This window comes from Paenibacillus sp. J22P15, assembly GCF_056269345.1.
The window spans coordinates 1-53314 of record NZ_JBWDNT010000030.1 but is presented as its reverse complement, the minus strand read 5'-3'; the positions used below and the strand labels follow the sequence as shown (position 1 = coordinate 53314).

Sequence of the window (53314 nt, the reverse complement as noted above, 5' to 3'; positions counted from 1 at the left end):
ATATTTCGCTCTCTTCCTGCGAATTACAGACTGAATACCCCTTAGCTTCATCAACCGGTATACACGTTTATGGTTGATCGTTTTTCCGGTTTGCTTGCGCATATGCAGAGTCAATTGGCGGTATCCGAAGGTACGCTCCACTTTCTCGTAGATGGATAGCATTACCTGTGTCAACTGCTCATTCTCCAGCTCGCAAGCGCTGGGTTTTCGATTTAGCCATTTGTAATAGCTCGAGCGTGCAATTCCTGCAATTTCACAGAGAAGCTGTATACTTAATGACTCATCCTTATGAAGCGCTTGAATGGCGAGATAGACCGTTTCCTGTCGAATATGTCCTAGCGTCGCCTTCTTTCGAGTTCCTCTAACTTTTTTAAGAATACATTTTCGGCCCGAAGTCGTTCAATTTCGTGCTCCATTTGCTTCATCTTGAGTTTCTGTTGATCGGTCTCCGTTAACTCTTCTAGAGCTTTCTTTCTCCCACGGCCATCTTTTAATGCTTCCTGACCACCATCTTCAAACTTCTTCATCCATTGATATACTTGCTGGTAGGAGACCTGAAATTGTCCCGAAGTCTTTTGGTAGTCATGCTGATTCGTTAGGCAATACTGGACGATCTCTATCCGTTCCTGCCATGTTGTAGAGCGACCCTTTGTCATAGCTTTTGCTTCCCCTTTGTAGGCTTTTAAGCTGCTATGACCATTATACTTCTTTATCCATTCAGAGAGCTGTGTTGTGCTGGAGATCTTGTATTTATCGATGATCTGGTACTTAGACAATTTCCCCTCAAGGTAATCTTTCACTGCTTGAAGCTTGAGTTCAGCACAATAACTTCGGTTATGTGTACGGCGCTCCAGACCTTCATAACCGTACAGCTTATAGCGACGTTGCCACTTCATCAATGTAGTATTGTTAATCTTATATTTCTTAGCAGCAGCTAGAAAACCTATCTCTCCACTAGAAACTTCTTCAATGATATTGAGTTTCTCTAGCGCATTATATTTTCCCCCGACCATGAAAAAGCTCCCCTTACAGTTACAGGTTTTATTTTTTAACCTGTCTACCGTAGGGGGAGCATATCAATCCTGAACTGCTCTCTTTTTTTTTATTACAACCCATAGACCCTTTATCCCTTATACAGTTATACAGCTTCCTCTGTTTCCGCGAGCCTTTTCCCATACACCCGGTATAGAACCAAACCAAACAGCATTCCCAAAAAAGAGATTGCCGATATAGACAAATAAAGTGTTTTGCCGCCAAAGGTTCCATAAACAGCTCCGCCCACATAGGAGGCTAAAATTCCTGAAATACCGAAGAACAGCAGCGCGAGCACCGTTTGACCAGTCGCACGCCATTCCGTTGGAACAATTCGATATAAATATTGAATAGCTGCGGAGTAGAAGACCGGGAAGGTCAACAGCTGCAAAATTTGCAAATAGGCGAGCAGGTGCGGATCGGTAATCCATGCTGAAACGAAGAACCGAAGGAAATAAAACACAGCTGCAAATGAAATAATAAGCAGCTCTTTGCCTTTCCGCATCCACCAAAAGCTGAGCGCAAATACTACAATTTCACTTCCTGCCGCCAAGAAGAATGCTTGTCCTACCAGTTCAGTACTCCCGCCAAGCTCCCGAATGTAGACGCCAAGGAACGTATCATTCATTCGTGCAGGGATTGAACAAATAAACACCAGCAATAAAAACAAAAGCGTCTCCTTGTTGCTAATAAAATGCTTGAGACTGCTTAAGGTAACCGGTTTCCCTGTAACAGGCGCATCGGGCATCATCCAGCCTATCACAAAACTAAAGATGCCAATGCCAGCAAAAAGCAGTGCCAAGCTATGCTCCCCGAAATACGAAATAACGTATCCTGTAAGCAGCGCTGCAACAGCATAACCTAAAGCTCCATAGGTGCGGATTGAGCCATAGCTGGTTCCTGACGATTCGGCTACTGTAAAATTGAGACTTTCCGTCAACGGATCAATCGACATTAGAAAGAAGTACAGAAGCATAGCAAGCAGAATAAGCATCGGATAACTGCTAGAGTCGTACAGCAAGTATCCGATTATAGTGGAGCACATGAGCAGTACTAATAGTACTTTACGAATTGATTTGGTTTTATCGCTGATCATCCCCCACAAGGGTTGGGCAATAAGAGTTACAAATCCTCCGGTACCGATGATGAAACCAATTTGTGAAGGACTAAGGCCTTGTACATCTAAATAGACTGGAAGGAAAGAAATGAACATTGCTAACAACGCGAAATACAAAAAATTAAAGCTTCGTAACAGGTTGGGTGCACTCATAAATGTTTAATTCCTCCGTGTGTGTGTTTCTTGAAATCGTGCAATCTCAATTTTTTATTTTACCATGAAATGATCCTAAATATGAAAAGGTCTACATTTATTACGATTTTCATATACATAGACAAGCTCAAAGTTGATGGACGGATTTTTTATGAAAGGATGCGATTACTGTCACATGGAGCACCTATTGCCGTTAAAAGTAGAGTTTCTGCTTATGTTTGGAGTAGCGTTATTTTGGACTATCGTCTATATTCTCGTTATTTATAAGGGCTTCAAGGATCAAGCCTGCGGAATGCCGCTCGCCTCCATCTGTGCTAATATTACTTGGGAGTTTCTGTTTACCTTTATTATGCCGTTTCACCCGCTTCAGCAAATCGCAACCTTAATATGGTTTCTACTAGACTGTATCATTCTGCTCCAATTTCTCTATTATACAAAAGGTCCTCTTCCCAAACGCACGCTGCAAGCTTCTGTTTTCACTCTGCTCGTTATCGCTTTTCTGCTGCATTATGGAATGGCGGTAGAATTTCAGGATAAATGGGGTATTTATTCAGCATTTGGCATCAATTTGATGATGTCCATTCTCTTCATAAGAATGCTCTTGATCAAAGACCTGCAAGGACAATCACTCTCCATCGCTTTCTTCAAAATGATAGGCACCTTATGCGCCTCCATCCTCTGCTTCTCACTCTTTCCACAATCTATTTTATTAATGATTATGTATGTTCTGATCCTTATTCTGGACGTTGTTTATATCCTACAGGTCTATAACAGATCGATTAAGACGATACATAAATCTTCGATCTCGAGCAAACAAATGTAATTATAAACGAAAAATATAACGATAATTTAAAAAAACAGCCGCCCTTACCTTAGGTCGGCTGATTAGTGATCTATTCCGCCTCTTCAATGCTGGATCGCATACTTTGGGCACGAAACGCCAACAATGGAAATGAACATATAAGCAGGCACCAAAGCATCGATCGAAAGGGGCAACTAGTTATGAAAATCCTATTCATATTCGTGTTATTTATGGCGTCCATCACGCTGTCAGGTCTCGTCATCGATTTGTTTTCCGGTATAAAACCTGATTTGTATTTCGATAATCTGTACCACACCTTCGTCATGTTCAGTCCGGTTGAAATGATGCTGGTTATCCTCTATGTCGTACTTATCATCGCAATTGCCTTCGCCTCCAGAAAGAAACATTAAGCGCCTATCTTCCTCGCGGAAATACGGCGTCTGATATATCCAATTAGAAACAACAAGACTGGGATCACGATTCTCATAATCGGGTGCACTTGCTCAGGCAGTACTTTGAGCCCTTCTTTCAGATGGTCCGCAATCCCCTTCGCAACGAGCAGCGACGAATAGAGAATAACGATACCGGCCGGAATGACGAGCAGCCGATGATCCCGGACTTTGAATAAGTCTGCAACTCCTATGATACCTGCGTAAAAGTAAATCGCGACTTTAAAGAAAACGCCGATAATAAGCGTCAATATAATGAGCGGATCGAGCCGCTGTATAAACTCGGCGATATTGATTCTTCTGACGACTTCGAACAGCGGAAAACTGGAGCGCGTCGCCGTATGCGTGCCCAATACGACAATATCCATGATGACGATGACGCATAACACAATTCCAGTTACAAGTATTGCAAGCTGGCCAATCTTGAGCGCTTTCTCGGGCTTTTTCATATACGGAAAAAACATCAGAAACACAATCATTTCGGCAAAGGGGAAATTGTACGCCGACGGAATCGCCTTAAACACCGGCTTCCAGCCATGCTCCAATACGGGAAACAGGTAGTCCACTTTAATAATCCCGGAAAAAACGACGAGGATCAGCATCAGGATCAACATGAACAAAAAGATGACAATAAATATTTCCGCCATTCTCGCCATAACCTTTACACCCAGCCAAAGCACGTAGCATACCGTAAACACCATTAACGAACTGATGATGAGAAGCGGGGTTCGATCGAGGACGGATTCCGATAACAGCTCGGCATAATCCCTTATATTTCTCGATGCCAAATAAAAAAAATAGTTGATATAAACAAAGGAGACAAGCCAGCCTATCGGCTTTCCGAGCACGATTTGCAAATACCCGGTTAGCGGAACGTCAGGATATTGCCGGTGTATGGCATAATAAATGCCATACAAACCAGCTCCGATCACCATGGCGATCAGCGGCACCATCCACCCGTCTTTTTTTGCCCCAAGCCCGGGACTGAATACGACAGCCGTTCCCAGCTCGAATAACAACATCAGCAAAAAAACTTGCGAAGTTTTGAGCTTTACACTTTCCAAAATATGATGACCTCGCTTTCAGCTGCTTACTTCTTTCCAGAACGATGTTTTTTTCAACCCGGTTCTCCGAATCGTCGAACTGACCTGAATCGTTACTTCGACCTCTGGCAGCATGTTATCCCATTCCGACTTTATCTTGTTCCAATAGTTCTTGTTTTCCCTCATCACGGCATCCCCGAAGCCGAATATATCGCTCTTTTTTTGTTTCGCTTGCCGGACCGCGCCTTGTATCTCCTTTTTTATACGCGACGATAATTTTTTCTCCAGCTTCGTAATGTCATTCGGCTTGGTCGGATCCGTTCCGCAAGCGTCTTCCCCAATATTCGCTTCGACCGTTACGTTGATCTCCATAGCCGGAACCGGCCCGCTGACCGTAGCCTTTATTTTCGTTTCGGAACGGGTAATTTCCATGCCGGTCCCTTCATCCTGTCCATCGCATGCGAGCGGAACGATCGTGCTCGTAATTTCGTTTTGAGCCCACATCAACCCTCTGGCATTCGGTTCCTCGATCCAGCCGGCTAGCTTCTGGGACTTCATGATGGCTAATCCAGATACCTGCATGCCCGTATCGGTGCTGATCAATCCTGGAATGACCAAAGGTTTGTGAATGATGTCCAAATATTGTCCCAATGTCACCCTTTTATTGTTGCCCCACAGCTTCTCCGATAACCTATTTTCTTCCACAATTGAGTTGGCCGACACTAATTCTAACGGAGCGCTCGCCTTCAGCACCTGATTCGCGTCAATTCCTTTTGCGATAAAGAGCTGCATCGTTGGACGAAACTCGTGGTTTCTATCCATAAAATCCAATAAGTGAGCAACCCCTTGCTTCGCTACTTGTTCCGAAATAACCAAAAGTCGCGCATGTGAAAAAAACAGTCTGCGCGGCAACTTTTGCGATGACCTCCTTGTCGCCTCAAACAGCGTTTGGCCTCTTCCTTCATAGATGACGAAGGCTTTGGACCCCGAGGCGCCGCCGCTGCTGCCTTTCGTCTTGGACGCCTGGCTCGGGTTCACGACTTGATAGGTCAGACGGTAGCCGCCCTTCTCCGCATCCTTGTCGACGCCGATTCCGCTCACAATGGCGATCTCATTCAATTCCTCTCGATTCCAGCATCCCGATAAAATGGCAGCCAGCAACAAAATGGGCAGAATACGCTTCATTATGAATCCCCAGAGCGTTTCGGATCATGGAGCCAGCGCAACGGAAACCGGAGTATAGCGTCTCTTTGTTTTTTCCATTGAATTGGAGCATAAGGCGTCATATACGGCGTGCCTATTGATTCCAAGCTCACCATATGGGCGACCATGACGATAAAGCCCAGCGCAATGCCGTACAAGCCGAAGGTGGCGGCCAGCACCATAAACATAAAGCGAAGCAAGCGTGAAGAAATCGAAAGCGATATCGATGGAGTCGTGAAATTACAAATCGCTGTCAAAGAAACGATGATGACCATAGCGGAAGAGACGAGTCCCGCCGCAACGGCCGACTCGCCCAGCACGAGCGCGCCGACGATGGATACCGCTTGTCCCGTCGCCCTTGGCATCCTCACCCCTGCTTCCAGCAAAAACTCGAAGGTGATTTCCATGACAAGCGCTTCGAAAAATGCTGGGAACGGGATGCCCTCCCGCTGAGCGGCCAAGCTGATTAATAGCGGCGTCGGTATCATTTCTTTATGAAACGTCGTGAACGCAATATACAGCGATGAACTGAATATGGAAATAAAGAAGGCCAAATAGCGCAGTATCCTCGATAATGAACCGAACTGGAAACGCTGATAGTAATCCTCCGGCGATGACATGAACTGGGGAAACGTTGCCGGCAGCACAAGAACAAACGGACTTCCGTCTACAAAGACGGCCACCTTCCCTTCCATAAGGTTGCCTGCCGCGACATCCGGGCGTTCCGTATTGTAGACGGTCGGAAACGGTGAAGATTTGGTCCCTTGCAAATATTCTTCGATGTACCCAGAATCAAGAACGGAATCGAGATCGATCGTCTCCAGTTTATTTCTTACGCTGGACACGTCATCCTCTTTCGCAATTCCGTCCATATACATGATGGCAACGCTCGTGCTTGAGATTTTTCCTATTTTCATAATTTCCAGACGCAGCCCTGCATGTTTAATCCGGCGGCGGACTAACGAGATGTTTGTTTCCATCCCTTCGACAAATCCGTCTTTAGGACCGCGAATAACGGTTTGCGACGTCGGTTCGGCAATAGTGCGATTTTCGTAAGCTTGGATCGAGCCTACAATGGCTTTGGGACAACGGTCGATGAAGATGACGACGTTGCCGGAAAAGAGCGACATGTTCGCCTCTGCCCAGACCTCAGTAACCGACGCATCGCATGTCGTTTTGGTTATTTCCATTACAAAGTCGAGCGGATGACCTTTGGACGGCAAGGAAGACCGGCATGCCACGGTGCGCCATACCAAATTGTTGATCCGCTCGGAATCCGCCATACCCTTAAAATAAACGATCGCCATCTTCAATTCAGCCGATTCGTCCAGATCGACCATACGAATCGCAAGATCATCAGTATCCGCAAAACGCTCCTTGATGAATGCGAGATTTTGAGACAATTCCGAGCTGATCGGCATGTTATGCTCGTTTGAATGTGACACGTTCAACATTCCTTCCTATTGCGTTTCACATATTTTTTTCCAGAGAATAGAAAGATATTCATAGTTACAACTTCGAGCTACGTGAGGTTTTCGCCTCACAAAAAAAACACCAGAATCATCTGGTGTTTTAAGTTCGTTCCTATTCAACTACGATTTCTCCTATCAATCCCTCTTCGGAATAAGGTCCAACCATAAGGCAGCTGGATCGGCTTCATTCAATATATTGGCTTATATTATTTCTTCTATATTCCGAAGGGGAAATGCCTACTATTGTTTTAAAACTGCCCGAAAAATAATGCTGGTCTGCGAAATTTAGTTTGTTAGAAATCTCGTTTATGTTGAGATGCGTGTTGAGCAAATATTGTTTGGCAAGCTCAATTTTACGTTTACGAAAATAAGCATATGGCGTTAAACCATAGTTTTCTCGGAATAGTTTTATAATATAATTTTTTGAGTATCCCAGCTCCAATGACACATCGTTAATATCCATTGCGTTTTCAATATTTAAATCTAAACACAGCTTAATCTGTTCTGGAATTGAAAGTACTTTATTTTCTAGATGGTTTTTTAAATGTAAAATTATTTTTAGCACAATAACAGAAATCTCATCTGTTAAATCTGAATAGTTTTTTTGATTTACAGATGCAAGCTTTATAATTTCATTCATATAGGAAAGAATGTTGCAATCCTTCACTATATAGGTATCAGCTGGCAAATATCGATTAAACAAGTATTCTGCCAAATCCCCGTTAAACACGACCCAAATCTTAACCCACGGATTTTCGTGGCTTGAATAATATTTGTGCTGGCTGTTTTTTGTTAATAGGTACACGTCATTTTTTTGAGGGTAAAAGGTTTTAGACTCGATCTCCAACACACCGCTCCCCTCAATAATATACTCGAAGGAATAGATGTTGTCGCCATTGCGTTCGATTTTGTAATTCTTGTCGCAATAAGATATTCCCGCCATTACGATGTTAAGCGGAAGCTTAGAATCGTATAGATGCCAAAAGCTATAAATCGTTTCATTCATTGTGATAATCCTCACATTTATTGTGATAACTTCTATTACGATACCCTAATTTGTATGATAAATTGTATATTACAACAATCAAGTAAATTATACAATATTCAGCAATTTATTTGATTTTCATCTAACTTAGGAGGAATCACTATGCTTATGCGAGCTCCAGCTGTTCCACTTGTAACCGTTGATCCGTACTTCTCTGTTTGGTCTATGACGAATGAACTTAACGCATCGGATACCAAGCATTGGACTGGTCATCCTCATAGAATGATCGGTATCGCTGAGGTTAATGGCAAAGAATATTGCTTTATGGGCGACAAAGAAAATAGCTTAAAAATGGAACAAACAAGTGTTGATATTAATGCACTCTCTAGCAAGTATAGCTTCACATGTGATGAAATTATGTTAGATGTTACTTTTACAACGCCGCTATTGCTGGATGATTTAAAGCTCGCTTCGAGACCTGTGTCTTACATTAATGTACAAGCGGGATCTAAAAATGGAAACAAACACGATGTTATCATTAAAATAAATGTGGATGATGAATTATCCCAAAACTTTAAATACGAATTCCCAACAAATTATACCGATCTTAGTGAATCAGGTTTTACTTGCGGCAAAGTTGGCAGTGCATTTCAAAACGTATTAAATAAATCTGGTGATGACCTTAGAATTAACTGGGGTTATTTGTACCTAGCGTCTAATAATGAAAATGCAAGCGTTATCAATGTTAAAAACACAAATGAATACGGTACTGATAGCCATAACATTGAGTTGTCTATTTCAATTAAAACAGACAATAACACGAATGCGCTGTTTGCGGTAGCTTATGATGATATTAAATCTATTGAATATTTTAATGAGCCTCTTAATGCTTATTGGAAAAAAGACGGAGAAATCATCGAAGATGCTATTAAGCAAGCTTTGAGTGAATACAACAGCCTATTCGATAAATGTGAACAGTTCTCCGCCAAGTTATCAGCTGAGGCGACTGAATCGGGCAACGTGAAATATGCTGAGCTGGTATCGCTGGCATACAGACAAGCTATCGCTGGTCACAAAATTTGTGCAGATACGAACGGAGACGTCCTGTTTATTTCTAAAGAAAACTTCAGTAATGGCTGTGCCGCTACCGTCGATGTCACCTATCCTTCTATCCCGCAATTTTTAATTTACAACCCAGAGCTCGTTAAGGGAATGCTTAGACCTATATTTAAATATGCGGCAACCGATATTTGGTATTACGACTTTGCACCGCATGATGCCGGTCAGTATCCGCTCGTTAATGGACAGGTTTATAGTCATGGAACATGCCCTACTTGGCAAATGCCGGTTGAGGAATGTGGAAATATGCTCGTTTGTACGGCAGCAGTGGCGATTGCAGAAAACGATGTATCTTTTGCAAAAGAAAACTGGTCACACCTTGAAAAATGGAGTAATTATTTAATTAAAAATGGTGTAGATCCTGATAACCAGCTATGTACGGATGATTTCGCAGGACATTTGGCACATAACTGTAACCTATCAATTAAAGCCATTATGGGAATAGCAAGCTTCTCTATTCTAAACCGTATGGCAGGCGATGAGAAAAAGTCAGAGGAATTAATCGATATTGCCAAATCCATGATCGACAAATGGCTCGGAATGGCTGCAAATGAAGATGGAACCTATCGTTTAGCATTTGATCAGCCTGATTCCTTCAGTATGAAATACAATGCCGTTTGGGATCAAATTTTCGGTATCAATCTGTTTCCGAAGGATACATTTAAAGCTGAAACAAAATCCTATATCGAGAAACGTTCTGGTGAGTTTGGTCTGATGCTCGATAATCGCGATACTTATACGAAATCCGACTGGCTCGTTTGGAGTGCCACACTGTGCGACAACAAAGAAGATTTCACAACCATTGTTGACCGCCTATGGCATGCCTATGATAAATCCGAGAGCCGTGTTCCGATGACCGACTGGTATTCGACAAGCAATGCTAAAATGATCGGCTTCCAGAACAGAACGGTACAAGGCGGATTATTTATTAAAATGCTTTTGGACAAAGATATTTGTAAAATCAAAAACTAAATCAGTTAAAAATCCCTCATGAACCATGTGTTCATGGGGGATTTTCATTTTAACGTATAAAATCAATTAATTTATTAATCGCAAGGTATTCCAGCACAACTATTCCTATGCATAAGAGCATATAAAATTGTAGTCTTGCAGTGTTAATTCTATCTTTCCAATATTCTCCTCTAAAAAAAGAAATGAAATTAGGTGTGAAAGTAAATCTAACCGATTCGTTATAATCCGTTTCATCTACAAAGAAAAAGCGAAATAGAAATTTATAAATTGGAATATTTATGATGAGCAAAACGATGATCAGAACCAGCTCAAAATTCATATTGCATTCCTCCTTGTAGTTTAAAGGAGTTATACGATTGCTCGAGACGATCGTTCCAAATTCAGGAAAATATAGGTGAGTCCTCCTACTATTGCTGTGTAAATGATTTTGGCGACATAGTGATTTGGTCTCGCTCTTCGATGTACAAGTGAAACGTCACGTAGAGAGTCATCGCTAGGGTTGTCAGCAACATTTAGTCTAACTTCTAGACCTATTTCTGTGGAAAAGGCTAGTTTGATGAAAATAGATCTATATTCTAGATCAATTTATACTAGAACGGAGCTTCGAGGGTCATGTAGCGGGTTCACAACAAATTTAAGTCTAATATCTAGACCTATTTCTACCGAAATAGCTAATTTGATGAATATAGATCTATATTCTAGATCTATTTTTACTAGAACGGAACTTCGAGGGTCATATAGCGGGATCACAATAAATTTAAGTCTAATATCTAGACCTATTTCTACCGAAATAGCTAGTTTGATGAATATAGATCTATATTCTAGATCTATTTTTACTAGAACGGAGCTTCGAGGGTCATATAGCGGGTTCACAACAAATTTAAGTCTAATTTCTAGACCTATTTCTACCAAAATAGCTAGTTTGATGAATATAGATCTATATTCTAGATCTATTTTTACTGTAAAAAATCCATAAGTGTCCTCTTTTCTTTTAGTCAACAAAAAAACGGCATCTCTGCCGTTTTTGTTTAAGCTGCTGTTCCTCTCCAAAAAAGAGAATCTTCTCTATTCTTAGCTTGGATTCAATGACTCGGGTAGGTCTCCCCAAGAAACTTAACAGATTGGTTGATTAACGCTTTTAAGACATCAACATCAATGTCCGCGACTTTATTGATATAGACACAGGCTTTTCCTGCTGTATGCTTCCCAAAGTCGTTTAACAACGAATCTCGTTCTGAGTCACCCGTCGCAAAATACAGGCTGATCTTTGCTTTTCGAGGTGAAAATCCAACTAGCGCCGCGTCCCCTTCATGACCTGACTCATATTTGTAGTGGTATGATCCAAATCCAATAATGCTAGGTCCCCACATTTTGGCAGGATAACCCGTCGTTTCAGTGAAAATATCTAACAATTTATAGGCGTCCTCGCGCTTTTTCAGGTTATCGACATTTTCAATAAACTCAATAACACTGTTGTCGGTTTCTTTTGTCTTCTGTTCATACATAAAAATCCGCCCCCTGTATTCCAACTTATCTGGATTAGAAATACAGTATCATTTGTATGGACAAATTGTCAAAAATATAGAGTTCTCTCCTATGATACTAGCCAAATAAAATGTTACAATAGAATATCAGTTCAAAATATAAATTAGGAGTATAACAATTGCGGTCACATCCAATCTACATTCTACGTTTTACTGGTCTTTTAGATGGCATCTCATTATTAGCATTACTTTGTATCGCTATGCCCTTGAAATATATTTGGGGGATAGATCAAGCCGTAACGATTGTCGGCAGTATTCACGGCGGGATTTTCAGTTTTTATGCGCTAGCCATCCTTTATGCTGCAATTCGAGTCAAGTGGAGCCTGCTTTGGCCTGCTGCTGCAGTAATCGCGGCTTTTATACCACTTGGCAACTTCGTGCTGGACTGGCAGCTTAAGAAGGCACAAGCCAAATATAGTGTGAAGCCTTTTAACTATGCGCTATTAGTGTACAGTATTGTTTTCTTTTCTTTTATTGATCTATTCGCTCAGCTGCCTGTCATGAGTACATTTGCTGCTTCCGTCGGTGCCAGCTCGTTTGTTGTAGGAATTGTCGTGGGGCTCTATTCGTTAACTAATACATTTGGCAATATTTTATCCGGTATTATGACCGATAAGGTTGGACCGTTCAAAATACTAATGGTTGGATTGGTTTTAACAAGCGGTGCTCTTCTGCTTTATCATTTCGTTGACTCACCTTTCATATTGATAATCGTTCGAATTATTCATGGTTTTGTTGCCGGCTTGATTGTTCCAGCTGCGTTTACATTCTCTGCGAATACGACGATAAATGATGAGCAAGGGAAAAAAGTTGCCTTCACCGGGACATTTGTGGGACTAGCCGCCATTATCGGCCCTGCTTTCAGTGGAATTATGGCAAGCAAAACCTCTGTACCTTATGTCTTTACTTGTGTAGCTATACTAGGTTTTGCACTTGCCATCCTATCGGCCATTTTTCTCAGCAAGTATAAGATTACAAAGAAAGAAAAAGATGTTTCTATCGTTCAAACATCAGGCTCAATCTTCAATGCAGGTGTATTAAAAGCTTACGGCGGCGCCTTCTTCTTAATGTTCTCACAAGGTGTGATCGCATATTTGTTGCCATTGCACGTTCAAACGCTAGGATATGATTCGAAACTAAGCGGCACACTGATGAGTGCTTTTGGGATCATTGCCGTACTCATCTTTGTCCTTCCTACTAATCGTATTTTTGACCGTGTATCCCCATCAAGGACGATGGCTTTAGGAATGGGATTAATGGGTTTAAGTCAACTGCTAATTAGCCAAGCAACGACGACATTTTTACTTTACTTCGTATTGGGTCTTTATGGAGTAGGCTTTGCTCTCTTGTTTCCATCCATTAATACGATGCTCATTAAAGCTACACCATCGGAGCTGCGCGGGAAAGCTTATGGATATTTCTATGCCTTCTTCTCTCTAGGTGTTGTTGCCGGATCTTCCGTGTTAGGCTGGCTGCCCTTCAACATCATCGAGGGTTTTATATTCACAGGAATCATCCTGCTGCTATTTGCTGTTTTCGTCGCCTTAAATAAGCAGAAAGAACACGCGTTGAACCACTAGTGAAGAACTACAAAGAGACAGCGTCCATTAGGAGGCTGTCTCTTTTGTTATGGCAGTATAAAATACTTTTTCAATTCGAATTGCACCAGGAAAGAAAAGAGAGCGGAATACCGCTCCGCTCCCCCCGTTCGTTATTCCATTATTTCAAAACCGTTTCCGCTCTTTTTTGTGCGTCGTCGAGAATTGCTTTAATATCGCCTTTAGTCATAATCGACTTCGTAACAGCATCACCCCAGATTTGCCACGCTTTCGAGTTATCCTTGGCGAATGTAGGTAAGCCTTGTACGTTACCGCTCATCGCTAGATAATGGGTGTAGAGCTCCGGATGATCCTTTTGGTAGGCCTCAGACTCTGCGATCTCCTTCAAAATTGGGGAACGAACATTGGAGTCGGCAACGAGTTGCTGAATGTCCCTGCTGAACATGGCACGGATATATTCAAAAGCCGCTTCCTTGTTTTTGGAGTCCTTCGGAACAGAATGGAATGCGGCGCCGATCGTAATATTGCCTGCTTTGCCATTCGGCGAAAGCGGAATTGGAGCCATCCCGACATCAATTTTGTTATTTCTCGCCTGCTGAGACTGCCACGGTCCATCGATAAGATAAGCAAGCTGTCCCTTGGACCAAGCGTCAAAGTAAGATCCTTCGTTCGTATTCACCATAAGTCCCGGAGCATGGTTGGCATTCAACTCCCGAAGCAGAGAAACCATTTCGATATTTGCATCGCTGTTAAAGGTAGCCTCTCCGTCTGTTGCGAAAGCTCCTCCGTTGATCATCATCAGAGCGCCATAGCGCAAGTAACCGCCGAAGTTAGCTCCCGCATAAACACCGCCGCCATAAAATTTTCCTTTGCCGGCTTCCGTAACTTTCTTCGAGTTTTCAACCAGTTCCGCCCAGGTAGTCGGAGCCTTTTCCGGATCTAGTCCGGCCTGCCTTACCAAATCCTTGTTCCAGAATAAACTACTTACGCCCGGTTGAGCGGCGAGGCCATAAATATCACCGTTATACTCCATCGGTTTCCAAGCAGCATCCGCTACGTTGGCCCGTATCTCATCAGCTAGGCTGTCTGGGAAAGGCTCCAGCAGCCCTTGCTGAGCAAATCCGTTCATTTGTGTTTCACCGACTATGATATCTGGCATATTTTTGGCGAGAAATCCTGCCGTTTGCTTCTGGATCAGAGCCTCTCCCCAGCCCCAATCCTCCGTAACGACTTCGATATTTTTCTCTTTCAGCATGTTGTAAATGATCGTCTGATAATGCAAATTGAACGTATCCGCCTCGAACGACTTTCCGGGCGTATAGCTAGTATCAAGTTCTTTCCCCTTCAGTTCCGCTTCCTTTGGAGCTAACAGCTCCCCAAGTTTACCACTGCCGATACCTGTTGCTCCTTCATTCAGCACCTTAATCGTCGCAGTTTGCGTAGATACTGTTGTGTCCTCAGACTCCGGACTCGCTGTCGGACTCACGGTTACGTTGTTTCCTCCATCGGAACATCCTGCCAGAGCCGTGACGAGAAGAGCGGAGACCGCCCATTTGGTTACAGTTTCTTTTTTCATGTTAACCCCTCCATCGTAATATGTAATGAGTTGATTGTTTTCCGTAAACAAATCATATCACCATTTTAAATATATTCAATATGTTTTATATGGATTACTCAAATTTTTTTACCCTTTGATGCCGGTATTGGCCAATCCTTGAACAATATACTTCTGGAAGAAGAAGAAGATCAGCAAAGCAGGAATCGTCGTACCCAGCCCAAGTGTAATGATCATTGGATAGTTAGGAATACCAACAGGACCTATGGCCGCCGATGATAATCGCGTAATGGCGGAAGGGAGCGTCTGCAAAGTGTCGCTGCTAGTATAAAAGAACGGTGTCGCAAAGTCATTCCAAGTACCGAGCGCTGTCGTGATCGCGATAAAAGCCATAATTGGCAGTTGGAGAGGCAATAAAATTTGAAAAATAATCCGCAGCGCCCCTGCGCCGTCCATCTTCGCCGCTTCGTCCAATTCATACGGAACCTTCTCAAGCGACTGCTTGACGAGAAACATTCCCATAATATTAATCGCAGGTCCACCAAGGAGGTAAACCCACCACGTATCCAAAATCCCCGTTCCTCCGGTAAATATATCGTTACCTCCCGCGAGAGGCCAACGGGCGAGCTGCAAATAGGTCGGAATGAGGGCAATGGTTCCCGGTATCATCTGAGTCGCAAGCAGAGTAAGAAACAATCCTTCTTTTCCTTTAAATTTCAACCGAGCAAAAGCATAACCAGCCAAAAATGCGGTAAGCATAGCAAAAAACGTGCTGTACAACGTACGATAAAGTGAGTTCATAAAGTAAAGTCGTGTTGAAGTTTCCGATGATCCTTTAAACAAAATCATGTAATTTTCAAAAGTAACCTGCTTAGGAATCGGAAAGAAACCGAGTATGCTGGTCGTAAATTCCTCTTTCGTAAAAAAACCGGATAATATCATGAAGATCAGAGGATAAAAAAGAAGAAATCCCACTCCGCCCAGAACAAGATGTGCAAAGACGGAGCTCATTTTTAGCTTGCGTCCCGGTTTCGCGTGTATAGATGCAGAAGCCACAATTTATTTCCCCCTCTTTAAAGGTATCGTGTTGCCGCGATCTCCCTTGATGGACCAGCGATAATAGAAGACGGTGGCCGTGAACACGATAACCGCCATAACCAAGGATGAAGCGCCTGCCATGCCGAGGTTGAAATCCCAGAATGCGTCGCGGTAGATCCGAAAGACGAGCACTTCAGTCTGACCATAAGGACCGCCGCCGGTAATAAACATAACTTGCTCATAAATCTGGATAGCACCGATCAGACTGGTAATAACAATGAAAGTGGCAATCGGCTTCAATCCGGGAATAGTTACATATAGCAGCTTCTGAAAGCGGCTTGCGCCGTCAATTTCTGCCGCTTCATACAAAGTTACATCCACGGATTGCAAACCTGCCAGCCAGATCAAAGCTGCTCCTCCAACCCCTTTCCAGACCGAGTAAACAACGATCCAGAAAACACTCCAAGGCACAGAAAACTGCCAAATAACCGGCTCCTTCCCTATTGATTTCAGAAAGTTGTTGATGACCCCATTATTGGGATCAAGAAAGATATTAAAAATCTGTGTTGTAGCTACAGTAGATGTTACGGCGGGAATATACCAAATCGACCTGTATATTCCTTTTCCGAAAAGCGGCATGTTCATCAGGAGGGAGGCGCCGAAGCCAGCTAGAAGCGTTACACCTGAAACAAGAGCCCCCATCCATACGGATCTTATCAAGGCATTGTAGTATAGAGGGTCTTGGAAAAAACGAACATAATTATCAAACCAAATAAATTTAGGTTGACCCTGTATACCGATCCATTCAAAAAAACCGAGAACAAAACCAAATAGCGTCGGAAACCCAGACACGACCAGCCACCAGAAAATCATTGGCCCAAGAATAGCAGCAGCCATCAGGCCATCCCGATGCCGAACTAGAAAGCGCTTACGTTTCGTTTCTTTCAACGAAACCGCTCGTTTCAACGGAACAGTTTGTCCCATTCCTTCTCCCCCTATCATTAATAATTATATTTAATATATACAATATTATTTATATATAGTCAATATGTTTTGGACAACAAAAAAGACTCCGACTATTCGTTCAGAGTCTTTCTCAATGAGTAACTATAACTACGCTTAAGCTTTTAATTGACCCGTCGAGGATCTCATGACAAGTTCCGGTTTCTTGATCATTTTGTTGTACTTATTGCCTTGCTCTCGACCCTCCAATAGTTTGACCAAAATCTCGGCAGCCTCTCTCCCCATCTTCAGCTCCGATTGGGAGATATGCGTGAATGAGCCAAATTCGTCAAAGCCTGAAGATGGATCGTCAAACGTGACAATAGAGATGTCTTCCGGCACCTTCAGACCAACCTGCCTGGCTACATAGGAAATATAAATCCCGAGTCTGGCATTGAGAGTGATGTAAGCTGTCGCCATCCGATTGCGAATGAAACGATAGAGGGGATGTTCCTCCCTGATATCCGAGTAGTCCACCTGAAAGTCCGTGAGGATCATCGCTGGATTAATCATGACTCCTTTTTGCTTCAAAGCCTCCAAGTAACCAGCAATCCGGTCGTTGACGGTAATTGTGGGAAGCGGCGTATCCGAACAGATTGCAATATCCCGGTGCCCAAGCTCCCAAAGATGATTAAGCGCGAGCTTAGCCCCTTCCATGCTATCTGTACAAACAAAATTCGTATCCACGCCAGCAAAACATCGGTCAATGAGCACAAAAGGGTAATTCCGCAGTTTTAGCGCAAGAATTTCCTCGTTATACGTCTGCGCATCGCAGGGAAATATGATCAATCCGGAGGTTCCTCCTGAAACATTTTCCAAAATCAAACTCTTCTCGGTTTCTATGCAGTTGTTACTGAGAGCCACATACAAATAATACCCTTGCTCCTTCAGCACATCGTTTATACCCGATATTAAGCGGATAGCAAAAAAATCTTGCAACGTCGGAATGATCAGGGTGATTGTCTTCCCCTCCCCCTTCCTAACAGCTAGCCCCGGATTCACCACTTCTTCGCCGACAACCTCCTTAACGAAGCTGCCGCGACCAGGAATTCGATAGATCCACCCCTCCTTAGCCAACTGAACAAGTGCAGTCGCAATCGTAATTCGACTGACTTCAAATTGTTCCATCAATTCCTTATCCGAAGGAATTTTATCATCGTTCTTCAACTGCCCCGTTCTAATCTGTTCCTGAAAATATTCCTGAATTTGCCTATAAAGTGGTTGGCGATCATTTTTCATTTTTATCTCCCTAAAATCTTTTTATGTATGTTTAGTATATCATTTATAGCTAGATTTCGGCCAAATAAGTAAAATGAAACATCCGTCGGAGATCGAAGACTCCAGCAAGTACTAGATGAAGGTGACACAACCGTTATCACCATCATACTGCACCTATAGAACTAGGCCAACCAGACGTTTCTGGCTGACCTAATGATACGAAGATTCTTTCACCTAAAACACTATTGCGCCAACGGATCAATCGGCAAGTTTTTGCTCTCACGGATCAATTGAAAATACGTATCAGGTCGAACAAAAACGATGTCCTTGTTTTCCTTGAACATATTATAAGCATTCACAAAGTTTTGATAACGAACTTCCCATGGATTGGCCTGAATGCTTACAAAAAGGGGCGATTTCCGATCCCATTTTTCAATCGCCTTCTGAATTGGGAAAATCAAGTCCCCTTCCGAGGAACCATAGACGACATCCAGCTCTTGACCAGGCATAGAGTTTTGGTAAGTCTCAATAGTGCCGGTGCCACCCTGCGAAGTAAAACCGAGAAGCGATGGAGCCATCTCCGCTATGCTGTTTCCAACATTCGGATTCGTTACTCCTTTGACCGTATTCCAGACGGTAAGCACACGCAATCCCCCTCGCTTCATATAATCATCCGTGCGGGAGAAAAAGCTGTCTAACCCCTTTTGATCGTGCCAGAAATTCGGGTAAGTATAACCCAGACCCGTCGGACCAGAAATAAGAGCATCGTTTTCTGTTGCCGTTTCGTGAAGATAATTCAAAATCCCCGGCATTGCGTCTACCATCAGAGGTGATACCGTCCAGCCGATCGGAACTTCCCCCCGGTTTGGTAAAGCCCACAGTTTACTGAAATAGTGCTCCATATACTGAAGGTTATCCCCGTCACTCATAACATAAGACACATAGACTTTATTCTCCAGTGGCGGCTTATCTGGAATTTTCGCCGGTGTGATCGTTCTGGAAGTACCGCTGAGAACTGAAAGATTGGAAGAGAAATCCGCTGCCACGGTAGCCAAACCGAACTCAGAGGTTTTTGATACACCTTTCCCTTCATCCGGCCACCACCCAAGATAAAGACCGCTTCCATATGGCATATTCTCCATGAATTTGTTTAGTAGAGCCTCTTCTTCGGGAACATTCGGGTTAAGCCAGACGATGGCCGCCTCAATACCCATCGCATAGTCCCGCAGGTGTATCTTGATGTCAGGCGTCAGCCCAACGAGAACCCGATGGGTAATTTTAGGCCAGTACTCATCATAAAGAAATTCATACACCTCAATATTGGTTTTGAATTTACCCCGCAGATCTTCCAGTACCGGAAGTTTATAAGGATCACCGGTAAGCTTCTCGACCAGTGAAGGAGGAACGACGATCGCACTTTTCAAACCGGCAATGGTCGTCGCTAAGTTATAAGTATCCTTAACTTCTGGATCATAAATGACTATACCGCTTATTTCAGAGCGATATTTGGTCAATAACTCCCAATTATTTTTAATTTTGTTGTAACCCAGTCCGAGCGCCGTCAACCATGATGTTCCTTCGTCGCTGCGGCTGTCGTCATAAATGCGCGGTTTTGTTTTGTTAACCACACCTTTAAGAGTTTCGAACATTCCAACTTCCTCTTCCCTCATCGGAGAAGTGATCTGAACATCATACAGCTTTATCGTCGACTTCCCCGTCCAGACAACGTTGAATTCAAGTGCCTGACCAAGGCCGGGAGAGGTGAAAGGAACCTCAAAATCTTGTGATGCGTTTTCATTTCGGAAATCCCAGTTTGTAACTTCCAATGACCCCAGAACTGTGCCCGTCGCCTGATCGCGGATTTCAAGCTCGGCCACGTTTCCATTCTCATCTGCAAATCGGTCCACACTCATATAAAACACCGCTTTGTTGTCACCTTCGGGTACATCCGTTATCGCCTTGGAGTTAAACAGCACACCCGATTTATCTGTGCCGGCTGTCGCGATCCAACCATCCCCATCTACTTTTCCGATCTCATGACCATATTCAGCGTCCTCTGCTTCGTAGATTAACTTGTTGTAGAGGCTGATAAGGTCAAGAACGGGTGCTGGTTCTGGGAAGGATGGCAGAGCCTGGTCTTTCGGCCAATGAACGCCTTCTTTCTTCTCAGGCCACATCGAATAGACCACAAATGCAATTGCTATTGCGAGCACAATTGAAATAATGTTAATGGCTTTCCTAGGCAACTCGTCTCCCCCTTTATAAAACGTTTTCATAAACGTATTTTCCAAAAGAAAAAACATAGGTCTAGCTCGAATTCCGATTATATAGGCGGGCTTCTGACCAAATTTACAACCTCCTTGCCGATTCTTCGACATTCACCGATTGACACTGTTTAAAAAGACACTTTGATCACCATCAGTATAACGATTGAATTAAATATATTCAATATAATTTTATTTGTGAGTATTATATTTTTCACAGCAGCATACTCCTTATACTTTGTAAATATAGGTTGTCACAACGATTCTAGCGCATATCAAGTAAGAATTAGCACAATTCCCTTTCATATTTCAGCCCCTATCAAAGATATGAAACTATATTTCATTATTAATACCTTGTTAAACCCTTAAAAATGAATTTATAAATATATTCAATATGACTTAATGTGATTATCATTAGTCACTACATTACATTCTGCAGGCGCTTTCGCAGGAAGCCCTCTATTTCATTCAAATTATAAGTAATAGCGGATCTCCTATCCGTTTGCACACTCAAAATGACAAAAACGATGAAATAGCGGATCGTCTGTCCGCAAGCCATAGCAAACATAATGAAATGACTTCCATGCCAACAGTTTGGTGACTTATTAGAGGAAATTCCAATCGTCGTACTTCTCCACTATAAAAGATCCCCCCATCCTTCCATCTGATAGGACGAAAGCCAGATCGTTTCCTGCGTGCAGAATCCACCAAAACAAAAAAAACCACCTCCTAAGAAGTGGTTCCTGCCTCATTGCGATGTGCACCAGCTATGTAGCATGAGTGCAAACAGCGTCTATTCTAAGTACGGTCTGAAGCATGAGAAGGAAGTTCACACCTTAGCTTTAATTAACTCATTGCTCAAACTCCATAATTTTTCAGCATTTTGACTATCATTCGCATATTTAGGGTAAGTGCCCGTACCAAATATATTCTTCACTTGAGCAATGCCCACTTCGCTTGTAGATGGCTGATCTATTTCTCTCTTATGGTTGATTAACTGACCTGTAACATTTCTAAATTCATCTGATGTGCAAATATGAAAATAGTTATTTGCCATGCCGGATGGCATAGGACTAGTTAAATTTTGAACACTCGCAAGCACTCTCCAAATAGGACTTAGTTTTCTAATCGTTTCTTTAGAAAGTTTGACACGGTTGATTTGAATAGCATTGACTTTAATGCCCTGACTTTTATATTGTTCTGCCATTTTAAACGTTAATATCAAGAAAGCCATTTTGGAGTCGCCGTACATCTTATATGCGCTATATCGCCGCGTGTCCTGGAATTCCCCTCGTAAATTATCGAAGTCGATTTTCCTTTTTGGATCGAAGAAATTTTTAATATTTGTCGTGCAAGCGTGAAGTACTCTCGGATCTTGTGATTTTTCAAGATGATCTGCCAATAAATTGGTCATTAAGTAGGGGCCGAACGTATTTGTAGCAAATGATAATTCGATATGCTCAGGGCTAAGCTTATATTGTTTCTCTCCATGATTTAAGTAAGCAGCGTTATGTATGAGAACGTCCAGACGCGGGTATTGGGTTTTAAAAGCTGAGCAGAATGTTCGAATAGACTCAAAAGAAGAAACATCCAGCTTCATTAATTCTACTTTAGTATTGTGGGAAGCTTCGATGATTTCCCGTTGTACTACTTTACTAGTCACCATATTGCGGCAAGCCATAATCACACGATATCCTTCGATTGCAAATTTTAAAGCTGCAGCTTTGCCTATCCCCGAATTTGCTCCGGTAATTATTACAATTTTATCAATCAAGCAGATCACAACCTCCCAAAGGAAAGTTCACTTGTTATCTGAACATATCGAAAGTGCTTGTCGGATCGTCTCAGCAACAATATCCTCAGCTGTTTGGCCCGATGTCAGAAGCCTAGTCCCTTGTCCTGCCCACAATGACATATATTCCGGATTATTCTGGATATTAGCGGCGTTTCTAATATCACGAGTCGCACTATTCTGGGTTGGAAAAGGAAGTGGCTCAATGCCGCTTGCATCCCATTTCCTAATAAATGCATTCCGTATTCCTCTTGCAGGCCTACCCGAAAACACTTTCGTTATGACTGTACTTTCTTCCGTACTATCGAGCAGTGCCTGCTTGTAAGCCTGATGTGCACCAGACTCCATAGCTGTCAGAAATCGTGTCCCCATCTGAACACCCTGTGCTCCTAGAACTAATGAGGCAACGAGCCCCCGTCCATCCATAATACCTCCTGCAGCAATAACAGGAATATGAACACGGTCCACAATTTGTGGTACCAAAGCAAACGTCCCGATATTGGCGCCCAGCGGGTGCTCCGTAATATCAAACGTTCCTCTGTGCCCGCCCGCTTCGCTGCCTTGTGCAACAATAGCATCACAACCGGCTTTCTCTGCCTCGAGAGCTTCATTCACTGTTGTTACCATCGTAACAACGCGTAGTTTAGCTGCTTTAGCTTGCCGCATGAAAGGTTCAGGCAGAACACCGAATGCAGTGCTGATGACGGGTACCTTTTCTTCAAGTAAAACAGCAAATTGTTTCTCAAAAAGATTTGGTGTCGTCACGTGATCCGCAGCCGCATGGTTAATTCCAAGCACATCCCGCATCCGATCTAACTCTCGCTGCGCTTCTTCAATTCTAGTGTTATCGTCCAAGGCTTGAGTCACAAAAAGGTTAACAGCAAAAGGCTTATCAGTCAGCTTACGGATTTCGAGAATCGCTTCTCGAATGGCAGAGGGCTCCATGTAAGCTGCGCCCAGCGTTCCAAGTCCGCCAGCATTAGACACCGCCGCTACCAGCTTTACCGTTGTTGGCCCCCCTGCCATTCCTGCCAAAAAGAGCGGATAACGAATATTAAAAGTTTGGCAAAGCTCCGTCTTTAGTAGGATATTCATAATTTCCTCCGTTATCGTTGGATCCTTTTATTGTTTACATTAAAATATATGCTCATAATTATACAAAAAAACGGCATTTCTGCCGTTTGTGTTTAGTCGTGTCAGAGACCATCGAGTCGCCAATTCGCTGCGCTGCGACCAACATGGAAAAAATATGATATTCATCCTTCTCTAAGCAACATTATAATATGAACGGTCAGTCTAAACAATGAACAAATACTTTATCTCGATCAATGGCTTCACAAGTATTCACATCACTGTTTATTTCTAGACAATACAAGAAAAGTGAGCTACACTTTGTAATGATTTGGAAAGATCATTAGAAGATTGGAGCAGAGTAAAGATGCGTGTTGCCGCAGATATGAAACGTTTTTTGCAGGTCGATGGAGCAGGTAAGATGCTTTTTACACTATTTTGCTACGGCATCGGCATGGGAATACTAGCTCCGATGAACGCTATTTATTTAAGTGAAAGCATCGGGCTGTCAAAGGGGGAAGTCGTATCTATCTTCGTTGTGTCCCTGCTGCTCAATATGGGAACTACGATCACCGTCGGACTGCTCAGCGATAAGCTGCGCAGCAGAAAAAAACTGGTTATTACTGCAGCATCGCTATGTCTCGGCGGTTTGTTGATTTACATGCGTGCAGAAGGATATGTTCAGGCGCTGGTTGGTATGTGTGTTGTGAGCGCTCCATCCGGACTAATTATGGGACAATTGTTCGCAATGTCTCGCAATCATTTTGCTAGGTTGGCTGGAGATTTAGTAGAGATGGCACAAATTTGGCTGCGAGCTGGGTACAGCGTTGGATTTTTTTGTGGTTTGCTGGCAGGAGCGAATTTGTATTTGATCGCCACGTTTCAAGGCGTGTTATGGGGGAATTTTGCAGGTTACGGATTGCTCGTTATTCTGCTGTTGTTCTATCGAGAACGGTCTGAGGAGAAGAAACCAACAAGTTCAGGAGCAAGCGAGCCGCTTTCCATCATTATGCTGATCGCGCTGCTGCTTCTAGCATGCGCAGACGCGATTCGAGGATTGTACTTGCCGCTTGTCGTAAAATCATTGTTCGGCAAGCCCGAGTACATGTCCTATATTTGGAGCGCCCAAGCCGTATTCGAGCTGTTGTTCATGACCATTGCGGGCTATTGGGCGGCGAAATACGGCAGCAAAAAAATTATATTACTCGGAGGGTTTGGTGCGCTTATCACTTATTCGATTTATGCTTTGCACTCGCCATTGATCGTTTTTTTCCTCATTCAGCCGGTTTATTCTTTCTTCGTATCCATCCTGTACGGAGTGGCTATGGGGTATGTGCAGCGCATGTTTGCAGGTCGAACCGGATTCGGTGCGAGTTTGTACGTATTCATTTCACTGACGGCATCCTTAATCGGATATTTGTTACCGCTATTCATTGAAGGGTATGACCCTTCCATATTTGTCATTCCAATTGTTCTGGTATTTATTTCACTTATTATTATTTCTTCAGTACTGATTCAGGAAAGCCGTGCGTCGAAAACTCTTCAACCGCTTTAATAACGAAACAAGCCTCGAACCCAATTGGGTTCGAGGCTTGTTGGATAAATATCCTTAACTTCTTACAGGAGCCCTTCACTATTACATAGGTATTTATTCAACTGCCTTACTCATGAACTCATTTCACGTTTATTATTATTCATTGTTTATTGTTTTATAAACAATAAATGCATCAACCTGCAAACCATTTTCGGAGTATGCCCCCGGATTAACTTTAGTAATTTTTATTGTATGCTGATCATCAGTTAGATCCATTTTTTTGAAAACATAAAACGGCCAAATACCATCGCCTCGTAATGAAAGATTTTCTTCAACTACTACACCATCGATTTCAATACGTGCGGCACCCATATCACTTCCACGAGAAGAAACAAACTCAATTCCTACTCCTTCGAATGTCAGTTCAACAGAGAAATCTTCGTCACTAGATATATCTGCATACTTAATCGTTCCATTCAAGTGCTTCCAGTCACTCCAGTCATTCCAAGGACCTATATAGGTCAACCTACTATCTCTGTCATCGACAATTTCTTTTGTTAATTCAGGAAGTGTGATATTAATTTCAAAACCAGCATTAATCTTTGGCATCCCCTTCAAAGCAACAGTTACTAATAACCGTTCTGTTTCCTTCGCCGTCAAAAGCCCTGTCTGATCGATAATCGCAGCTTCTGTCGGCTCTCCATTCAATGTAGTTACCTGCCAAATGTACTCGGCATTTGGAATATTCGATTCAGCTGTAAATTGTAATGTTTCATTAAAACTAGTAAGCAGGATTTGTTCATTTTCAGCTATAATAGATACTGTCGCCTCTAATTCATAAGGCTTTAAGTTCAATAAGGCAGCAGAAATATTATTATAGCTATTTGTTCCAATCGCATCGCCCAGAGCTTGTAAAGAAGCCGCTGTATATGGACCATCCAATTTCTCTTTTGCTTCAACGATCAGTTTATCTAACGTAGTATCCGCACGCTTCAAAACAAAACGTGAATCACTGCTCAAATCAATAGCATCCCCTTTATAGCGTACAAATGGAGTATAACCCGTAGGAGATACAATTTCACACTTCACAAGCTCCCCATTCTCCCAAGAGATGCTAAGCTCGTATCCACCTCGACCACGCAAACCTGAAACAGATCCTGTCTTCCATTCTTCAGGAAGCGCAGGTAAAATATTCAACTCTTCAAATCGGCTATCCAGCATTGTCTCTGCAATGGAGCCACCAGCAATTGGCCCCCAATACATGACATCATCATTTTTATAACCGGAATCAAGTATGCCATGTTGAGAGTTGCTATATCCCCATGTTGGAATTCCAGCATGGATCGACATCGTCATATCATCTGGATGAAAGCCCCCGCCAAAACTAGTTAATCGAAGCAATTCTCGTTTCTGGGCTTCAAAAATAGCCGGGTTACTTCTTTCATTAATATCCAAATATCCCAAGAACAGACCGAGTAAGTGTGTAGCGTGGCGATGATACTCTTCCCCCCAGCTATACTCGTTATACCATTCCTTCATACGCCCATCTGGAGTAATGTACATATCGAGTGGAATCATCTTCTCATTTGCAAGTTTGACCTCATTGACTAAATCCGTATCTACTGCAATACCAGCACTTTGTAATTGTTTAGATGCTTGCGCAATAATATTGAATAAATTTTGATAAATCTGTACATCACCTGCAGAGCTGATATCTACTCCGCTTATTTTATCCCCATTAACCGAAAACCAATGTTCTGCAGATCCCGATGGAGCAATGACCAAATAATCTTTAAGCTCGCCGTAAACGCCGTCTACTTTCATTAGTGTTCCAAGAGCAAAACGGGCAGCCCCTTCCAACACAGGGTACATCTCTTGCAAATATTCAATATCTTGACTATATTCATACATATTATAAATGTCATTCATTAACCAAAGACCACCACTAGTCCAGTTAGTCCAATGGGTATTCAAACCATATAAATCTGTTTTACCCCAAGCATCTGTACTATGGCCAACCATCCAAGCATTTTCAATTCCAAAGCTATCCTTTGCCGTCTCCGCGCCATTAACAGCTAAGTCTTTTGTCCATTTCCACAAAGGCTCACCAATCTCTACAATATTAGCTGGACCTAAAAGCGCATGAAACTTTTGTAAGTTTTCATTCAAGAAATATGATCCTTCGTTTTCCGGATACCACTTATAATTCCACATCCCCATCAAATTGTTCGGGAGATTAACAGCATTTTCTCTCGCAACAGAAATCATGAGGTAGCGACTATACTGATAATGTCTAGCATATTGATATGGTGTTATCGAAGCTCCATTTTTTGCAGTAATAGAATCGCCTTTCAAGTCAATCCACAACTTTCTATACAGTGAACGATAATCATTTTGATGAGCAGCAAGCAATTCATCAAATGTTTTTATTGCAGCATTATCAATGGCATTGCGAACATTTCCTGATACATCAATTCCACTATTAGACGGATCAGTGTGCATATCTTTATAGCTAGTTTCGCTTGAATAAACTAGTAAAATTTCCTTAGCGCCTGACACAGATAATTGATCACCCTTCGCTGTAATTTTACCACCCGTTGGAATCACTTTAACACGAGATTCAAAGGTCACTCCTCTATCTTCATCCCAGAAGTGAACTGATTGAACAGTCTGCCAAGGAGTTTCATTTCCTGCTGAAGGATCAAGTACAGGTGCCCTGCCTGTCATTACAAGCTCATTGCTCGCCGCATCAACCGTTACTTTGTTATCTGCAACTTTACCAACCATCTGATTATGCAGTTCCATATTTACATTCATATCCATTGGTTTATTACCGTCATTACTAATTTTTACAACCATCACCTTATCAGGATAACTAGTAAAAGCTTGACGTGTATAGGTTGTTCCATCTTTGCTGAATGAGACATTAGAAGTAGCGCCATCTATATCTAACTCTCGCTTATAATTTTGTACATCATTATCTTTTAACTTTGGAAATTGAAGCTTCATCTTCCCAAGAGGCAAATGTGTGCTTAAATAAGGAGATTCCCACATTTCTTGAGCCTCACGATCTACTTCTTTCAATTTTGCCAATTTAGCTTCGTATGTCATTCCTTCACTATATGCTTCCGCTAATAAAGTTCTCGTGTCGTTAAAAGCTGCTAAACGATCAGCTGATGTACCACCGTAGCTTCCCGGCCCTCCTTCTTGCAGCATATCAATAGAAGCAGGATCACCAGACCAGAATCCTTTATGATTCAGTTGAAAAACATCTTCCTCCACTCCGCCTAATTGCTTCGCTCCAAAAAAGCCATTACCTATAGGAGTTCCATAAGACGTACCCTCCGAGTCCCAGGCAACTGCAGGTGAACCATAAGATAAAATCATATTGCTCCAGTCATTGTTATCCGGAGTTGGACTCGGAGTCACAGATGTTGTCGGACTTGGAGTAGGTGTTATTGTTGGACTCGGAGTCACAGATGTTGTTGGGCTTGGAGTAGGTGTTATTGTTGGACTCGGAGTCACAGATGTTGTTGGGCTTGGAGTGGGTGTTATTGTTGGACTCGGAGTAGGTATTGAGGTGCCTCCACCATAAATAGTTGTATCCTCTTCTGTTATTATAACAATGGTATGTGCTTGTGAGCCGCTCACATTTGTTGGTCTTATTTCAAAAGAACTGCCCTCGGCACCATCATTTACTACTGCCTGCTCAATTTTTCCTTTTCCTCTTATATTAGCTTTCGCATTCAAATCTAGAGAACGAATAGACGAATCAGTATGCACAATGATGTTTGTACCCGCAGCTAATACTTCAACATTTCCAAAAACGCCTGAAAACGTTACTTTTTTATTTTTCGGGAACTCACTTGACACCACTACGTTCTCAAAACCAGTTCCAGTTAAAGCTGATTCACTAAGCTCCGTCTCGGACAGTAATAACACCTGCCCAACTGATGTATTTTCTTTTACAGTTAAACGAACAGGGCCATTTTTACTGTTAACAATAAGCTTCCCTTTAATGACTATATTTTGCAGCGTAATATCAGAAGTCTCTATAATGAGGTCTCCTTCAATTACCTCTATCCCTGTTTCTGGACCGTAAACGCCAGATTTATCGTAAGTTCTATTTTTAAGCTTATCTATTAGCTGAATTATACGATTTATCGCGACAACGGATTCAGCACGAGTTATATTGTTATTCGGTCTAAAAAAGCCATCAGAATAGCCATTGAGAATCTCCTCAGAAACAAGTCTGCTAATTGCAGAATAACTCCAACTAGCAATTTTTTCATAATCTTTAAAGTAAGAAATCGCTATACTAGCCTTATTCTGCTCAGGCAATAGAGCTTCCAACATAACTGCAACCTCTTGCCTGGTTGCTGCTTTATGAGGACGAATCGTTTGATCATCGTATCCTTTCATATATCCTGCATTTACAGCAATCATCATCGGTTCATACATCCATGTATCAGGATTTAGGTCTGTATACACTTTGTTACCTTTTTGTGAAAATTCCATTGCCCTATTTAAAAGTATGGAAAATTCTGCACGAGTGATATTATCATTGGGTCTAACCGATCCATCTGGATCACCATTAAGCCACCCTTTTGCTACCCACTCATTCAATACATCCTCTGCCCAGGAATCTTTAATGTCTGACTTTGAGGAAGCTGAGCTATATATACTAGAATTAAAAAAAGTAATACTAAACACTAAAGATATAGATAAAAACACTTTGAGTATTCTCCAGTTTTTCACAATCTTACCCCTTATTAAATTTATTTTCACTTCAATAAAGCACTGCAGCGATTTCTGTTAATATTACGAATTAATTAAATGTAAATAGCTCAATGCTTTCTTCAGCGCGATTTGAGATTTTTTCATCGTGTTACTTAGTCTGATCCATTGATGGATCAGACTAAGTGCAGAGAACTATTTATTGATAAAATTCAAATATTGCAATGCATTTTTCAGAACGACTACAGCTTCAGCACGAGTAGTCAGATCCTTCGGCGCAAAGCTTGTTGCCGTCTTGCCATTTATCAATCCTTTTGCTGCCGCCGCTGCAATGGCATCTCGAGCATAGGTTGAGATTTGAGCCTGATCTGCAAAGGATGGCTGACTTACTTCAGCACTTGCTGTTCCTTGAGCAAACTGAATTGCATTCATCATCATCACGACCATTTGTTCTCTCGTAATGCGTGCCTCAGGAGCAAATCTGTAGTTTCCTACTCCTTGAACAAATCCATACTGTACCGCTGCGCTCACATCTGCTGCATACCAGCTGCTTGCTGCTACGTCAGTAAATGCTTGATCCGATCCTTTGCTCGACAGACCTAAGCTTCGTACGAGCAAGGACGCAAATTCTGCACGCGTCACTTGACCATTAGGATCAAATGTCGTTTCTGTTTTCCCTTTCACAATCAGCTTAGATGCCAGTGCTGCTACTGCCTGCTGTGCCCAGTGACCTTGCATATCTGCGAAGGTTTTCTTGCCTTCCAAAATGACATACAGGCCGTTTTCGTTATGTTGGATCGTTGCTATCGTCTTGCCGTCCTTCACCGTAAATACGGCTGGAACAAAGTGAAGCTCGCCTGTTGCCGGATCGTATTTCACTACCGTTGCTTCATTCGGATTGCTTACTACACCATCTACGATCAGTGTGCGCCCTACATAACCTGTTGGTGTTAGCTCCGTTGTCGCTCCCTTTTCTTTCAGTTCTGCTTCATAGCTTACAACGGCACCTCGTATCCTTGTACCGCTACTAGCAAGCTTTTCTTCCAAACCTTTCTGTACAGCCGGGTCTGCTTGTTCAATACGTACAATCACTTGACCGTTTGGATCAAGAACTTTCCCTACCAGCTCAGAAACCAGCCATGCATAGCTTCCTAGTGGACTATTTACTTCGATGACTGCATTCGGCTTACTGCTTGCCAAACGATTCACTGCTTCTGCTGGAATCGCTACCTCGTAGCCTGCGTAAGAACCATAAACCTCAATGCTCAGTACCGAGCCTGCGTTTTCTCCTGCTTGTTCAAATGCTTGAACCTTCTTCATAAAAGTTGCTGCATTCAGCTCCGCCTTCACTGTGTTGTCAGCTGTATCTACCGTAAGCTCGCTACCTTTAGTTTCATACATTGCTGGATCTCCGACACTCGGCTCTGTCGTGCTGCCGCCTCCACCGTTGTTTCCTCCGCCATTGTTGCCGCCATTTCCATTACCGCCTGGGTTGCTTTGAGTAGCAACAATTACCTTTACTTCTGCCTGCAATTGCTGAGTATTGCTCCATTGTTCAGACAACACAAGCTCTCCTCTAAACAAATAGCTACCTGCAGTCGTAGCCTCATAGCTTGGTGTACCATTATCCCACGCTGCAATATTTACGAAGTGTTTGCTACTGTCACTTAATGTAACTTCTACTTGCTGAGGTAACAGAAGATCAGCTTGTTTCGTTCCAAAGGCAACAGCAATGTCTGACAAACTGCCCACTTCAGAAGCTTCAAGATCAACTGACGGCCCGACAGAAGCGCTTTTGAAAGTAACAAAAATTGTATGATTTCTTGCCACGTTCTCAAAAGCATAAGTTGAAATCTGTCCAACAGAGCCGCCGTCAACGAGAACATCATTGATTTGATAGCCAGCATGAGCAGTTATACTGAAGGCTTTCCCTTCGCCTTCCTGAATTTCAATATCTCCGGCTGGCGAAATTTCGCCTCCATTACCTGCAGTTGCCGTAATCGTGTATTTAGGCGTAGGCTTCGCTCTAAAGGCAGCCTCAATGGTATGATTTTGAGACACATTTTTGAAGGTATACTTGTTGCTTTCCAGATCAACCGGTACACCGTCAACCAAAATCTCACTTACTTCATACCCTTCATCTGACGTAATAATAAAGTCCCTGTCAGCCTGATTATTCACTATAACTTCACCGCTTGGACTAATCGTTCCACCTTCGCCAGCTGTTGCTGTTATCAAATGCTGTACAGGGACAATATTCGTCGACTTAAACACTGCTGATGCTATAACCTTCGTTTTGACGCCAATGAGGGTATATTGATTATTCTCATCCAAAGTCACAGGCTTGTTGTTTACTTGAACACCTAAAACTTCATGATGTTCATCAGGGGTGACTGTAAATGTTACCGTTCCTCCTAATTCCACTTCAGGCTTGTCTGCGATTATATTTCCACCGTCGCCAGTAATTGTATTTACAGTAAAATTTTTCGGCTTAAATACGGCGCGAATGTCTATCTCGTCTTCATTGACCTTCAATTGATAGTTTAACCCGGTAAAGCCTGAAACCTCTTGACCTTTCACAAGCAACTTGTCCAACTCATATCCCGATAACGGCTCTACAATAAAAGATGAGGTCGAATTTTTAATAGCGGACATCGTTCCGTTCGGTGTAATAGTACCGCCCTCTCCAGCAGAAGCAGTCAGTATACTGTAAGTATCTTCAAGTTCACGTAGAGTTATCGCCTGCAGCGACATATTGGCCCACTCATTATCGTAGACTGCTTTGTTATAAACTTTTACTTTCAGTTTCTGCTGGGGATGATTCAAACGGTAATTCAGTTGAATAACTTTACTCTGAGCAGGCGTTCCAAATACATTCACCGCATTTGTAAACTCCCCTTCGGCATATAAGATGTCTTGACTTCCTTCTTCGGCAATATAAAACTCCGCCGCAACTTTGGACGCCCATGATCCAACATATAATTTGACCTGCTGCTCATTCTCCGCATACGGTAATGTAAACGTAAAACCACTGTTTAACTCTTGAGCAATAAGTCCTTTCTTGTTCCCCGAGTAGTGCACAAAGTTCGTGCCCTTTGCATCGGTATACGTATAATTGGTTGTCGTGTCTGCAGCTACGCCTTCAATTTTCGTATTCGGCATAAGAGAGATCTCATCGATCCATCCATCGGCAATATTTTTTCTCTCATGATGAGATACGTCCTTATTATTGAAATGCAACCAGTCCTTCTTTCCTTCAATCGAAAGATTTAGTTGACTAGGTGGGTCCAACACCTCTACCTTCGGCTTCGGATTCAATATCTCATCTACATCAGTCAACGTAATAGCATGCAAAAATGCTTTTTGTCCGCTGGCAACAGATACAGTCACCTTGAGACGATCAGCTTCTGGGAGCTGATATCGAATAGAAATCTCTTTGTCTAGCAACCCTGATGAACTGTCTTTACTGAAGCTATTCGAATAATAGACTTTAGTAGGATCATTTACGGAAGATGCTTCGATTCGAACTGTACTATCCCAGGATCCAGCATAAATTTTCACTTCTCTGATTCCACTTTCGCTCGGCAACGTAAACTCCGTTTCTTTGCCTTCTCCTGCCATGCCTACAAAATATCTTGACCTTTCGTCAGTTTCATCTACAGAAGAAATACTAATTCCATCCATAACGCCGTCAGAATAATATACCTTTCTAGGATAATCTGTCGGATTCTCATCTGGCTGTCCCTGGCTGAACACAAGATCGGAAATCAGGTTTGCATCTTGTTTCCTTGGGAAGTTAGTCGCTATGCGGTCTAAATGAACCCAATCCAACTTGCCCTGCTGAGTCAAATTAATATTAGACGAGTAGTCGTTTATCGCACCAACAACATAAGGCTCTATCGTTTGGTCAATAGGCTTTACCGTTAGAATTAGCTCTGTTGTCATCACATAGTTACCATTAGTCATTTCTATTGCGATAGTCGCCTTTTTTTCATTACCTAGCCCGGCAGGTCTCGACAAATTTCCGTTTATATCAATAATGTCCGAGTTCAGCGTGTAAACTTTTGCTGTGCTTCCATAGAGTTGCCCTTGCAAGCTGTCAAAATTTAATTTTTCCGTTATGTTATCAATACTAGAGTTACCATTTAATATTAGCTGTAAAATCGAGTTGAAATCTCTGTCAATCTTCTCCTTTGGCGACGAACCATCCTCGCCTTCTTCTGGCATACCGACTATAAATTCACTCAAATTTCCTATGACATCATTTTTCACACCTTGTACAGCTACATTGTATTTTTTGTAATTTTCCAGTCCATGTATCGTAATAGGCAACTGTTTTGCTTCATATACATCTTCGATATTAAGCGGCGAGCTTCCAACATGTATTTTAAAACCATCTAAGTCAGCCTTTCCCTTCACATCAGCATTCACAGTTAAACTGTTGTCTCCAGGTGTTACCGATACATTGTATGGAGTTTCAGGCGTTCGTGTATATTCCGTTCCGTTATCATCTAGCATAACGCCCTTCAAACTAATTGTTCCTTCCTTGTTAGGCTCATTTTCATTAATTATAAATTTGACCATTACATACTTGTCGATCGAACCCGCTCTATATGGGATTTCTACGATAGACACTTGCTCTGTATCTCCGCCTGTAAGCTCAGTCACAACCTCTGGCTGTGAACCATCACTTAATGTTGTTATCAGGCTGGCTTTAGCATTTTTAACACCAACTACCAACTTTAACGTCTGCAGTTCATTATTAGCTGGCGCCATCACCATAAATCCATCTTCTTTTCCATATTTTACAACTTCGTAAAATTCCGTACTATTGGTGAATGTATTCATAGTCGCACTTGGCTGAATTTGCGCGTCTCGATATCCAATCGTATTGACATTGTAGATAAGTCTTTCATGCTTTGATTTCCCGAATCTATTTTTGATTCCGTCGACTACAGTTTGGTCCTGTACATTCTTAAACAAAACAAAATCCTTACTATTCATAATAGAAGCGAGATTGGCCTTCGGGTCTTCAAGCGTATAATTTATCGAGTTTAAGAAAGGCGAATTCCCTGCAGTTCCTTCAACCGTAAACGTATTATTTCCCTCTTCCACTTGGAATACCTGGAGTGAACCATTGAGATGAACCTTTAATGTAAATGGCTTTTGTGCTTGAATTGTAACTGTCGTGCCTGACGTTCCGCTCTGTCTCGCTGCTGCGCGGAGTGATACAATATTATTCGAATTATTCTTTTCATTCCCATACTTCAAGTCATCGATCCCGTGCTCTTCTAAAAGTCTGATCGTCCAATTGATTGTATCTTGAGGTGCGTTTATATTAATTCCGATAATATCCTCAATAAGTGCTGCAATAGCTATAGCACCTGACCAACCTACAAAATCTTTTCTTGAAGGCTCTGTATCAGAATACTCCGTAGACCCAGGCCTCAAATATTCAGAAGAGTAGTTTTCCCACAGCGTGTGCAAATACTGTCCCGTTCTATCATATGCACCTTTTTCATAGACTTTCGAGAAAGCATCCATATGTTGTATAGCCATTTGAAACGCCAAATCCCCATAGCCTGCTTGTCTCAGACCGTGAATAGTTTGATAAGAAGTTGGTGACCAGATGGCCCCATTCCAATATCCCCCGGTAGGTTTAAATGAAGAATAATCATATCTTACCGTCGATAGTCCGTACGGGCGGAACATCTTTTCGGAATTCAGTACCGTTTCAATTAACCTTTCGGATTGCTCCTCGGAAGCTATTCCTGCAGTTAATGCCCAAAGTCCTGTCGGAGTTTGTATTCGGGTGAATTCTCCTGTATTTCTATCTACGTTGTAATAAAAACCATCGGTAGTATCCCACAATGTAGAATTAATTAAGTCTTTAAGACGTTCTCGTTCTTCAGCATATTTATTCGCAATAGCCGTTTCGCCGACTTCCGTTGCAATTTTTGAAATATAATCAGCAAATTGCACCATTTGAATACTTATATCATTATAAACTTGCTTTTGTTGCCCCCAGTCCTGATTCGGGGTATTATCAAGGCCATTCGCCTGACCACTTGAATAAAATAAACCTTCCCCGACACCATTCGAATATGTCCTGTTTCTCTTAATAAATTCAAAATATTCAGTCAGCCTCTGCAACAATGTTTTTGTCGTTGGCTTCACATTACCTGGTACATTTGAGATATCAGTCGACATATAAGAAGTGATTGGCTGTGTAAATCGCTCCTTGTCATTATGCAAGAGATATTGTTCCCATTCCGCCCACCCAAACATAGGCGGATTGATGGAATCGGTATCTGTATAGACATAGGACGGACTGCCGCTCTTCTCATAAATCATCCTAGAAATAAATCCGTTCAATTGATTTCCAGATGCCGTACCATCGGAATCAAATTGACCGGCATAAAAATTATCCATTGATTGCTGCACAGGAAATTCATTGAAGCCGTATTTGTCAAATAACATCATAAACAACGTATCCCATTGGAAAAGCCTATCATCAAATGCTTCGTCCACCCAATACTCACTCAAGCCAATCATTGAATCGGTATGTCTAATATTTTTTTTATGAAATTGCCATGCTGCATTATAAAGTGTTTCCCATTCCTTATGTTCTCCCAAATAAACTTTTGGGATATTATTCATGTCTATAGAATAATCGCCTTCAGAAAGGATTTCAGGAGCGGCTTTGGCAGGACTCAACGGAAATATCGAGATAATCATGAATAATGATAAAAATAATGAAATTACTCTCAATCGCATAATAATCAATCTCCTTATTGTTATATATTAGCCACTATCGTTACATTAATATTTCTTGAATACTCCAAACTATCTTTCATCCTAGTTTCTTCATTTAGTAATAGCTACTACTCTAGTTGCTGTCGCATTTGGATCGAATAAAAAAACTTTTGATGATCTTCTGAGATATTCTCATGTTGCGTAAAGGAAGCTCCCCATGTGTCATCCCCGTTATGCATTTCAATCACCTTACCGCTTTCACGGTTCTTCAATTGAAAGTAGCATTCATCAATGCAAAATACATAATTTAATTACCTTTAAATATATTGGAAATAAGTCTTTGTAATGTAACTGCACCTGATCCAGTGTAGAGATCAGGCACAGTATTAACATCTATTTATTAGTAAAATTCAAATATTGCAATGCATTTTTCAGAACGACTACTGCTTCAGCACGAGTAGTCAGATCCTTAGGAGCAAAGGTTGTTGCTGTTTTTCCATTAATCAGTCCTTTTTCTGCCGCTACCGCAACTGCACTTTGAGCATAGGATGAGATTTGAGCCTGATCTGCAAAGGAAGGCTCACCTGCTCCCATACTTGCCGCTCCTTGTACAAACTGAATTGCATTCATCATCATCACGACCATTTGCTCTCTCGTAATGCGTGCCTCAGGAGCAAATCTGTCGTTGCCTACTCCTTGAACAAATCCATACTGTACCGCTGCGCTCACATCTGCTGCATACCAGCTGCTTGCTGCTACGTCAGTAAATGCTTGATCCGATCCTTTGCTCGACAGACCTAAGCTTCTCACGAGCAAGGACGCAAATTCTGCACGCGTCACTTGACCATTGGGATCAAATGTCGTTTCTGTTTTCCCTTTCACAATCAGCTTAGATGCCAGTGCTTCTACTGCCTGCTGCGCCCAGTGAGCCTGTAGATCTGCGAATGTTTTCTTACCTTCCAAGATCACATACAGGCCATTTTCATTATGTTGAATCGTTGATATCGTCTTGCCGTCCTTCACTGTAAATACGGCTGGAACAAAGCGAATCACGCCTGTTGCCGGATCGTATTTCACTACCGTTGCTTCATTCGAATTGCTTACTACACCATCTACGATCAGTGTGCGCTCTACATAACCTGTTGGTGTTAGCTCCGTTGTCGCTCCCTTTTCTTTCAGTTCTGCTTCATAGCTTACAACGGCACCTCTTATCCTTGTACCGCTACTAGCAAGCTTTTCTTCCAAATCTTTCTGTACTGTCGGGTCTGCTTGTCCAACGCGTACAATCACTTGTCCGTTTGGATCAAGAACTTGCCCTACCAGCTCAGAAACCGGCCATGCATAGCTTCCTAATGGACTTTTTACTTCGATGACTGCATTCGACTTACTTCTTGCCAAACGATTCACTGCTTCTGCTGGAATTACTACCTCGTAGCCTGCGTAAGAACCAGAAACCTCAATGCTCAGTACCGAGCCTGCCCCTTGCCCTGCTTGTTCAAATGCTTGAACCTTCTTCATAAAAGTTGCTGCATCCAGCTCAGCCTTCACTTTGTTCTGAGCCGCATCAACGGTAAGCTCGCCTCCTTTGGTTTCATACAGTGCTGGATTCTCTACAGACGGCTCTGTCGTACCACCGCTGTTGCCTCCACCGTTATTTCCACCGCCGTTGTTACCGCCACCACTTGTGCTTTGACCGCTAATCGTAATGACCTTGCTTCCGATTACTCCGGAACCATCTGCTGCTGTCGCTACGATTTTCACCGCACCATCCTTCACAGCTGTCAGCAAACCGTTTGCGCTTATTGTTGCTTTAGCCGTTGCTGTCGTTCCATCTGATTCATATAACGACCATGTAACCGCTTTGTTCGTTGCATTGACTGGCAATACAGTAGCTCCTAGTTGCAGTGTGCCGCCTTTTGACGTAATGGTATTGCCTGTACTTGTTACTTCAATCGACTCTACCTCTACTAGCTCTGGCGTGTCGCTTTGACCGCTAATTGTAATGACTTTGCTTCCGATTACTGCTGATCCATCTGCTGCTGTCGCTACGATTTTCACCGCACCATCCTTCACAGCTGTCAGCAAACCGCTTGCGCTAATCGTTGCTATATCCGTTGCTGTCGTTCCATCTGTTTCAAATACCGACCACGCTACAGCTTTGTTCGTTGCATTGGCTGGCAATACAGTAGCTCCTAGTTGCAGCGTGCCGCTTTTTGCAGTAATGGTATTGCCTGTACTTGTTACTTCAATCAACTCTACCTCTACTAGCTCTGGGTCTGGCGTGTCGCTTTGACCGCTAATCGTAATGACCTTGCTTCCGATTACTGCTGATCCATCTACTGCTGTCGCTACGATTTTCACCGCACCATCCTTCACAGCTGTCAGCAAACCGCTTGCGCTTATTGTTGCTTTATCCGTTGCTGTCGTTCCATCTGCTTCATATAACGACCACGTAACCGCTTTGTTCGTTGCATTCTCAGGGAGTACAGTCGCTCCTAGTTGCAGCGTGCCGCTTTTTGCCGTAATGGTATTGCCTGTACTTGTTACTTCAATCGACTCTACCTCTACTAGCTCTGGGTCTGGCGTGTCGCTTTGACCGCTAATTGTAATGACCTTGCTTCCGATTACTGCGGAACCATCTGCTGCTGTCGCTACGATTTTCACCGCACCATCCTTCACAGCTGTCAGCAAACCGCTTGCGCTTATTGTTGCTTTATCTGTTGCTGTCGTTCCATCTGCTTCATATAACGACCACGCTACAGTTTTGTTCGTTGCATTCTCAGGGAGTACAGTAGCTCCTAGTTGCAACGTGCCACCTTTGCTTGTAATAGATGCCACATTCCCTGTGCTTGTTATGGCAATCGACTCAACTTTAACTGGGTCCGGATCAGGGTTCGACGATCCAGCATAGGATGCTGCTTCGATTCGATCAATAGCTACGAAGGAATTACTTGCCTCAGAACGTTTGTCCCCTGTAACTCTTATGACGAGCTTATGCTCCACATTAGGCAAATCTTTTAATTCTAGCAGCAATTGCTGACTTAGTTTCGAAGAAGCATACATATCTACTAATATTTCCTCACCGTCGTCTATTGAAATAGCAGCAATACCTTGATTGCTATTTTTTGGACCAAATAACTGTAATTCGGAACCAGTGAAGCGAATAGTAGCAGTTGCATTCGTTTTATTAGAGTAATGAATATCTTCCATGTAAGCTCCAGACTCAGTATAGTTGTAGTCCCAATCTGAGCTATATTCAAACTCATCTGCTTCGTAACCAGTAGCATTGTCGTTAATTGTTCGATTAAAAGTTAAATAGAATCTTTGATGCTCTCCTTCCCCTGCAGTTCCTTGTACAAATTGCGTACCTTGTACTGATTTATTGTTCGGTACTTCAATTACTTTTGCGCTTTGACGATTTTTCAATTGGAAGCTGCCATCTCCCCAATCAACAACCGACCATTCATCGTTGTAAACCTCATCCTGAGTATACGTATACTGTATAATCTCAGCGCCGTCTTCCATCGCAGTATTGGAAACTGCCAGCACCTTCGAGCTGCTTCTGGAAATGATTTTGTAATAGCCAGGATCAGTTTCTACAAATGTCCATTGCTGATTGCGAGCTGTGCCTGCATTCCATTGAACAATCTTGGCACCGTCTTGATCAGAGTTTCCAGACACGTCCATACGCAATTGGTTGCTCACAACCGTCAAATGGAAAGTCTTATTGTTAAAACGATCCAAAGAGGAGTTAGGCTCAGCGCCAAACACTTCAAACTCATAAATACTTGCCCATACGCCAGGCTGCAGATCAGTCACTTGAATACGTATATATCTTGCGGACGTATTAAAGTAGTCAAATTGGATTTGCTGTTCACTTGACTTATGAGCTACTACAGACCAGTTCTCTTTGTCTTTCGAAGCCTCAATACGATAACCATATTGTGTATTATCAGCTTCCCACTTTATCTTCGTTCCTGATAAATCATAATTAGTTCCTAAATCGACCAACAACCAATGCCCTGTATTTCCGTCTGATGCGCTCCACCGACTCCACTCATCACCATCAATACTATTTTCGACCCAATTATTATGTTGATAGCTATCCGAAATTACAGACTTATTCAATGCAACGTTAGTCGGTTCACTAAAAATTTGAACTTCTCTTATTGCTGGCCGCTCATTGCCCGTACCGCCTTCAAGAGAATCCACGTTTACCCGGACATAGCGGACCGCTGTTGCTGTAAAGCTATCCTTCTTCATATCTTGTCCGGAAGCTCGTCTACCCGACACTTGCGACCATGTAACACCATCCGCAGAAACTTCAATTCTGTAGTTGTAATACATATTGTCTCTGCCCCACAGGATTTTACTGCCTTCCAGATTATAGTACGCGCCCAAGTCCACCTGCCACCAGCTAGGAGCATGTTCATCGGCTTCCCACCATGAAAGGCTATTGCCATCATTCGCTTTTGACGGTTCATTGCCGCTAAGCGAGTTGCTAGCAGTTACCTGTTTATTCAGTGCAACGTTTACTAATGAAGGGAATTGTTCTGCGTTGTTCTGAAACGGAGCAACTCCAAACACCTTAAACTCATAAAATCCAATTGCATCATTTTCCGCACCGGTTATTGTAATCCGCGCATAGCGTGCATTAGCAGCAAGCTTATCGCGTTGCTTATCCACGATGCTAATATTGTCTGTTTTGTCCAATATTGTCGTCCAGTTCACTCCATCGTCAGACACATCAATTTTGTACTGATCGAATGAAGTATGATCCCTCCACACAATTTCAGATCCGGTAATATTATAGGAGCTTCCCAAATCAACTTGCCACCATGCTTGAGATTCGTTAGCATCTGCTTCCCAATATGTTGCTTCACTTCCATCATTGCCACTTGATCCTGGATGCTCGCTTCCCTCTCCACTTGTCGTTACAGTCTTGTTTAATGCTATATTTTCGCCTACAAATTTATTTTCTTGCGTATCACTTCCGCCTGGCACAAACACGCTTTGACTTGGAATACTACTAATCTCAGCACTACCCGCAAGCAAGCCATCAGCTGTCGCAGTTAGTTCCAAAACTCCTGGCGTACGTGTGGATTGTACAATCGCTGCCGCAACGCCACCTTCTACTGCAACAGGGTTTGCATACGTACGTGTTTCTCCGTTGCCAATGATTCCGACCTCACCTTTTACACTTAGTGAAACGGAAAAGGCATTGGTTGGAACAATATTGTCGTCAGCATCTCGCACTGTAATATATGCGGTGACGAGATCAGAGCCATCGGCTTCCAAATCTATACCTTTCGTATCATATTCCACAGATAGATGATGCGGTTCTCCTGGTGTGCCTACAGTATGTGTATCTACGACAACACCGTTGATTAGCCCATCTGCTCTTAGTGTTCCTGCTTCCCATGGTACATTCTCAAATGTAAATGTAGGATGTGCCACATGATTCAATCCACTATCCGGATCCTGAGTGGCAATGAGCCTATCATTCAAATACAGCTTAATTTGATCAGCATTGCTTGACACCATCACATCTTTTGGAGATGTTGGCGTCCAATAATTCGCAATAAATACCATTGGTCCAGAATCGATCCCATTTAACTCAATGTTAGGATCGCGTTGGCTTTGGAAAAAATAATAGTTGAATTTTGGATATCGATCCAAGTCTACCAGCCCTGTATAAGCTGGATCATTGTCATAGCCTCTATTGTAGTCATTGTAGCTCCATACTACATGCCCTGCGATGCGTGGATTAGCATTAAGTCCTGCCCAATCGGCTGCCCAATCGACGATATTATCGCCATTCAACGCTTTTTGACGCAATATAGTGGAGTTGAGCATATCAATTTCGCCTATTTTTCTAGAAGAACGCAGTCCTTCAGGGCTTGATGCTTTCTCATTCCAGTCATCTCCCCACTCTCTCGTAATAAGCGGCTTCGATTGAGTGTTGATTTCCCTATAGTTCACGTCATATATTTCTTTACCCCAAAGTCCATACTCCGCCGATGTATAGATTTGGTCTCCAGGATATTCCTCATGTGTGGCGTTATGCGCATTCTGAGCATATTCAAAAGAATATGATGTTTCATTCAAGCTGGATTCCCACAAAATGATACTTGGATGGTTTCGATCTCTACGAACCATATCTCGTATCGCTTGATAGGAACGCTCTTGGAAGACCTCATCACCAAAAAACTGCCAGCCTGGCGTCGGTGCAATGACGGTCAATCCAAGCTCGTCTGCCGCATCAAGAAATGCCGGGTCCTGTGGATAGTGACCTGCTCGAACGTTGTTGAAGCCACCATCTCTCAATTGCTTAGCATCACGATATTGACCTGAATTAGGCATCGCGTTGCCTACATATAAATATTCCTGATGTCGGTTTGCCCCATACAGCAGTAATTTTTCTCCGTTAATGAAGAACCCTTCATCAGCAGTAAATTTAATCTCGCGAATCCCAATACGAGTGTTATAGGTATCTGCTACAGCAGTCCCGTCATACACAACCGTATCTACTGTGTATAGGTTAGGATGATTAGGATGCCAAAGCTTCGGATTGTTAACCTCTAACGTTTGAATAAAGGTGTAGTCTTCTCCCGCAGCGATAGTTTGTGCTTCGCTAACAAGTGTTGCAACTACTTGATTGTCACGATCAACAATCGATGTTTTAACACGTGTGTTTTTATCCGTTACATATTCGTTCATGATATTCGTTTTCACTTGGACAGTTGCTTGATCGGAGCTAACCGATGGGTATGTAACAAATATCCCGCCATCTGCTACCTTGTTAGCATATACTGCATCCGTTACATGCAACTTGTCCGTTACGTGCAGCTTAACATCTCTGTATATGCCGCCAAAATATGAAAAATCTAATTCTTTTTGCGGCTTGCCTGGAGGCGTCTGCAAGTCATCTCGATTATCTGCTTTGATAGCGATTACATTGTCCGTCCCGTCGAAATTAACGTAGTCTGTAATATCAATGGAGAATGAATTATATCCCCCATAATGTATACCGAGATATTGACCATTCACCCATATATCAGCGTTGGTCATCACGCCTTCAAATTCAACGAACAACTTCTTGCCGATATAAGTTTCATCCAGCGTTAAATGCCTCCGATACCAAGAAATGCCTTGGTAGTTTGGATTGGCGCCGCTGTTAATTTTCGGCTCCAAGCGAACACTATGGGGCAAGTTGACGCCTTCCCATCCGCTGTCGTCGAAACTAGCTGCCTCAGCTTCGCTGACATCCTCGCGGTGAAACAACCAACCCGTATTGAAATTCAGCTCCTGACGATTTGTCGGATTGTTTTGACCGCTGATCGTAATAATCTTTGAGCCAATTACTGCTGAGCCATCTGTCGCTGTTGCTACGACTGTGACTTCGCCATCCTTATCTGCAGTCAATAAGCCGCTTGCATCTATCGTCGCTTTATCTGTTAATGTCTGGCCATCAGCTTCATGGACGGTCCAGCTTACGGCTGAATTCGTGGCATTTGCAGGCAGAACTGTTGCTCCTAGCTGCAGCGTGCCTCCTTTCGTCGTAATTTCCGAAACTTCATCTTCACTACTTACGACAATCGACTCTACCAATTGATCTACCTGCAATTGATCTACTCGCGATACAAGGTCAACATAATTAAGTGTAAAATTAGTATCTGTTGCTTGTTCATTTTTAGTTCCTGTTACTCTAATTTTTAATACATGCTCTTTATTCGTCAGCATTGGGCTTTCAAAAAGCAAATGCTCAGCTGCCCACGATTCGGCATACGCATCTACGACCTCTTCAGGACCATCATCAATGGAGATCGCTATAATCCCTTGATCCATTCCTTTCCCTCCGTATAGTTTTACTTGTGAACCAGTAAACCTAAGAAGTACATCAGCCTCAGCTTCATTCGAAAAATGCCCCTCCCACCAAGAGTCCCATCCAGAGCTGTATTCGAATTGATCTTCACCCGATCCTGTCGTATCGTGATTCACCCGTCTATCAAAGGATAGGAACAACTTTTGATGATCTGATGAGCTATTCTCATTTTGCGTAAATGAGACGTCCGGTTCTGTATCTCCGTTATTTATTTCAATCACTTTGCCGCTTTCACGGTTCTGTAATTGAAAGTAGCCTTCACCTGCATCGATAACAGTCCATTCATCATTGTATGTGTCATCATCTGTATATGAATTTTGCACGATTCGCGCACCGTTATCCAATGATGCCCCATCAACTACAAGTACCTTTGAGCTGCTTTTCGAAATAATTTTATAATACCCAGATGATGTCTGTTCAAATGTCCATTGCTGGTTCAGACTGTCGCTCGCTTCCCATTGAACAATTGAAGCGCCGTCATCATTTGAGCCGCCTGCCAGATCCATATTAAGACCACTATGCTTAACCATAAGGTTAAACGTTTTTTTATCTACGTTGCCGACAACTGATGCAGGCTCATTACCTTGATCTCCCTCAAAGGCGAATGCCGTCTGATTGTTTGAGATAGGCGCTGGAAACTGTACAAATAAACTTAACGATAATGCACCGATTAACAAACGTTTCGCCAAAGATTTCACTTTAATAAAATACATATTTTAATCCCCTTTCATTATATTGGAAATAAATCACTGTAATGTAACTACACCTGATCCAGTGTAGAGATCAGGCACAGTATTAACATCTATTTATTAGTAAAATTCAAATATTTCAATGCATTTTTCAGAACGACTACTGCTTCAGCACGAGTAGTCAGATCCTTCGGAGCAAAGGTTGTTGCTGTTTTTCCATTAATCAGTCCTTTTTCTGCCGCTACCGCAACTGCACTTTGAGCATAAGATGAGATTTGAGCCTGATCTGCAAAGGAAGGCTCACCTGCTCCCATACTTGCCGCTCCTTGTACAAACTGAATCGCATTCATCATCATCAAGACCATTTGCTCTCTCGTAATGCGTGCCTCAGGAGCAAATCTGTCGTTGCCTACTCCTTGAACAAATCCATACTGTACCGCTGCGCTCACATCTGCTGCATACCAGCTGCTTGCTGCTACGTCAGTAAATGCTTGATCCGATCCTTTGCTCGACAGACCTAAGCTTCTCACGAGCAAGGACGCGAATTCTGCACGCGTTACTTGACCATTGGGATCAAATGTCGTTTCTGTTTTCCCTTTCACAATCAGCTTAGATGCCAGTGCTTCTACTGCCTGCTGCGCCCAGTGACCTTGCATATCTGCGAAGGTTTTCTTCCCTTCTACGATCACATACAGGCCATTTTCATTATGTTGAATCGTTGCTATCGTCTTGCCGTCCTTCACCGTAAATTCGGCTGGAACAAAGTGAAACTCGCCTGTTGCCGGATCGTATTTCACTACCGTTGCTTCATTCGGATTGCTTACTGCACCATCTACGATCAGTGTGCGCTCTACATATCCTGTTGGTGTTAGCTCCGTTGTCGCTCCCTTTTCTTTCAGTTCTGCTTCATAGCTAACAACTGCACCTCGTATCCTTGTACCGCTGCCAGCAAGCTTTTCTTCCAATCCTTTCAATACTGCCGGGTCTGCTTGTTCAATACGTACAATCACTTGTCCGATTGAATCAAGAACTTTCCCTACCAGCTTAGAAACCGGCCATGCATAGCTTCCTAATGAACTATTTACTTCGATGAATGCATTCGGCTTACTGCTTGCCAAACGATTCACTGCTTCTGCTGGAATCGCTATCTCGTAGCCTGCGTAAGAACCAGAAACCTCAATGCTCAGTACCGAGTCTGCGTTGTCTCCTGCTTGTTCAAATGCTTGAACCTTCTTCATAAAGGCTTCTGCATCTAGCTCAGCCTTCACTTTGTTCTGAGCCGCATCAACGGTAATCTCGCCTCCTTTGGTTTCATACAGTGCTGGATTCTCTACAGACGGCCCTGTCGTGCTGCCGCCTCCATCGCTACCTCCACCGTTGTTACCGCTGCTGTTGTTACCACCACCATTGTTACCGCTGCCGTTGTTACCACCACTATTGTTACCGCCGCCGTTGTTACCACCACTGTTAATTTCCACAACAGCCTGTGCGAGTGGGATATAGGTCGTCCAATTTCCGCTTGTTTGTCCCACTTTAATCTTGTCTAGTGTAAACGTAGCTGTGCCATTCGCTTTAGCTTTTATTTCCACTTTACCTAAAATTAGATCCCCATTTTCACCCTCTGTTTTACCTAGTTTTGTATATACAGCACGCAAATGACCATCATCCAGCAAATTTACATTTACAACTGAACTAAAGCCTTCTAAATTTGTTGTATACGAGTTTTTATCAATAGTCCAATACGAAGGATCAAATGATAGATTCAGTTCATGTGCAACCCAATCTTGTGCATTTCTCACACCAATCTCAACAGAAATCGTGTCATTAATCTTTGCTTGAGTTTTAGAGACGTTTACATAAAATTCTGGTCCCTCCGACGCAAATAGAATTGACGGCCACAAACTACATAACAATAGCGTCATTAAACTAATTGCTAGTATTTTTCTTTTCAATAGACTCAACTTCCTTTTATTGTAGTTTATATGGGTATCTGAGACGTCATCACATCTAATAAAGAGATCTGCTTGTTCTTTACCGTTATCTCTTTACGTTCATTGATCCATTGATATAATGCCGATTTACTTAGACCATATTCGTTCGTGTTATTCTCATTTTTATAAGCAGTTGTTATTCCGAGTGCCCAGTTCTCTTAATTCAATTATTCAATAAAACTTCTCGCTACGATCACAAGGTCTTCAATATCCAGCACCCCATCCCCACTAAGATCATATATTTTGACAATCTCCCAATCGGTACTGTTAATATTTTTACTATTATTCACGGCAAGTAACGCCAAATCGTCAATATTGACTTGACCGTCGCGATTTAGATCACCAATGATCGTTACCTCCGTCGGTGGTGTAACACGAATATTGATCGTGGATAGTACTGCTTGTATTTCATGGCCGTTACGATCACTGATCTGCGATTTGGTTATTGCTATACTCGCATCAATTGGCTGTGCTGTCTCCTTGGCCTTAAAGCTCAACTGTAATATTGGCGCTGTTCCCGTAACCCCCGAACTAGCTAAAATAACACGCAGCTTTCCAGGAACTATAACGCTCGGCTCATTGACAATAACGATTCCTTCTTTGATGGATTTAATCGATCCGAGTTCATACTCAAGCGCACTTGCATCGTAGCTGATTGTAATATCTTGTGTGTAAACTTCCTGTGTGCCGGTCAACCCATATTGAATATCTAAAGAGTTACCAGATTGGACAGAATCTTCGACGGCAGACAATGAGGTATTCGCAACGTTTTGAACGATAACGGCGCTCTTATTTTTTAAAATTAACTCTTTATTTTGTCCTTTCACTTTCACCTTGGTTTTCACTGTATACGTCCCTGATGGTAGCTCACTAAAACGAATTACTCCGTTCATATCGCGCGATTCCTTAGTGATTATTTCATGATCGTCTGTAGTAATCATCACAGAAACGCGCTCAACTGCAATAGCCCCTCCAGCTATACTAACTATTGAAGGCAGATCTACTGACAAAGTGCCATTCTTCACTGTCACTTTAGGCGAAGAGTTTAATGTCTCTACAACTGGTGCAACACTATATCGCAGATTCGAAATATAGCTGTTTGGATCATATAAACCAAGTGTATTAAAAATAACCGCCGCCATGTGCGTTCCACCAATATGGTTTGGATGAATATCATCGCCTAACCATACGTTTTTAATTTCCGACTGATCTTTCTCCGCTTCTGTCCAATACTTGTAATGATCGACCAACAATTCATTTTTCTCAGATGCCACTTTACGAATCACTTCAACATAAGCCGGCAGAGTCGCTGAACGCGGTGCTGATTCTTTAACTGTATTGATCGTTTGCAAAATCGGAATTGCGCCAATCTCTCGCACTTTGTCAATCAGATTTTTCAGATTAGTTTCAAATTGATCGATTGGCACCCAATAGTTGTTACTATCATTCATCCCCATCGCAATAAATACGACATCTGGATTATTGATCGCAACCCATCGATCAAAATTATCCAACAATTGCTGTGTATTCCTGCCCGATACTCCTGTATTGAGAACGATATCATTCGCTCTGGCAGGATTATCCGATGCCATCTCGCCCTTTACTCGCTCACCAAATAGCTCGACATACGATTTGTGTCCATTATTATAGTGAATTCCATGAGTGATACTATCACCTGTGAACAACCAATTTATGGGCTTGCTACCGTTAATAAGTGCTTGAAGCTCGTCTGGAACCACTACCTGATCAGTCTTGGTGGAATTGATATACGTATCATTTACTTTTATATATTTATTTTCGCCGTACAGCTTGGCTTTCACTGATAACACATATGATTTTCCGGCAGTCAAGTCTCCAATCGTCACGATACCTGTTAAATTTTGAGTCTCCCGAATTACTTGTTCATCATCAGCACGCAGCGTCACGACGACCTTCTCTATATTTGACATACCGTGCAGGGTTGTTTCGATATCGATGACTACTGCGCTGTCACCCAACTTCATGAACGCAATGTCCTTATCGACCGATTGCTGAAGTGGCTCTCTTATATCTGCCGGGAAACCGTTCAGATCCCAAGTTGCCCCGCTTCCACCAACACCGAACGTTGTCATCAGCTCTTTGGACAACTGTAAATGACCCAATTCATTTGGCAATGTACCGTCAGAGATTGTTAACAAAGAACGATCAGTCATGGCTTTCCATGTTTCAAAATGGTTAATTAGTACAACGCTTTCCTCAGATGCAACTTGCTCCACAACTTCTTTATACGGAAGTAATTTAGATACAATCGCTTCATCATTCGGATAAATCGGTGTCTGCAATACAGGTACGACGCCTAAGTCTCTAAGCTTGCTGATGATCGATTTTACATTCGACTTAAATGTGCTTAGCGGTATATTCTGATTCGCATCTTCCTTACCTAACAAAACAAAAGCTACTTGCGACTTAAAATCTATGACTCGTCTAGATAATTCAGTCAATAATTCTGCAGAAGTCATTCCTACCTTTTGTGTATTAAATATATAGTTTTCCTGAGTAGGCGTAGCTTCACCACGGACCCTTTCTTCAAAATGCTGGATAAAGTTACGGTAACCTTCAGGCTGTCCTGGTGCATACGTCATATTTTCACCTGTAAAAATAAAGGTAGGTGGAATTAAGAATGCTCGTAGATATTCCTTGATATTGATTAGATCCAAATCTGCTAATAACCGAGTAGGACGCAAGATGAATAATTTTTCGAGATCGAAAGTCATGCTGTTGCTTGTGTTATTGATTACACGGAAATATCTTGCATTTATAGAAGAATCACCATCCGTCACCGGCCACCATTGTGAGCCAGTGACGGAAGACTCTAGTACGACATCCGTATTAGTTGCATTAAACTCGACTTGTGCGATCTCTGTAATCGCAGGCAGCTTTAAACCAATGTATTGCCACGGTCCCAGCGTGATATTGTTGACATTGTTTAATTCAGATGATATTTCAGAAGAAAAAACGTCTGTATTTTGCAGTGCGTTAACATTCGTATACACAACCGCTTTTCCGCTTTGACCGTTTACAGTAAACTCCCTAATAGCTGTCCATAAGTCAGATTTTACTTTTGGAATCCCCGCGTATGTTACACGATATCGCACATATTGGGCTTCTAGATTAAGACTTTTTTCTGTGATTTTGAAGCCAGATCGCTCTGTGCCGATAGATGTCCAAGTCTGATTATCAAGTGAATACTCTAGCATCCCTTTCTGAAAAATATCATGGTCCGCATTATGTCGGCCCTGTGTAATGGAAATCTCATTTATACTAACAACTTTGCCAAGATCCAACCCATACCAGTCACCAATAACTTGAACTCTATTAATGTAGCTTGCGGTGCTGATATCCCCATCGTTCATCAAACTAAAGTCTTCGCCTGAGTAGGAACTGATCGGCGATGGGTTGATATAATCTGCAGCCAAAGTCGATGCAGGTAGAATGGTTGCTTCCCCTTGGGTTGTAATCTCCGAAACTTCACCTTCACTGCTTACCGTAATCGACTCTACTAATCTATCTACTCGCGATATAAGATCAACATAATTAAGTGTAAAAAAAGTATCGCTTGCTTGTTCATTTTTGGTTCCTGTTACTCTAATTCGCAATACATGCTCTTGATTCGTCAGCATTGGACTTTCAAAAAGCAACTGCTGTTCTTCTCGTGATGGAGCATATGTATCAATTAAGACTTCAGGATCGTCGTCAATGGAGATCGCTACAATCCCATGATTAGTGTCTTTCGTCCCATATAATTTAAATTGCGAGCCAGTAAACCTTAGAAGCGCATCAGCATCAGTCTGATTGGAATAATGATTCCCCCCCCATGACTCCCACCCTGAGCTGTATTCGAATTGGTCTTCACCTGCATCGATAACAGACCATTCATCATTGTATGTGTCACCATCTGTATATGAATTTTGCACGATTTGCGCACCATCTTCCGATGATGAAGCGCCATCATTATTTGAGCCGCCTGCCAGATCCATATTAAGACCACTTTGCTTTACCATAAGGTTAAACGTTTTCTGATCAAACAAGTCTACGTTGCCGACAACTGATGCAGGCTCATTACCTTGATCTCCCTCAAAGGCGAATGCCGTCTGATTGTTTGAGATAGGCGCTGGAAACTGTACAAATAAACTTAACGATAATGCACCGATTAACAAACGTTTCGCCAAAGATTTCTTTTTATTAAAATACATATTTTAATCTCCTTTCAATATATTGGAAATAACTCACTGTAATGTAACTGCACCTGATCCAGTGTAGAGATCAGGCGCAGTATTAACATCTATTTATTGATAAAATTTAAGTATTGCAATGCATTTTTCAGAACGACTACTGCTTCAGCACGAGTAGTCAGATCCTTCGGCGCAAAGCTTGTTGCTGTTTTTCCATTAATCAGTCCTTTTTCTGCCGCTACCGCAACTGCACTTTCAGCATAAGATGAGATTTGAGCCTGATCTACAAAGGAAGGCTCACCTGCTCCCATACTTGCCGCTCCTTGTACAAACTGAATCGCATTCATCATCATCACGACCATTTGCTCTCTCGTAATGCGTGCCTCAGGAGCAAATCTGTCGTTACCTACGCCTTGAACAAATCCATACTGTACCGCTGCGCTCACATCTGCTGCATACCAGCTGCTTGCTGCTACGTCAGTAAATGCTTGATCTGAACCTTTACTCGACAGACCTAAGCTTCTCACGAGCAAAGACGCAAATTCTGCACGCGTCACTTGACCTTTAGGATCAAATGTCGATTCTGTTTTCCCTTTCACAATCAGCTTAGATGCCAGTGCTTCTACTGCCTGCTGCGCCCAGTGACCTTGCATATCTGCGAAGGTTTTCTTCCCTTCTACGATCACATACAGGCCGTTTTCGTTATGTTGGATCGTTGCTATCGTCTTGCCGGCCTTCACTGTAAATACAGCTGGAACAAAGCAAAGCTCGCCTGTTGCCGGATCGTATTTCACTACCGTTGCTTCATTCGGATGGCTTACTGCACCATCTACGATCAGTGTGCGCTCTACATAACCTGTTGGTGTTAGCTCCGTTGTCGCTCCCTTTTCTTTCAGTTCTGCTTCATAGCTAACAACTGCACCTCGTATCCTTGTACCGCTACTAGCAATCTTTTCTTCCAAACCTTTCTGTACTGCCGGGTCTGCTTGTTCAACGCGTACAATCACTTGACCGTTTGGATCAAGGACTTTCCCTCCCAGCTCAGAAACCGGCCATGCATAGCTTCCTAATGGACTATTTACTTCGATGAATGCATTCGGCTTACTGCTTGCCAAATGATTCATTGCTTCTGCTGGAATTACTACCTCGTAGCCTGCGTAAGAACCAGAAACCTCAATGCTCAGTACCGAGCCTGCCCCTTGCCCTGCTTGTTCAAATGCTTGAACCTTCTTCATAAAGGCTTCTGCATCCAGCTCAGCCTTCACTTTGTTCTGAGCCGCATCAACGGTAAGCTCGCTTCCATTGGTTTCATACAGTGCTGGATTCTCTACAGACGGCTCTGTCGTACCACCGCTGTTGCCTCCACCGTTATTTCCACCGCCGTTGTTACCGCCACCACTTGTGCTTTGACCGCTAATCGTAATGACCTTGCTTCCGATTACTCCGGAACCATCTGCTGCTGTCGCTACGACTTTCACCGCACCATCCTTCACAGCTGTCAACAAACCGCTTGCGCTTATTGTTGCTTTATCTGTTGCTGTCGTTCCATCTGCTTCATATAACGACCACGTTACAGCTTTATTAGTTGCATTGGCTGGCAATATAGTAGCTCCTAGTTGCAGTGTGCCACCTTTTGCCGATATTGTGTCAACGTTACTTGTGACTGCAATTGATTCAACCGTCACAGGGTCTGGGTCAGGCGTGTCGCTTTGACCGCTAATCGTAATGACCTTGCTTCCGATTACTGCTGATCCATCTGCTGCTGTCGCTACGATTTTCACCGCACCATCCTTCACAGCTGTCAGCAAACCGCTTGCGCTTATTGTTGCTTTATCCGTTGCCGTCGTTCCATCTGCTTCATATAACGACCACGTTACAGCTTTGTTCGTTGCATTCTCAGGGAGTACAGTAGCTCCTAGTTGTAGCGTGCCGCCTTTTGCCGATATTGTGTCGACTGTACTTGTTACTGCAATTGATTCAACCGTCACAGGGTCTGGATCTGGCGTGTCACTTTGACCGCTAATTGTAATGACCTTGCTTCCGATTACTGCGGAACCATCTGCTGCTGTTGCTACGATTTTCACCGCACCATCCTTCACAGCTGTCAGCAAACCGCTTGCG

General features: G+C 42.7%; 27 protein-coding genes. 5 read left to right on the top strand and 22 right to left on the bottom strand.

Features of this window, described 5'->3' with window-relative positions:
* From AC0YN6_RS28980 to AC0YN6_RS28970, 3 genes are all read right to left on the bottom strand, one after another.
* On the bottom strand, nt 1-174 hold a 174-nt coding region (locus tag AC0YN6_RS28980; RefSeq protein ID WP_475751540.1), incomplete at its 3' end, for an IS3 family transposase.
* A gap of 161 nt (nt 175-335) precedes the next feature.
* Nucleotides 336-1013 carry a helix-turn-helix domain-containing protein gene (locus AC0YN6_RS28975; RefSeq protein WP_475751538.1) on the bottom strand — a complete coding sequence of 226 codons (678 nt, stop codon included), beginning with the start codon at nt 1011-1013 and terminating at the stop codon, nt 336-338.
* 125 nt (nt 1014-1138) lie between these two features.
* On the bottom strand, nt 1139-2302 hold the full coding sequence (locus tag AC0YN6_RS28970; protein WP_475751536.1) for an MFS transporter: 1164 nt from the start codon (nt 2300-2302) through the stop codon (nt 1139-1141).
* 175 nt (nt 2303-2477) lie between these two features.
* Between AC0YN6_RS28970 and AC0YN6_RS28965 the strand changes: the two genes are divergently transcribed.
* Nucleotides 2478-3125: a transmembrane-type terpene cyclase gene (locus AC0YN6_RS28965; RefSeq protein ID WP_475751534.1), complete on the top strand. Its 648-nt coding sequence runs from the start codon at nt 2478-2480 to the stop codon at nt 3123-3125.
* Nucleotides 3126-3304: 179 nt separating this feature from the next.
* Complete coding sequence (locus AC0YN6_RS28960; protein ID WP_475751532.1) at nt 3305-3514, top strand: YczF family membrane protein; 210 nt, start codon at nt 3305-3307, stop codon at nt 3512-3514.
* On the opposite strand, the gene AC0YN6_RS28955 is transcribed toward AC0YN6_RS28960, so the two are convergent.
* The 4 genes from AC0YN6_RS28955 to AC0YN6_RS28940 all read right to left on the bottom strand — a co-directional run bounded on the left by AC0YN6_RS28955 (nt 3511) and on the right by AC0YN6_RS28940 (nt 8277).
* Complete coding sequence (locus AC0YN6_RS28955) at nt 3511-4617, bottom strand: GerAB/ArcD/ProY family transporter (protein WP_475751530.1); 1107 nt, start codon at nt 4615-4617, stop codon at nt 3511-3513. The two genes, AC0YN6_RS28960 and AC0YN6_RS28955, sit on opposite strands and share 4 nt — an antisense overlap.
* Nucleotides 4618-4635: 18 nt before the next feature.
* Entirely contained in the window at nt 4636-5781 is a 1146-nt protein-coding gene (locus tag AC0YN6_RS28950; RefSeq protein WP_475751528.1) for a Ger(x)C family spore germination protein, read from the bottom strand.
* On the bottom strand, nt 5781-7244 hold the full coding sequence (locus tag AC0YN6_RS28945) for a spore germination protein (protein WP_475751527.1): 1464 nt from the start codon (nt 7242-7244) through the stop codon (nt 5781-5783). Before AC0YN6_RS28945 ends, AC0YN6_RS28950 begins: the two co-directional genes overlap by 1 nt.
* A gap of 211 nt (nt 7245-7455) precedes the next feature.
* The gene (locus tag AC0YN6_RS28940; protein WP_475751526.1) at nt 7456-8277 is read right to left on the bottom strand and encodes an AraC family transcriptional regulator; all 822 of its coding nucleotides are present in this window, start codon (nt 8275-8277) and stop codon (nt 7456-7458) included.
* Nucleotides 8278-8418: 141 nt separating this feature from the next.
* On the opposite strand from AC0YN6_RS28940, the gene AC0YN6_RS28935 reads away from it, so the two are divergent.
* Nucleotides 8419-10347, top strand: coding sequence for a glutaminase domain-containing protein (locus AC0YN6_RS28935; protein WP_475751524.1), 1929 nt, complete (start codon nt 8419-8421; stop codon nt 10345-10347).
* 49 nt (nt 10348-10396) lie between these two features.
* Here AC0YN6_RS28935 and AC0YN6_RS28930 read toward each other — a convergent pair whose 3' ends face one another.
* Both AC0YN6_RS28930 and AC0YN6_RS28925 read right to left on the bottom strand, forming a co-directional pair.
* Nucleotides 10397-10666, bottom strand: a complete 270-nt coding sequence (locus tag AC0YN6_RS28930; RefSeq protein ID WP_475751522.1) for a hypothetical protein — start codon at nt 10664-10666, stop codon at nt 10397-10399.
* 763 nt (nt 10667-11429) lie between these two features.
* Complete coding sequence (locus tag AC0YN6_RS28925; RefSeq protein WP_475751520.1) at nt 11430-11852, bottom strand: DUF1801 domain-containing protein; 423 nt, start codon at nt 11850-11852, stop codon at nt 11430-11432.
* Nucleotides 11853-12010: 158 nt separating this feature from the next.
* Between AC0YN6_RS28925 and AC0YN6_RS28920 the strand changes: the two genes are divergently transcribed.
* Entirely contained in the window at nt 12011-13471 is a 1461-nt protein-coding gene (locus AC0YN6_RS28920; RefSeq protein WP_475751519.1) for an MFS transporter, read from the top strand.
* Nucleotides 13472-13610: 139 nt separating this feature from the next.
* Here the strand turns inward: AC0YN6_RS28920 and AC0YN6_RS28915 are convergent, their stop codons facing one another.
* The 7 genes from AC0YN6_RS28915 to AC0YN6_RS28885 form a co-directional block, all read right to left on the bottom strand.
* Complete coding sequence (locus AC0YN6_RS28915) at nt 13611-15026, bottom strand: sugar ABC transporter substrate-binding protein (protein WP_475751517.1); 1416 nt, start codon at nt 15024-15026, stop codon at nt 13611-13613.
* Nucleotides 15027-15134: 108 nt separating this feature from the next.
* Nucleotides 15135-16061 carry a carbohydrate ABC transporter permease gene (locus tag AC0YN6_RS28910; RefSeq protein WP_475751515.1) on the bottom strand — a complete coding sequence of 309 codons (927 nt, stop codon included), beginning with the start codon at nt 16059-16061 and terminating at the stop codon, nt 15135-15137.
* Nucleotides 16062-16064: 3 nt separating this feature from the next.
* The gene (locus AC0YN6_RS28905) at nt 16065-17027 is read right to left on the bottom strand and encodes a carbohydrate ABC transporter permease (RefSeq protein WP_475751514.1); all 963 of its coding nucleotides are present in this window, start codon (nt 17025-17027) and stop codon (nt 16065-16067) included.
* Nucleotides 17028-17162: 135 nt separating this feature from the next.
* On the bottom strand, nt 17163-18284 hold the full coding sequence (locus AC0YN6_RS28900) for a GntR family transcriptional regulator (protein WP_475751512.1): 1122 nt from the start codon (nt 18282-18284) through the stop codon (nt 17163-17165).
* A 221-nt stretch (nt 18285-18505) separates the two neighbouring features.
* A complete protein-coding gene (locus tag AC0YN6_RS28895; RefSeq protein ID WP_475751510.1) occupies nt 18506-20509 on the bottom strand; it encodes a hypothetical protein in 2004 nt (667 codons plus the stop codon).
* 847 nt (nt 20510-21356) lie between these two features.
* Complete coding sequence (locus AC0YN6_RS28890; protein WP_475751508.1) at nt 21357-22301, bottom strand: SDR family NAD(P)-dependent oxidoreductase; 945 nt, start codon at nt 22299-22301, stop codon at nt 21357-21359.
* A gap of 27 nt (nt 22302-22328) precedes the next feature.
* The gene (locus AC0YN6_RS28885; RefSeq protein ID WP_475751506.1) at nt 22329-23414 is read right to left on the bottom strand and encodes an NAD(P)H-dependent flavin oxidoreductase; all 1086 of its coding nucleotides are present in this window, start codon (nt 23412-23414) and stop codon (nt 22329-22331) included.
* A 343-nt stretch (nt 23415-23757) separates the two neighbouring features.
* Here AC0YN6_RS28885 and AC0YN6_RS28880 point away from each other — a divergent pair, with 343 nt between their 5' ends.
* Nucleotides 23758-24945: an MFS transporter gene (locus AC0YN6_RS28880; protein WP_475751504.1), complete on the top strand. Its 1188-nt coding sequence runs from the start codon at nt 23758-23760 to the stop codon at nt 24943-24945.
* Nucleotides 24946-25080: 135 nt separating this feature from the next.
* Here AC0YN6_RS28880 and AC0YN6_RS28875 read toward each other — a convergent pair whose 3' ends face one another.
* From AC0YN6_RS28875 to AC0YN6_RS28850, 6 genes are all read right to left on the bottom strand, one after another.
* Nucleotides 25081-29682, bottom strand: coding sequence for a glycosyl hydrolase family 95 catalytic domain-containing protein (locus tag AC0YN6_RS28875; RefSeq protein WP_475751502.1), 4602 nt, complete (start codon nt 29680-29682; stop codon nt 25081-25083).
* 174 nt (nt 29683-29856) lie between these two features.
* Nucleotides 29857-36438 carry an S-layer homology domain-containing protein gene (locus AC0YN6_RS28870; protein WP_475751500.1) on the bottom strand — a complete coding sequence of 2194 codons (6582 nt, stop codon included), beginning with the start codon at nt 36436-36438 and terminating at the stop codon, nt 29857-29859.
* A 372-nt stretch (nt 36439-36810) separates the two neighbouring features.
* The gene (locus tag AC0YN6_RS28865) at nt 36811-45015 is read right to left on the bottom strand and encodes a discoidin domain-containing protein (protein ID WP_475751499.1); all 8205 of its coding nucleotides are present in this window, start codon (nt 45013-45015) and stop codon (nt 36811-36813) included.
* An 89-nt stretch (nt 45016-45104) separates the two neighbouring features.
* Complete coding sequence (locus AC0YN6_RS28860; protein ID WP_475751497.1) at nt 45105-46943, bottom strand: S-layer homology domain-containing protein; 1839 nt, start codon at nt 46941-46943, stop codon at nt 45105-45107.
* A gap of 206 nt (nt 46944-47149) precedes the next feature.
* Complete coding sequence (locus AC0YN6_RS28855) at nt 47150-51214, bottom strand: GDSL-type esterase/lipase family protein (RefSeq protein ID WP_475751495.1); 4065 nt, start codon at nt 51212-51214, stop codon at nt 47150-47152.
* A gap of 89 nt (nt 51215-51303) precedes the next feature.
* Nucleotides 51304-53314 (bottom strand): S-layer homology domain-containing protein (locus AC0YN6_RS28850; protein ID WP_475751493.1); only part of this gene is annotated, 2011 nt, incomplete at its 5' end.

Coding starts and splice junctions, on each gene's coding strand:
- AC0YN6_RS28975 (WP_475751538.1), bottom strand. CDS start 1,013: ATGGTCGGGGGAAAATATAATGCGCTAGAGAAACTCAATATCATTGAA.
- AC0YN6_RS28970 (WP_475751536.1), bottom strand. CDS start 2,302: ATGAGTGCACCCAACCTGTTACGAAGCTTTAATTTTTTGTATTTCGCG.
- AC0YN6_RS28965 (WP_475751534.1), top strand. CDS start 2,478: ATGGAGCACCTATTGCCGTTAAAAGTAGAGTTTCTGCTTATGTTTGGA.
- AC0YN6_RS28960 (WP_475751532.1), top strand. CDS start 3,305: ATGAAAATCCTATTCATATTCGTGTTATTTATGGCGTCCATCACGCTG.
- AC0YN6_RS28950 (WP_475751528.1), bottom strand. CDS start 5,781: ATGAAGCGTATTCTGCCCATTTTGTTGCTGGCTGCCATTTTATCGGGA.
- AC0YN6_RS28940 (WP_475751526.1), bottom strand. CDS start 8,277: ATGAATGAAACGATTTATAGCTTTTGGCATCTATACGATTCTAAGCTT.
- AC0YN6_RS28935 (WP_475751524.1), top strand. CDS start 8,419: ATGCTTATGCGAGCTCCAGCTGTTCCACTTGTAACCGTTGATCCGTAC.
- AC0YN6_RS28930 (WP_475751522.1), bottom strand. CDS start 10,666: ATGAATTTTGAGCTGGTTCTGATCATCGTTTTGCTCATCATAAATATT.
- AC0YN6_RS28925 (WP_475751520.1), bottom strand. CDS start 11,852: ATGTATGAACAGAAGACAAAAGAAACCGACAACAGTGTTATTGAGTTT.
- AC0YN6_RS28915 (WP_475751517.1), bottom strand. CDS start 15,026: ATGAAAAAAGAAACTGTAACCAAATGGGCGGTCTCCGCTCTTCTCGTC.
- AC0YN6_RS28905 (WP_475751514.1), bottom strand. CDS start 17,027: ATGGGACAAACTGTTCCGTTGAAACGAGCGGTTTCGTTGAAAGAAACG.
- AC0YN6_RS28900 (WP_475751512.1), bottom strand. CDS start 18,284: ATGAAAAATGATCGCCAACCACTTTATAGGCAAATTCAGGAATATTTT.
- AC0YN6_RS28885 (WP_475751506.1), bottom strand. CDS start 23,414: ATGAATATCCTACTAAAGACGGAGCTTTGCCAAACTTTTAATATTCGT.
- AC0YN6_RS28880 (WP_475751504.1), top strand. CDS start 23,758: ATGCGTGTTGCCGCAGATATGAAACGTTTTTTGCAGGTCGATGGAGCA.
- AC0YN6_RS28870 (WP_475751500.1), bottom strand. CDS start 36,438: ATGCGATTGAGAGTAATTTCATTATTTTTATCATTATTCATGATTATC.
- AC0YN6_RS28865 (WP_475751499.1), bottom strand. CDS start 45,015: ATGTATTTTATTAAAGTGAAATCTTTGGCGAAACGTTTGTTAATCGGT.
- AC0YN6_RS28855 (WP_475751495.1), bottom strand. CDS start 51,214: ATGTATTTTAATAAAAAGAAATCTTTGGCGAAACGTTTGTTAATCGGT.